General features: G+C 62.7%; 48 protein-coding genes, 1 tRNA gene and 4 pseudogenes (1 of these 53 only partly in view). 17 read left to right on the top strand and 36 right to left on the bottom strand.

Annotated features, from left to right (window positions below):
- The 15 genes from ACSZPK_RS23125 to ACSZPK_RS23055 form a co-directional block, all read right to left on the bottom strand.
- Positions 1-434, bottom strand: partial view of a VOC family protein gene (locus tag ACSZPK_RS23125; RefSeq protein WP_437883931.1) — the 5' portion only. Its footprint begins 16 nt before the window's first position; 434 of the gene's 450 nt are visible here — the first part of the coding sequence; it begins with the start codon at positions 432-434; its stop codon lies off the left edge, out of view.
- An 11-nt stretch (positions 435-445) separates the two neighbouring features.
- Entirely contained in the window at positions 446-1,201 is a 756-nt protein-coding gene (locus tag ACSZPK_RS23120; protein WP_437883930.1) for an SDR family NAD(P)-dependent oxidoreductase, read from the bottom strand.
- Positions 1,202-1,204: 3 nt separating this feature from the next.
- On the bottom strand, positions 1,205-2,488 hold the full coding sequence (gene hisD, locus ACSZPK_RS23115) for a histidinol dehydrogenase (RefSeq protein ID WP_437883929.1): 1,284 nt from the start codon (positions 2,486-2,488) through the stop codon (positions 1,205-1,207).
- A 56-nt stretch (positions 2,489-2,544) separates the two neighbouring features.
- Entirely contained in the window at positions 2,545-3,093 is a 549-nt protein-coding gene (locus tag ACSZPK_RS23110) for a carboxymuconolactone decarboxylase family protein (protein WP_437883928.1), read from the bottom strand.
- A gap of 6 nt (positions 3,094-3,099) precedes the next feature.
- Positions 3,100-5,532, bottom strand: coding sequence for an efflux RND transporter permease subunit (locus tag ACSZPK_RS23105; RefSeq protein ID WP_437883927.1), 2,433 nt, complete (start codon positions 5,530-5,532; stop codon positions 3,100-3,102).
- A 15-nt stretch (positions 5,533-5,547) separates the two neighbouring features.
- Entirely contained in the window at positions 5,548-6,657 is a 1,110-nt protein-coding gene (locus tag ACSZPK_RS23100; RefSeq protein WP_437883926.1) for a WD40/YVTN/BNR-like repeat-containing protein, read from the bottom strand.
- Positions 6,658-6,706: 49 nt separating this feature from the next.
- On the bottom strand, positions 6,707-7,450 hold the full coding sequence (locus ACSZPK_RS23095; protein WP_437883925.1) for an SDR family NAD(P)-dependent oxidoreductase: 744 nt from the start codon (positions 7,448-7,450) through the stop codon (positions 6,707-6,709).
- 235 nt (positions 7,451-7,685) lie between these two features.
- Positions 7,686-8,819, bottom strand: coding sequence for an FAD-dependent oxidoreductase (locus ACSZPK_RS23090; RefSeq protein WP_437883924.1), 1,134 nt, complete (start codon positions 8,817-8,819; stop codon positions 7,686-7,688).
- A 34-nt stretch (positions 8,820-8,853) separates the two neighbouring features.
- Entirely contained in the window at positions 8,854-10,017 is a 1,164-nt protein-coding gene (locus ACSZPK_RS23085; RefSeq protein WP_437883923.1) for an alpha/beta hydrolase family protein, read from the bottom strand.
- A 22-nt stretch (positions 10,018-10,039) separates the two neighbouring features.
- The gene (locus ACSZPK_RS23080) at positions 10,040-10,426 is read right to left on the bottom strand and encodes a Rieske (2Fe-2S) protein (RefSeq protein WP_437883922.1); all 387 of its coding nucleotides are present in this window, start codon (positions 10,424-10,426) and stop codon (positions 10,040-10,042) included.
- Between the two features lie 11 nt (positions 10,427-10,437).
- On the bottom strand, positions 10,438-11,370 hold the full coding sequence (locus tag ACSZPK_RS23075; RefSeq protein WP_437883921.1) for a VOC family protein: 933 nt from the start codon (positions 11,368-11,370) through the stop codon (positions 10,438-10,440).
- A gap of 14 nt (positions 11,371-11,384) precedes the next feature.
- A complete protein-coding gene (locus tag ACSZPK_RS23070) occupies positions 11,385-13,244 on the bottom strand; it encodes a phytoene desaturase family protein (protein ID WP_437883920.1) in 1,860 nt (619 codons plus the stop codon).
- 78 nt (positions 13,245-13,322) lie between these two features.
- Complete coding sequence (locus ACSZPK_RS23065; RefSeq protein ID WP_437883919.1) at positions 13,323-14,693, bottom strand: DUF1329 domain-containing protein; 1,371 nt, start codon at positions 14,691-14,693, stop codon at positions 13,323-13,325.
- 18 nt (positions 14,694-14,711) lie between these two features.
- On the bottom strand, positions 14,712-16,388 hold the full coding sequence (locus ACSZPK_RS23060) for a DUF1302 domain-containing protein (RefSeq protein ID WP_437883918.1): 1,677 nt from the start codon (positions 16,386-16,388) through the stop codon (positions 14,712-14,714).
- Between the two features lie 54 nt (positions 16,389-16,442).
- Complete coding sequence (locus ACSZPK_RS23055) at positions 16,443-17,465, bottom strand: SMP-30/gluconolactonase/LRE family protein (RefSeq protein ID WP_437883917.1); 1,023 nt, start codon at positions 17,463-17,465, stop codon at positions 16,443-16,445.
- A gap of 561 nt (positions 17,466-18,026) precedes the next feature.
- On the opposite strand from ACSZPK_RS23055, the gene ACSZPK_RS23050 reads away from it, so the two are divergent.
- Positions 18,027-18,932 carry a LysR family transcriptional regulator gene (locus ACSZPK_RS23050; protein WP_437883916.1) on the top strand — a complete coding sequence of 302 codons (906 nt, stop codon included), beginning with the start codon at positions 18,027-18,029 and terminating at the stop codon, positions 18,930-18,932.
- A gap of 475 nt (positions 18,933-19,407) precedes the next feature.
- On the opposite strand, the gene ACSZPK_RS23045 is transcribed toward ACSZPK_RS23050, so the two are convergent.
- Complete coding sequence (locus tag ACSZPK_RS23045; RefSeq protein WP_437883915.1) at positions 19,408-20,139, bottom strand: SDR family oxidoreductase; 732 nt, start codon at positions 20,137-20,139, stop codon at positions 19,408-19,410.
- Between the two features lie 21 nt (positions 20,140-20,160).
- A complete protein-coding gene (locus ACSZPK_RS23040; RefSeq protein WP_437883914.1) occupies positions 20,161-20,595 on the bottom strand; it encodes a GlcG/HbpS family heme-binding protein in 435 nt (144 codons plus the stop codon).
- A 154-nt stretch (positions 20,596-20,749) separates the two neighbouring features.
- Here ACSZPK_RS23040 and ACSZPK_RS23035 point away from each other — a divergent pair, with 154 nt between their 5' ends.
- The gene (locus ACSZPK_RS23035) at positions 20,750-21,364 is read left to right on the top strand and encodes a TetR/AcrR family transcriptional regulator (RefSeq protein WP_437883913.1); all 615 of its coding nucleotides are present in this window, start codon (positions 20,750-20,752) and stop codon (positions 21,362-21,364) included.
- A gap of 197 nt (positions 21,365-21,561) precedes the next feature.
- Here ACSZPK_RS23035 and ACSZPK_RS23030 read toward each other — a convergent pair whose 3' ends face one another.
- A complete protein-coding gene (locus ACSZPK_RS23030; protein ID WP_437883912.1) occupies positions 21,562-22,287 on the bottom strand; it encodes a response regulator transcription factor in 726 nt (241 codons plus the stop codon).
- Positions 22,288-22,441: 154 nt separating this feature from the next.
- On the opposite strand from ACSZPK_RS23030, the gene ACSZPK_RS23025 reads away from it, so the two are divergent.
- The gene (locus ACSZPK_RS23025) at positions 22,442-24,364 is read left to right on the top strand and encodes a hybrid sensor histidine kinase/response regulator (protein ID WP_437883911.1); all 1,923 of its coding nucleotides are present in this window, start codon (positions 22,442-22,444) and stop codon (positions 24,362-24,364) included.
- Positions 24,365-24,453: 89 nt separating this feature from the next.
- Here ACSZPK_RS23025 and ACSZPK_RS23020 read toward each other — a convergent pair whose 3' ends face one another.
- From ACSZPK_RS23020 to ACSZPK_RS23010, 3 genes are read right to left on the bottom strand one after another with little or no spacing between them, the layout of a single operon-like run.
- Positions 24,454-24,834, bottom strand: coding sequence for an STAS domain-containing protein (locus tag ACSZPK_RS23020; protein ID WP_437883910.1), 381 nt, complete (start codon positions 24,832-24,834; stop codon positions 24,454-24,456).
- Positions 24,831-25,268 (bottom strand): ATP-binding protein, encoded by a 438-nt coding sequence (locus ACSZPK_RS23015; protein WP_437883909.1) that lies wholly within the window; start codon positions 25,266-25,268, stop codon positions 24,831-24,833. Before ACSZPK_RS23015 ends, ACSZPK_RS23020 begins: the two co-directional genes overlap by 4 nt.
- Positions 25,269-25,296: 28 nt before the next feature.
- A complete protein-coding gene (locus ACSZPK_RS23010) occupies positions 25,297-27,147 on the bottom strand; it encodes a SpoIIE family protein phosphatase (protein ID WP_437883908.1) in 1,851 nt (616 codons plus the stop codon).
- A gap of 678 nt (positions 27,148-27,825) precedes the next feature.
- Here ACSZPK_RS23010 and ACSZPK_RS23005 point away from each other — a divergent pair.
- The 11 genes and pseudogenes from ACSZPK_RS23005 to ACSZPK_RS22955 form a co-directional block, all read left to right on the top strand.
- A pseudogene (locus ACSZPK_RS23005) lies at positions 27,826-28,908 on the top strand (methyl-accepting chemotaxis protein); the annotation flags it as partial.
- Positions 28,900-29,763, top strand: a complete 864-nt coding sequence (locus ACSZPK_RS23000; RefSeq protein ID WP_437884057.1) for a methyl-accepting chemotaxis protein — start codon at positions 28,900-28,902, stop codon at positions 29,761-29,763. The pseudogene ACSZPK_RS23005 and the gene ACSZPK_RS23000, both read left to right, overlap by 9 nt.
- 377 nt (positions 29,764-30,140) lie before the next feature.
- A pseudogene (locus ACSZPK_RS22995) lies at positions 30,141-30,470 on the top strand (PAS domain-containing protein); the annotation flags it as partial.
- 384 nt (positions 30,471-30,854) lie between these two features.
- Positions 30,855-31,718 carry a methyl-accepting chemotaxis protein gene (locus tag ACSZPK_RS22990; protein WP_437884056.1) on the top strand — a complete coding sequence of 288 codons (864 nt, stop codon included), beginning with the start codon at positions 30,855-30,857 and terminating at the stop codon, positions 31,716-31,718.
- A gap of 40 nt (positions 31,719-31,758) precedes the next feature.
- A complete protein-coding gene (locus tag ACSZPK_RS22985) occupies positions 31,759-34,680 on the top strand; it encodes an MHYT domain-containing protein (RefSeq protein WP_437883907.1) in 2,922 nt (973 codons plus the stop codon).
- Between the two features lie 5 nt (positions 34,681-34,685).
- Complete coding sequence (locus tag ACSZPK_RS22980; protein WP_437884055.1) at positions 34,686-35,720, top strand: HD-GYP domain-containing protein; 1,035 nt, start codon at positions 34,686-34,688, stop codon at positions 35,718-35,720.
- A pseudogene (locus tag ACSZPK_RS22975) lies at positions 35,717-36,400 on the top strand (HAMP domain-containing protein); the annotation flags it as partial. The gene ACSZPK_RS22980 and the pseudogene ACSZPK_RS22975, both read left to right, overlap by 4 nt.
- Positions 36,401-36,673: 273 nt before the next feature.
- Positions 36,674-37,273: pseudogene (locus ACSZPK_RS22970) on the top strand (methyl-accepting chemotaxis protein); the annotation flags it as partial.
- Positions 37,274-37,367: 94 nt separating this feature from the next.
- Positions 37,368-39,560, top strand: coding sequence for an oxygen-sensing cyclic-di-GMP phosphodiesterase DosP (gene dosP / locus ACSZPK_RS22965; protein ID WP_437883906.1), 2,193 nt, complete (start codon positions 37,368-37,370; stop codon positions 39,558-39,560).
- A 32-nt stretch (positions 39,561-39,592) separates the two neighbouring features.
- Positions 39,593-40,516: a diguanylate cyclase domain-containing protein gene (locus ACSZPK_RS22960; RefSeq protein WP_437883905.1), complete on the top strand. Its 924-nt coding sequence runs from the start codon at positions 39,593-39,595 to the stop codon at positions 40,514-40,516.
- Between the two features lie 49 nt (positions 40,517-40,565).
- Positions 40,566-40,805, top strand: a complete 240-nt coding sequence (locus ACSZPK_RS22955; protein WP_437883904.1) for a hypothetical protein — start codon at positions 40,566-40,568, stop codon at positions 40,803-40,805.
- Between the two features lie 570 nt (positions 40,806-41,375).
- Here ACSZPK_RS22955 and ACSZPK_RS22950 read toward each other — a convergent pair.
- From ACSZPK_RS22950 to ACSZPK_RS22935, 4 genes are all read right to left on the bottom strand, one after another.
- Complete coding sequence (locus ACSZPK_RS22950; protein WP_437884054.1) at positions 41,376-42,107, bottom strand: amino acid ABC transporter ATP-binding protein; 732 nt, start codon at positions 42,105-42,107, stop codon at positions 41,376-41,378.
- Positions 42,108-42,124: 17 nt separating this feature from the next.
- Entirely contained in the window at positions 42,125-42,913 is a 789-nt protein-coding gene (locus ACSZPK_RS22945) for an amino acid ABC transporter permease (RefSeq protein WP_437883903.1), read from the bottom strand.
- Positions 42,914-42,952: 39 nt separating this feature from the next.
- On the bottom strand, positions 42,953-43,693 hold the full coding sequence (locus ACSZPK_RS22940; protein WP_437883902.1) for an ABC transporter substrate-binding protein: 741 nt from the start codon (positions 43,691-43,693) through the stop codon (positions 42,953-42,955).
- 312 nt (positions 43,694-44,005) lie between these two features.
- The gene (locus ACSZPK_RS22935; protein ID WP_437883901.1) at positions 44,006-44,428 is read right to left on the bottom strand and encodes an Lrp/AsnC family transcriptional regulator; all 423 of its coding nucleotides are present in this window, start codon (positions 44,426-44,428) and stop codon (positions 44,006-44,008) included.
- A 196-nt stretch (positions 44,429-44,624) separates the two neighbouring features.
- Between ACSZPK_RS22935 and ACSZPK_RS22930 the strand changes: the two genes are divergently transcribed.
- Together ACSZPK_RS22930 and ctlX are read left to right on the top strand one after the other, a co-directional pair.
- Positions 44,625-45,677: an ornithine cyclodeaminase gene (locus tag ACSZPK_RS22930; RefSeq protein ID WP_437884053.1), complete on the top strand. Its 1,053-nt coding sequence runs from the start codon at positions 44,625-44,627 to the stop codon at positions 45,675-45,677.
- 42 nt (positions 45,678-45,719) lie between these two features.
- Complete coding sequence (gene ctlX, locus ACSZPK_RS22925; protein WP_437883900.1) at positions 45,720-46,658, top strand: citrulline utilization hydrolase CtlX; 939 nt, start codon at positions 45,720-45,722, stop codon at positions 46,656-46,658.
- Positions 46,659-46,737: 79 nt separating this feature from the next.
- Here the strand turns inward: ctlX and ACSZPK_RS22920 are convergent, their stop codons facing one another.
- The 8 genes from ACSZPK_RS22920 to ACSZPK_RS22885 form a co-directional block, all read right to left on the bottom strand.
- The gene (locus ACSZPK_RS22920; RefSeq protein WP_437883899.1) at positions 46,738-47,367 is read right to left on the bottom strand and encodes an RraA family protein; all 630 of its coding nucleotides are present in this window, start codon (positions 47,365-47,367) and stop codon (positions 46,738-46,740) included.
- Positions 47,364-47,756: a RidA family protein gene (locus ACSZPK_RS22915; protein ID WP_437883898.1), complete on the bottom strand. Its 393-nt coding sequence runs from the start codon at positions 47,754-47,756 to the stop codon at positions 47,364-47,366. The genes ACSZPK_RS22920 and ACSZPK_RS22915 overlap by 4 nt, the downstream gene beginning before the upstream one ends.
- Before the next feature lie 51 nt (positions 47,757-47,807).
- Positions 47,808-49,133, bottom strand: a complete 1,326-nt coding sequence (locus tag ACSZPK_RS22910; protein WP_437884052.1) for an OprD family porin — start codon at positions 49,131-49,133, stop codon at positions 47,808-47,810.
- A 52-nt stretch (positions 49,134-49,185) separates the two neighbouring features.
- The gene (locus ACSZPK_RS22905) at positions 49,186-50,520 is read right to left on the bottom strand and encodes an MFS transporter (RefSeq protein ID WP_437883897.1); all 1,335 of its coding nucleotides are present in this window, start codon (positions 50,518-50,520) and stop codon (positions 49,186-49,188) included.
- A 130-nt stretch (positions 50,521-50,650) separates the two neighbouring features.
- The gene (locus tag ACSZPK_RS22900; protein WP_437883896.1) at positions 50,651-51,880 is read right to left on the bottom strand and encodes a Zn-dependent hydrolase; all 1,230 of its coding nucleotides are present in this window, start codon (positions 51,878-51,880) and stop codon (positions 50,651-50,653) included.
- Between the two features lie 21 nt (positions 51,881-51,901).
- The gene (locus ACSZPK_RS22895) at positions 51,902-52,831 is read right to left on the bottom strand and encodes a 2-hydroxyacid dehydrogenase (protein ID WP_437883895.1); all 930 of its coding nucleotides are present in this window, start codon (positions 52,829-52,831) and stop codon (positions 51,902-51,904) included.
- The gene (locus tag ACSZPK_RS22890; protein ID WP_437883894.1) at positions 52,828-53,583 is read right to left on the bottom strand and encodes a class II aldolase/adducin family protein; all 756 of its coding nucleotides are present in this window, start codon (positions 53,581-53,583) and stop codon (positions 52,828-52,830) included. Before ACSZPK_RS22890 ends, ACSZPK_RS22895 begins: the two co-directional genes overlap by 4 nt.
- 9 nt (positions 53,584-53,592) lie before the next feature.
- Complete coding sequence (locus tag ACSZPK_RS22885) at positions 53,593-54,891, bottom strand: MFS transporter (RefSeq protein ID WP_437883893.1); 1,299 nt, start codon at positions 54,889-54,891, stop codon at positions 53,593-53,595.
- A gap of 151 nt (positions 54,892-55,042) precedes the next feature.
- Between ACSZPK_RS22885 and ACSZPK_RS22880 the strand changes: the two genes are divergently transcribed.
- Positions 55,043-56,011 carry a LysR family transcriptional regulator gene (locus tag ACSZPK_RS22880; RefSeq protein ID WP_437883892.1) on the top strand — a complete coding sequence of 323 codons (969 nt, stop codon included), beginning with the start codon at positions 55,043-55,045 and terminating at the stop codon, positions 56,009-56,011.
- Positions 56,012-56,275: 264 nt separating this feature from the next.
- Here ACSZPK_RS22880 and ACSZPK_RS22875 read toward each other — a convergent pair whose 3' ends face one another.
- The 3 genes from ACSZPK_RS22875 to ACSZPK_RS22865 form a co-directional block, all read right to left on the bottom strand.
- Positions 56,276-56,500, bottom strand: coding sequence for a phage integrase central domain-containing protein (locus ACSZPK_RS22875; RefSeq protein WP_437884051.1), 225 nt, complete (start codon positions 56,498-56,500; stop codon positions 56,276-56,278).
- Positions 56,501-56,551: 51 nt separating this feature from the next.
- On the bottom strand, positions 56,552-56,716 hold the full coding sequence (locus ACSZPK_RS22870; protein WP_437883891.1) for an integrase arm-type DNA-binding domain-containing protein: 165 nt from the start codon (positions 56,714-56,716) through the stop codon (positions 56,552-56,554).
- A 304-nt stretch (positions 56,717-57,020) separates the two neighbouring features.
- Positions 57,021-57,096: transfer RNA gene (locus ACSZPK_RS22865), tRNA-Gly, on the bottom strand.

Here is a 57,096-nt window from a genome sequence, read left to right as displayed (position 1 = left end):
TTGTCACTCGTGGCTCGATGCCACAGTTCGGGGCACTGGATCAGTTCGATCAGGTTGCCTGCCGGGTCGCGGATGAAGGCCATCGGCGTGCCCTGCACCACCTTCTCGAAGACGATGTCGGCGCCCTTCTCACGCAAGCCCTGGACGCTGGCTGGCACATCCAGCACGGCCAGGCACATGTGCTTGTTGCCGTGGGTGCGCACATCCTGGTTCGGTTCGCGCCGTTCGGCCGGCAAAGCGCTGGCACCGGCCACCTGGAACAGCTCGATGCGGAAATCGCCGTGGCGCATGAACGCCACGTCGGCCGGGATGATGTCGATGAAGGCGCGCATCTCCACCTCGAAGCCGAACATGCGCCCATACCAGTCGATGGCGGCCTCCATGTCCGGCACGCTGACGCCGAAGTGGTGGGGTTTGATCTCGGGGTAATTCATGAACGATCCCCTCAACTCAAGGGGCGACCGCCATCCACAGGGATGACGGCGCCAGTGGTGAAGGTCAGGTAACAGGCCACCGCCAGCACGGCGTTGGCCACCTCGTCGGGCTCGGCCAGGCGCCGCAGCGGCGTACGCGCGGCCTGCTCGTCGCGCCAGCCCTGGTCCATGCTCTTGACGAACTCGGTGTCGGCCAGGCCGGGCGACACCGATACCACCCGGATCGACGGCGCCAAGGCACGGGCCAGGGAACGGGTCATGTTGTCCACGGCCGCCTTCGAGGCGCAGTAGGCGACATTGCTGCCCATGGCGCTCACGGCGGCAATCGAGGAAATGTTCACCACCAGGCCATCGCCACTCTTTTCCAGCAAGGGCCGCAGTGCCCGCACCATGGCGAATGGCCCACGCACGTTGGTCGCGAGAATCTGGTCGAACAACCCATCGTCGAGCGCGTCGAGATCGGCATGGGCCACGAAGCGCGTGGTGCCCGCGCAATTGACCAGGATGTCGCAGCGGCCATAACGCGACGCCACCGCCTCGGCCAGCCGGTGCAGCGCCGCACTGTCGGTCACCGGCGCAGACAGCGCGGCATGGCTCATCGCCGTCGCCGGCAAGCTCGCCGCCAACCGCTCGGCCGGCTCCCGGGAGCTGTTGTAGCCGACCACCACCGTGGCTCCGGCGCCCGCCAGTCGCCGGCAGATGGCAGCGCCGATGTTACCAGCACCGCCGCTGACCACGGCCACTCGCCCGTGCAGAGAAAGGCCCATGGTTCAGGCCGTCTTCTTCAGGCGACGAACGCGGATATCGGCCTGTTCCTTGTGCCCGGAGAAATGCTCCAGGGCGCACAGCCGCGAGCAGTATTCGCCGATCATTACCGAGGCCTCGTCGGTCAGCACCCGCTGGTAGGTGTGGGTCTTGATGAACTTGCCCACCCACAGGCCACCGGTGTAGCGCCCGGCGCCCATGGTCGGCAGGGTGTGGTTGGTGCCGATCACCTTGTCGCCGTAGGACACGTTGGTACGGTGGCCGAGGAACAGGCCGCCGTAGGCAGTCATGCGCTCGAGGAACCAGTCCGGATCGCGGGTCATCACCTGCACGTGCTCGGAGCAGATGCGTTCGGACTCGCGCAGCATCTCCTCGTCGCTGTCGCAGAGGATGATCTCGCCGTAGTCACGCCAAGCCACGCTGGCCACCGGCGCGGTATCCAGACGAGCCAACACCTGCTCGATGGCAGCCGGCAGTTCCTCGGCGATGCGCTCGCTGGTGGTGATGCAGAAGGCCGGCGAGGTCGGCCCGTGCTCGGCCTGGCCCAGCAGGTCGACGGCGACCAGTTCGGCGTCCACGCTGTCGTCGCAGATCACCATGGTCTCGGTCGGCCCGGCGAACAGGTCGATGCCCACGCGCCCGTAGAGCTGGCGCTTGGCCTCGGCGACGTAGGCGTTGCCCGGTCCGACGATCATGTCCACCGCAGCGATGCTCTCGGTGCCCAGGGCCATCGCGGCCACGCCCTGCACGCCGCCCATGACGTAGATTTCATCGGCGCCGGCCAGGGCCATGGCGGCGATGATCTCGGCCGACGGCTTGCCGTCGAACGGTGGCGCGCAGGCGATCACCCGCTTGACCCCGGCGACCTTGGCGGTCAGCACGCTCATGTGCGCCGAGGCCAGCAACGGGTACTTGCCACCCGGGATGTAGCAGCCCACCGAATTGACCGGGATGTTCTTGTGCCCCAGCACCACGCCCGGCAGGGTTTCCACCTCGACGTCGCGCAGCGACATCAGTTGCACCTGGGCGAAGCGGCGAATCTGTGCCTGGGCGAACTTGATGTCCTCGATGGCCTGCGGGCTCAGCGAGTCGATGCAGGCCTGGATTTCCTCCGCGCTCAGGCGCAGGGACGGCGGGTTCCATTTGTCGAACTTCTCGGAATACTCGCGCACCGCCGCCTCGCCACGCTCCTCGACGGCACGAATGATCTGCTCGACCGTGCTGCGAACCTGGTTGTTGAGTTCCGCCTTGACCTCGGCCGGCTTGCCTTTCTTCAGGTACTTGATCATTGCTTGCTCCTCTGTCGTTTGTTGCCCGCGCCCCCGGCGCGAGCGTGTTCGTTCGCTCACATGCGCTCAGCCGGGCACTCCACCTCGACGCCCAGGGCGACGATGAAGCGCGCAACCATGTTGTAGCTAGCGATGACCCCGACCAGCTCCACCAGCCCGGTGTCGTCCAGCTCGCCGCGCAGCGTTTCGAGCAGGCCAGGCGATACCCGCCCCTGGCGCGTCATCTCCAGGGCCAGGCGCAGCACATCGCGCTCCAGGCGGCTGAACAGGTGTTCGTGTTCGATGGCCCGCTTCAGGTCGCGCAGCGCGTTGAATTGCGCGGGCGTGCCGCCAGCCTTGAGAAACAGCGGCCCGTGGTGGTGCATTTCGTACTCCGCGCCGCACAGGCCGCAGACCGCGCACAGCGCCAGCTCGCGCAGCTTGGCGGGCAGGCTCAGCTCGTTGCGCAGCTTGCCCAGCAACGCCCCCCAGCCCTGGGTGAACGGCACGCTGTGCAACAACATGCGGTCGAGGTTGAGCAGCGTGCCGCCACGCCGCTCGAGAATCGCTTGCACCAGCTCATCCGGCCCAGCGGCATCGAGCGGCTTGTAGGGAATTCCCGGCATGATCGATCAGTCTCCATCAGGGCCATGAACGGCTTTCAAATCCAGGGTTTGGCTCGCACCGTTCGCCTCGCGCAGCGTGTGCCCGGGCAACAGGTAGTACGCCAGGGCGGGCAGCAACAGCAGCGCGCCGACCATGTTCCAGAGGAACATGAAGGCCAGCAGGATGCCCATGTCGGCCTGGAACTTGATCGCCGAGAACGCCCAGGTGCAGACGCCGATGGCCAGGGTCAGGCCGGTCAGCAGCACGACCTTGCCGGTGAAGGTCAGCGCCGCGTAATAGGCTTGCGACAGGCTGTCGCCAGCGCGCATCCGCGCCAGGGTCACCGAGAGGATGTACAGCGCATAGTCGACACCGATGCCCACGCCGAGGGCGATCACCGGCAAGGTGGCGACCTTCACGCCCATGCCCAGGGCGACCATCAGCGCCTCGGCGAGCAGCGAGGTCAGCATCAGCGGCAACACCGCGACCACCACCGCCCGCCAGGAGCGGAAGGTGATGAAGCACAGCAGAATCACCGCGCCGTAGACCAGCACCAGCATCTGCCGCCAGGCCTGCTTGACCACGATATTGGTCGCCGCGTCGATGCCGGCGCTGCCACCGGCCAGCTTGAAATGGATGTCGGCAGTGTCGTTGGCGGCGGCGAAGGCTTCGACGTGCTCGACCAGCCGCGTCAGGGTGTCGGCCTTGTGGTCCTTGAGATAGACGTACAGCGTCAGCAGGTCGCAGGCATCGTTGTACAGGCCACGGGGGGCGCCGGCGGTGATGAAGTTGAGCATCGACTGGTTCTTGATCAGCTCGAACCATTTCGGCTGGCCTTCGTTGAGACCGATCAGCACCTGGCGGTTGAGCAGCGCCAGCGAATTGGTCGACTCCACCCCCGGCAACTGGCGCAGTTGCCACTCCAGGGCATCGACGCGCCTGAGCACTTCGTAGCCCGCGCAGCTACCCGCCCCCCTGGTTTCCACCATCACCGCGAAGACATCGCTGCTGGCACCGAAGCGCTCGTTCATGAAGGCCACGTCGCGGTTGTAGCGCGAGTCGTCACGCAGCTCCGGCGCACCGGGATCGAGATCGCCGATCTTCAGTTGCTGGCTGCCGACGATACCGACAGCGGTGAGCGCCACGGCGCCGAATATCGCCAGCAACGCCCCACGACGGCGGGTGAACAGATCGAGGAAGGCCCACAGCGGATGGCGCGCATCCTTGCCCTCGGCCTGCAGGCTACGCTGCGCCGCCGTCTGGCTGACGCCGGTGAAGGACAGCAGGATCGGCAGCAGGATCAGGTTGGTGAAGATCAACACGGCCACGCCCAGGCTGGCGGCGATCGCCAATTCCTGGATGACCTTGATGTCGATCACCAGCAACACGGCAAAGCCCACCGCGTCGGCGAGCAGCGCGGTCAGGCCGGCGAGGAACAGGCGGCGAAAGGTGAAACGCGCCGCCACGTACTTGTGCGTGCCGCGGCCGATGTCCTGCATGATGCCGTTCATCTTCTGCGCGCCGTGGCTCATGCCGATGGCGAACACCAGGAACGGCACCAGCATCGAATAAGGGTCGAGGTCGTAGCCCAGCGTGGCGATCAGCCCCAGCTGCCAGACCACTGCGACCAGCGAACTGGCCACCACCAGCGTGGTGCTGCGCACGCAACGGGTATAACCGAACACCATGGCGGTAACGATGGCGACCGCCAGGGCGAAGAACAGCAGCACCTCGCGCAGGCCGTCGATGAGGTCGCCGACGATCTTGGCGAAACCGGTGATATGCAACTGGATATCGCCCTGCTGGTAGCGGCTGCGCAGGTCTTCCAGGCTGGCGGACAGGGTCGCGTAGTCAATGGCGCTGCCATCGGCCATGCGGCTGAGCAACGGCACGTAGATGACACTGGCGCTGCCATCGAGGGCGACCAGTTGGCCGACCTCGCCGGAGCGGTCGAGGTTGGCGCGCAACTGTTGCAGGCTGGCCGGCGAGCCATCGTAGTCCTCGGGAATCACCGGACCGCCTTCCATGCCCTCCTCGGTGACGCCGGTCCAGCGCGTGCTCGGCGTCCACAGCGACTTCATGCCGGCACGGTCGACGCCTGGAATCAGGAACACCTCGTCGTTGAGCTGGCGTAGCGTCTCCATGTAGGCGGCGCTGTAGATACTGCCGGACCGACTGACCACGCCGATGCGCACGGCATTGCCGAGGCCGCGCAAGTCGTCCTGGTGCGCCAGGTAGTTGGCGATGTACGGGTGGCTGGTGGGAATGGTCTTCTCGAAGCTGGCATTGAGTTGCAGCGAGGTGGCCTTCCAGCCGAGCAGCAGACTGACCAGCAGGCAGAGAGCGATCACCGCCAGGCGATGGTTGAACAGCAGGCGCTCCAGCAGGTTGCCGGATGCCTGATCGAAATCGGCGAGGTTGGACACCGTGGAAAAGTCGTGGGAATCGGGCTTGTGCATGGCTGTGCTCACTACTCAGTTATGACCCGGCACGCCGGTGACGACGAGACCTTGCAGGCTGCTGACCAACAGGCCGCCGTCAGCCTTGCGCAGCAGAGCGGTGGGCGGCGGCAACGACGCGGCGTTGAGCACAGCGAAGCGCTGCCCGCGAGCTTGGCTTTCGAGAAGTTGGCCGGCCTGGTTGAGCAGGAACAAGCGGCCATCAGCACCGAGCAGGCTGGCAACCACCGAGACCTGGGCCGGCAATTCGAGGCGACGCCACGTCTGGCCTCGATCGCTGGAGCGGAAGGCATTGCCGCGCAGGCCGGCGATCACAACCTGGCCGGCGTCGGCGACCACCGTGAAATAGCTGCCCTGGTAAGGCGTTTGCAGGCGCGCGAAGCTGGCGCCGTTATCATCGGAGCGGAATACCCGCCCTTCCTCGCCGACCACATAGAGGCTGCCGCCCGCCGCGGCGATCGAGTAGAGATGGCGCGCGCCCGGGTTGTCCAGGCTGGCCGACAGCGACCGCCAGCTCTTGCCACCGTCGCGGGTAGCGAGGATCAGGTTGTAGGCGCCGACCACCAGGCCGTTCGATTCGTCGCTGAAATAGACATCGAGAAACGGCTTGTCCGGGCCGTCGGCGACCATTCTCTGGGCGTTGACCAAGGCTGCCGATGGCTGGTCGCCCTCGGCCGGCTGCGCCTCGGCTTCTGCCAGTACCAGCTCGGCGGCCTGTTCGCCGTTCAGTTGCACCTGCCAGCTTTCGCCGCCATCGCTGCTGTGCAGCACGGTGCCGAAATGGCCGACTGCCCAGCCCTGCTTCGGCGTCGGGAAACGCACGGCGGTGAGCCCGGCGCTGACCGGCACCCGGGCCTGGCGCCAGCTCGCGGCGTCATCGTCGGAGAGCAGGATCAGGCCCCGCTCGCCCACTGCAACCAGGCGGCTGCCGGTGTTCTGCATGGCCTGGATCACGGCGTGGGCGGGCGCTTCGACTGCCAGTGCCGGGCGCGTGTCGGCATCGCCCAGTGGCGCCGCCTCGAGGCGGGCCGAAGGCGCAAGCGCAACGGCCAGGGCAAGCACGCAGCAAATGCGCGCATGAGCGCGGACGAAACGGCCACGGCCGCTTGGCAAGGCAATCTTCATGGAGGCTATCTCTTGTAATTGTTATCGCAGCAAGGTGAAGCGCAGACAGCTAGAAGACCGTGCCACCGTCGGCATTCAGGACCTGCCCGGTGATGAAACCGGCATCCGCGCTGGTGATGAATGCCAGCAGGCCGCAGAGGTCTTCCGGTACGCCGTTGCGCTTGATCAGTTGCTGCTGGCACACCGCCTCGAACAACGCCGGCGGCAGGTTCTTCTCGGAAGCGGCGGTACGGGTCAGCCCTGGAGCGATGGCATTGACCGTGATGCCCTGCGGCCCAAGCTCCGCAGCCAGGGCGCGGACCAGGCCGATGCCAGCCATCTTGGTGGTGATGTAGGCGGTGAAGTTCGGCATCGGATTGCCGACCGTGCTGGAAGCGATCTGCACGATACGGCCATAACCGCGACGGGCCATCTGCGGGGCGAATCCCTGGGCCAGCAGCAGCGAGGCCTCGACGTTGACCGCCTGGAAACGGCGGAAGGTTTCGAGAGTCAGTTCGGCGAACGGCACCAGGGGCATGTAGGCCGCGTTGTTGACCAGGATGTCGCAATGGCCGAAGCGCTCCAGCACGTTGGCGACGAAACGCTGCACAGCCTGGGCATCGGCGAGGTCGAAGGCCTCGGCGTACGCTTCACGCCCCAACTCGCGGACCATCGCAGCGGTCTGCTCGGGCGGCTCCAGGTCGGCCAGCGCCAGGTGGCAACCCTGCTCTGCCAGGCGGCGTGCAAAGTGCTGGCCAAGGGCACCGGCCGCGCCGGTGATGACCGCAACGCGATCCTGATGACTATTGCGCACGTCGAATCTCCTGTTTGTTCTTGTTATGCGGCGAAGGTCGTTGCCATTGCCGTGTTCGATGGCATGACCTTATCGCCGGGAAAATCATTCGGGAAATCGTTTGTTGGAATCCGAGGTATCCATGGAACGGATTGGTTGAGCAGCGGCGACACACCTTCAGCTTCGGCCGCAGAAAAAAGCCAAAGCCCAGCGAGGTGCTGGGCTTTGCCTTGAAGCCTGAAGTTGTCCATCGACCTTAAATGGGTGCGCGCAACGCCGCCTGGGCATCGACCATGATCCGGGTATGTTCTTCCAGCGATCCACCGGACTGCTCGATCTCGCCCAGCCGGCCCGAAGCACGTACCACCAGGCTGGCGCGGTCGTAGTGACGCCCCGCATAGGCCAGCAGCGCGCCTTCGAGGGAATGGCGGCGCTGCAGTTCCTCGGCCAGGACGATGGCACCCTCGACGGCGATACCGGCACCGGATGCCAGGTGTGGCGTGGTGGCATGCACCGTGTCGCCAAGCAACACGATGCGGCCCTTGTGCCAGGGCCCCTTGATCATGTGCCCGGCCAATGGCCGGTAGAGCAGCCGGGGATTGGGCAACGAGCCATCGAGCAGGCCCTGGCGGATTTCCCCGACCTGGCCGCCGAATTCCTCCAGCAGCTCGGCCAGCTTGCCCGGCCATTGCTCGGGCGGGATGAAATCCATGCCCTCGCGGCGGTCGAGGACGAACAGGTAGCATTCGTCGGCGCTGATCGGGTTCATCCCCGCCTTGGTGGTCTTGCCCATGTACACCGTGGAGTTCTCGCGCCGGCGCGGCACCACCGCGCGCCACGAGCCCTGGCCGGTGAACACGGGTCCGGGGTGTTCCGGCAGGACCAGCTTGCGCACCGTCGAGTTGACGCCATCGGCACCGATCACCAGGTCGTAGCGTCCATGGCTGCCATCGCTGAAGGTCACGTCCACGCCCTGCTCGTCCTGGCTCATGCCCTGGAAACTGAGGCCCAGGCGTATGCGTGCCCCAGCCCGCTCGGTGGCGTTGGCGAGGATCTTCGCCAGCACCGGGCGCAATACCCCAGCGGCTGCCGGCAGGTCCTCGGCACCGATGGTCGGCGGCACCGCGACGGTGCGCGTAAGGTTGCCATTGGCGTCGCAGATATCGATCGCACGCCAGGTGCCGCCCTCCTCCAGCACCTGCTCGACGATGCCGATCTGACGCAAGCCGCGCAGGGTCGGCCCGCTGATGGTGATGCCCGCGCCATCGGGCGCCCACTGTGGATTGATCTCCACCAGGTCGACGGCGATGCCTTGCTTGCTCAATTGGATGGCGGCGCACATGCCGCCAATGCCACCGCCGATGATCAGCGCGTTGTTGATCAATGCCATGATCGTTCTCCTGCGATAAACCGGGTTGCGCTGTTCATTCGGTGGTGCCGCCGAGCTTTTCTGCCAACCAGTCGGCGATCAGCGCACCGGCATTGACGGGGTTGTCCAGGGAACTGTGTTCGACGCCGCCTTCGCGGGCGGTGAAGATCAGCAGTTGCTTGTCCGGGCTGTTGCTCAACTGCTCGAAGGTCTGCTGGGCGTAGCGCAGCGGGATCTGCCGGTCGCCCTCGCCATGGGTGACCAGGAACGGCACGCGGATATTCTCCAGCACGCCGTTGAGGTGCATCTTTTCCGCCTTGCTGAAGAAGTCGTCCATGTCGCGAGCGCCGAACACCCATTGCACGTGCTTCCAGTAATGCGGCACCGGGTTCTCGCCCTCGCGCTTGAGACGCGCCTGCTGCACTTCGCGCCAGTCATGGTTGGCGCCCCACACCGCGCCACAGGCGAAACGCGGCTCGAAGGCCACCGCACGCGGGCAGTAGTAGCCACCCAGCGATACGCCCAGGGCAGCGATGCGCTTGGCGTCCACGTGCGGCTGCTGTTCCAGCCAGTCGACCACCCTGGCCGCCCACACCTCGGTGTTGTAGACCGCCGGCATGCCGTGCAGGCGCAGCGCCTCGCCGGTGCCCGGCTGGTCGATGAACAGGGCGGACAGGCCGCGCTGGGCGAACTGCGTACCCATCACGCTTTTCTGCAACATCTCCTTGGTGCTATCCAAGCCATTGATGATCACCACCATGGGCGCGCGCTGACCGTCAGCCAGGCCTTGAGCCGGCACATAGAGCGCGCTGATGTGCGCGTCGCCATAGGGAATTTCCACGCGCCGGCAATTCTCCCGGCTCAACAAGCGGCCCTGCTCGAACAGTTCCAGCGAGCGCTTGTACAGCGCCAGCCGATGCTCGTAGCCATGGGCCTGCATGCGCTCGGCAATGCAGTAGTACAGGCCGGCGCGGCCCAGCTTGTCGCCGGCGGAGCGCTTGCGGCCACGGGCAAGATCGTCGTCGGCCAAGTCGATCAGCTTGTCGCCACCGCCCTTCCAGGCCTCGTAGAACGCCTGGGTGCCGGGATCGTCGCCAGCGCGGGCGGCCTCCAGCAGCGGCGCGCACATGGCGTCCACCTCGCCGATATTGCCGCCATGGGTCAGGGCAATCATCGTCGAGAGGCTCCAGACGTAGTTGGTTGGAAAATACTGGAACATGATTCGGTCCTTTTGCTTGAAGTCAGGAAGGTCTCGACGCAACCGGTGATCTACAGGCCCCGCTGCCTGGCAGTTGCCGGGCGATCCACACCCCGCCGTCGTCATCGACCCTGGCCGCCACGCGGGTCAGGCGCTGGCCGAGGCACGGCCCGGCGAAGCACTGGCCATCGCGGATGTCGAAGTGGGCCGAGTGGGCGAAACAGACGATGTGCTGGCCGTCCCCCGAGAGAAACTGGTCCTGGCGGTAATCCAGGGGGCGGTGGTTGTGCGGGCAATCGTTGAGCCAGATGAACACCTCGCGCCCCTGGCGCACCACGAACACCCGGTCATCGCGCCCCTGGCGCAACAGGCCACGGGCGCCGCCGTCGGGAATGTCGTCCAGCCGGCACAGCAACTGCTCGTCCGCCATCGCCGCGTGCCTCACTCACCCGGCGCCCATTTGTCGATGGCGTCGAACAGGAAGATCTGCGAGTTATCGGAACCGGGGTCCATCTCGCGGGCGACCCACTGGTCATCGTGCAGGTCCATGTCGGCATCCATTTCCATCACCGCGCCGAACGGGCTGTTGAAGTACCAGAAGAAGTTGCTGCCCATGATGTGCCGGCCCGGCCCCCAGAAGCTGCGGTAGCCCTTCTGCACGAAGCGCCAACCCTGTTGCAGCACTTCGCTCGCCGAGCCGAGGTGGAAGGTGAAGTGGTTGCAGCCAACCATGTGCTCGTTCTGGCTCTCGATCATGAACAGCGTGTGGTGATCGAGCGTTCCGGCCGGTCGCATGAACGGCCCTAGGTGATTGAAGCGGTCGGTAACGACGAAGCCGAGGCGCCGATAGAAGGCTTCGGCCTTGGCCACGTCCGGGACGAAATACACCACGTGGGACAGCGAGCGCGGCTTGATCACTTCGTTCGGGTTGGCCGCCGCATCGTTCGGCGCCCGGCCTGGCGGCTGGCCAGGGACGTTGAAGCCGAGGTAGCGCGCCTGGTACGGGCGTCGGCGGGTGATCATGAAGGCCACGCCGAAACCGCCGTCGTCGATACAATGCAAGGTGCCGTCGGCATCCACGCTCACCGCGCGCTCCTGGGCCAGGTGGTCATGGATCGCCGCCAGTGTGCCGGCATCGGCGACGCCATACACCGTTTCCCGCAGACAGGGCGAAACGGCGCCTGGCGGCAAGGGTGGCAGACCTGGCGCATCGCTGCGCCGGACGATCAGCCCAGTGCCGTCGAGCGCCGCGTAGACGCCGCCCTGGGCAGGCTCGTAACGCTCGACATCGAGCCCGTAGTCGACCAGGTATTGGTGGGCGCCCGCGAGGTCTTCGACGCCGAAGACCAGGTATTCGAGACCTACGATGTTCATGGCAACTCCTTGTGTCAGTGCTTCGATTTGCGGAACGGCAAGGTGGCGAGGAAGGCCATGTCCTTGACGCTGAGCATCTTCAGGCCGGCGCGGGTCGCGGCTGCGTCGAGGCGGGCCTCCATGGGCATGGTTCCGAAGCTCTTGCCCTTGATCACCAGCTCTTCGCCGACACGCTTGATCGAGTCGACCTGCATCAGCTCTTCATCCGCCGGCCCGCGCAGGACCATGCCGGCGCTGGCCACGGCCGCACTTTTCACTGGCGGCGGCAGGTCCTGGCGAACGCCGCCGGCAACCGCGCCGAAGTCCATGCCCAGGTACTCGAACATCTTGATCGCGGTGGCGCGGCCGGCGCCGTATACGCCACCGCCCGGATGCTGGAACGGCCCGGCGAGGAACAGTCGCTCCACGCCTGGCACGGTGAACTGGCCGAGGTCCGGCGTCGGCCGGTGCCCGGCGCTCTGGTAGAAGTACGGCGCGACGCCATGCAGGTCGCCGCGCACCATGCTGTTGGGGCTGGAGCGCTCCAGGTCGAGCGGGCTGACGATGCTGCGGGCGATGATGTTGTCGCTGGTCAGGTTGCTGACGAACTGGCGGTAGTGGGCCAGCGACAGGTCACCGATCTCTTCCTTGAAGTCGTCCCAGTGCCGGTCCTTCCAGCGCGGGTCGGTGACCTTGTAGGGGGCAAAGGTGATGCCGTGGAACATGCCGGCGCCGGCCGGCACGCGGGTCTTGTCGCCGATGCTTTCGTCGCCGCCGGCGCACAGGCGGCGCTCGCTGATGCGGCCGCGCTTGAGCTCATCGAAGTCGGCCAGCATCTCGTCGAGCGAGTCGGTGGCCATGAATTCGAGCATGGTGGCGTACCCCACCTCCTCGCCTGCGTGGTATTTGCAGTTTTCCTTCAGGTCGTAGTGGCTGACCATGATCGAGAACGGCGCCAGCACGGCGCGCTCGGCCCGCGCCAGCACCGGCTCGGGCACATCCTCGATGAACTTGCGCACCACGTGGGGATGGATCGCCCCGATCACCGCGTCGCGGGCGTGGATGACCTCGCCATCGCTCATGCGCACGCCGGTGGCGTGGCCGCCGCTGGTGACGATCCTGGCCACCTCGGCATTGCAGCGCACCTCGCCGCCATGGGACTCGATGCAGCGCACCAGCGACTCGGTCAGCTTGCCGCTGCCGCCGACCGGCTGCGATACGCCGTAGGTGTGGATGATGCCCGGCATCAGCAGCACGCCCATGCCAGTGCCCAGTTCGTTCGGGCACTGCAGGTTTTCGCTGACCAGGCGCAGCAGGTGGATCTTGATCTTGTCGTTTTCGTAGAGCTGGTTGACCAGGTCCAGGCAGTCGCGGCTCATGTAGTCGAGCATCAGCCGGCCTTCTTCGCTGCGGTCGAGCATCGCCACCAGTTCGCCCAGCGGCGGCGGCGGCGCATACAGGCCCGGCATGAACATCTGCAGGACCTTCTGGCTCATCAGGGCGAAGTTGCGATAGGTCTCGGCATCGCGCGGCGAAACCTTGGCGAAGCATTCGCAGGTCTTGTCCAGGTCCTTGTAGGTGTAGAGCACCGACTGGTCCGGGAAGATCGTCGCGTGGGGCACAGGCGAGTAGTGGTAGTTGAGACCGTGCTGGCTGAGCAGCCCCAGCTCGTCCTGGCGCAGCATCGGGTTGCCCTGGATCATGATGTGCACGCTGGAATGTTCGTCGTGCCAGTAACCGGGGGTGTTCAGTTGCCGAGTCGTCACGCCGCCGCCGGGATAGCTCTTGCGCTCCAGCACCAGCACCTTCTTGCCGGCCTTGGCCAAATAGGCCGCCGCGACCAGGCCGTTGTGGCCGGCACCCATGGCGACGATGTCGTAGGGGGTATTGCTCATCTTCAACTCCTTAAACTCGAGAAAGAGCGGCCAGGGGGACAAGCCGCTCCCGTCACGCAGGTGCCAGCGCTCAGCGCCTCAACGAATCCCCTCGCCCGCCATCGCCTCCGGGGTGAAGGTGGTATCGGAATAGGCCGGCATGATCTTGTACTGCTCCTTGGAGTCGTTGAGCATGCCGTCGAAGTACCAGGCGCCGGACAGCAGGTCGTAGAAACCGAAGTTCTGCGGCGAAGCGGTGGCCGGGATATCGGGCATCACGATGGGGTTGGAGAAACCGACCTGCCACAGCTGGCCGTTGGCATCCCAGTGGTCGGCGAGCACGGCGATCCAGGTGTCTTCGTCGACGTAGTAGCGACGCTTGGAGGCCAGGTGGCGCTTGCCGGGGGCGACGGTGGCCTCGACCACCCACACCCGATGCAGCTCGAAACGCATGTCATCCGGGTTGATGTGATGGTCCAGCAGCACCTCCTTGGACGGCCGCTGCAACAGGCGGTTGTTGTTGTACGGGATGTACATCTCCTGCTTGCCGATGATCTTCCACTGGAAGCGGTCCATGCGTCCGTTGAACACATCGGTCTGGTCGAACATCGAGATGCCCGCGCTGGCCGGCGTCGGCGTGTCGCAGCAGGCATTGGGCAGCTTGCGCACACGGCGCTGGCCGGTGAAGTAGACCCAGGTCTGGGAGTTGTCCGGGTCGAGGTTCTCATGGCCGGTGATCGCCTCGCCGGCACGAATCGCAGGCCCGTAGTTGAGCATGCGGATCATCCAGAAGTTGTTCTTGTAGGTGCTTTTCAGCTTATCCAGCGAGCCGTCCTTGAAGTAGTAAGGCATCTGGAAATCCACCGAGGACAGCACGCTCGGCACATGGCTGCCGTTGGCGGTCGATTGCACGCCGCGCACGTCCACGTGCCAGGCGGTGCTGCGCCAGCGCAACAGGTGGTTCCACATGATTTCCTCGCCGCTCTGCGGCAGCGGGAACGGGATACCGCCATAGGCGCCCTCGAGCTTGCCGGCATCGATCCGGGCGCTGGTCGCGTTAGTGAAGGTATTGTCGTACACCCACTGCGGGGCGGCGGCGGTACGGTGAGTCGGGTAGACATCCACGCGGAAGCTCTCCGGGTACTTCTTTAGCATCGCCTTGAGGCCTTCGGAGAGCTTGTCGGCATATTGCCCGACGTTGTTCGCGGTAATGCTCAACTGCGGTTTTTCCGCGGCGAACGGATCAGGCCGGCGACCGCCGTTGACGAAGCCGGGGATCGGTTGGGTGTAGCCGCCGTCCCAGGCCGGGATGCTGCCGTCGGCATTGCCGGCTTTCTCGGCACCGAACGGGGTCAGCTCGCTTTTCAGGCGTGCGGCCTGGTCCGGCGCTACAGCAGCCATGGCCAGGGAACCGCAGGTCAGCAGCGCACCGATGATGGCGCCACGCAGGGGCAGAAGGGTGACAGTCATGTCTGTTCTCCAGGCGAATCAGAAAGTGCGGCGCAGGGTCACCGCGACGTAATCGCGGTCGGCCAGGTTTTGTTTGTAGGAGCCGTGGCCGTTGGCATCGATGGCGTTGTCGACGGGGCCGAAGTAGTGGGTGTAGGAAACCCCGAAGCGCCAGACATCCAGGTAGGTGGCGTTGACCCCGATGTTCAGGTCGCCAACGTGCTCGCCGGCGAACGCACCGACCACCGAGGAGTTGCCCTGCAGGCCGTAGCCAATGCCGACCGGCACCGACAGGTCGACGCCGGGATAGACCTGGCGGTACTTGGGCTCGTAGACCAGGCGGATGTTGCTGGCATCGCGGGTGGCGTTGGGGTTCAGCGCGCTGGCGTTCTTGGTGATGCTGGTACGCCGGTTCCAGGCGATCTCGCCGAGGAAGTCCGCCTCGCGGGAAATGAAGCTCGGACCCAGGCTGGCCATCCAGTTGACCTGCGCATGCAGCGAATTACCCACCGCATAGAGCGCGTTGCCGGCACCATCGGCGGTGCCGGTGGCATCCACCTGGGCATCACTGGCCAGGGGCGTATTGCGCCGCACCGACACCTCACCCGCCAGGTTGACGATGCCGAAGGTCCGCGACGCGCTGAAGCCGAAGGAGCGGATGTTCTCCGGGTAGATCCAGCGATAGCCGCCGGCCCGGTAGCCATCAGCGGCCAGGCCGGCATTGATTCCGGGCAGCAGGTTTATCTGCGGCGTCTTGTCGTGGTAGCGCACCGCGTACAGGCCGTAGTCCACCTCGCCGATGCGGAAACGCAGTTGCACACCGCCCTGCCCCGAATCCTTGGCGTCGACGTCCTTCATGCGCTGGAAATACGTGCTGCCGTCGCTGGCCAGCAGCATGCGTTCGGCCCCCTCGCTCATGAAGTCGATCCCGGAGAAATAACTGCCCGAGCCTGGCAGCAGGGTCTTCTCCCATTCCAACTGGTAATAGGCACCGATGGCGATGTCAGGCGTCAGTTGCAGTTGCCCGGAGATCTGGTTGACCGGCCGCATCAGCTCCTTGAACTGGGTATTGGGTACCGACTGGGCCTTGACCGCATCGATCGGTGCCTGGGCGTTGGCGATGCCGTTGGCGCCGTAGAACAGGCTCTCGCCCCAGAGCATGGTGTGCTTGCCCAGGCGCGCGGTCAGCGGCATCGAACCGAGGTCGAAGCGGCCGAAGACGAAGGCATCGAGTATTTCCGCGTCACCGCCGTGCAGCTTGCGGGTATCTGCGGCGAAGTGGTCGTGATCGACGGACTGGACGTTGGCCGTGGCGGCCGAATCGTTGTCGTTGCTGCCGTGATACTCGGTGTCGTACCAGCCGGCGGCACTGACCCGGAAGCCGTAGCGCTGCTTGTAGGAGAGGTCGAACTCGGTGAGCACGTCGAGGCGATTGGAGATCAGCCCCTTGTCGAAATTGCGGTTGCCGTCGTCGGTATTCGGCCAATTGGCCTGGGGCTCGCGCGTCAGCCTGGAGTCCTGGCCCTCGACCCGGAAGGCGGCCGAGTACTTGGCCGTGGTGTCCCAGAGAATGCGCAGGTCAGGGTTCTCGGTCTCGACCATGAAGGCCTGGCTGGCGGGGCTGCCGATCACGGCCGCGACCGCGACGGCCAGCGCCTGCTGGCGCACGCCCGGGAGTCTGCGCGGTGAAGCATGTGCATGGAGCGTCGTTTTCATCGTCTTTTCCTTATTGTTGTTGTGACAATGCCAGCGGTCAGTGCCGCCTGCGGGTTACGAGTGCCAGTGGATCAGCCGCTGCCCCGCCACCGGCGAGCGGAACCAGGGGATGCGATTGCCTTGCAGGCTGCCGAGGTAGACGGTCTGCAGATCAGGCCCGCCGAAGGTCAGGCTGGCCATCCACGGTGCCAGCGAGCCGCGCGCCGCCGCCATGATTTCCGGGGTCAGGGTCTTGGCGGCGTAGTGCTGGTTGAGAGTCGCAGTGGCCTGCGGGTTGCCATCGTCGAGCAGGGTCAACACCTCGCCCTCGGGGGTGATTGCGATCAATTTGTCGCTCATCACCAGGGTCACCCAGAGGTTGCCGAAGCTGTCGAAGGCGAAGCCGTCAGGAAAGCCTTCCAGCTGGCTCGGGCCGTAGACTTCCCGATCCGTCAGCGAACCATCCGCCTGCAAGCGCAAACGAGAAATGCGCCGGGCATTGCTCTCAACCACGTAGAGCCATTCTTCGTTATCGTCGAAGCGAATCTCGTTAGTCCCGCCGAAGCCCTCGGCAACGATGCGCAAGCCCTGCTCGTCGATCACGCCGATATAGCCATCGAGCACGCCGGAATTGATCGAATCGGTCCAGGGCTGCATGGTCGTGGTGACGGTGAACCAGATGCGACCTTTCGAATCGAGCAGCGGGAAGTTGGTCTTGCCCAGCGGCTTGCCATCGAGGTTGTCATGCAACACGTGAAGGCGGCCCTGGCGATCCAGGCGCTCGATGCGGTCCATGCCCCAGTTGCAGATGATGAAATCGCCTTCGGCGGTCAGCGCCAGGCCATTGGGCAACGACACGCCCTGCGACTGCACGTAGCGCTGTTCGAAGGAAATGTCCTCGCCCACCGACTGCTGCGGTGCCAACAGCCGTTGGCTGCCATCGCTGCCGATACGCATCACGCCACCACGGGCATCGGCGCTCCACAGGGTGCCGTCGGGCTGGGCAATGATGCATTCGGGGCGTTGCAGGTCTGCGCCGACGAAGCCGATGCTGGCGCGATCGACCTGCCAGCCCTTGAGGGGATTTTCTTTGCCCATGCTGCCTTTCCTCCATTGTTCGTACCTGGCGACCGGCAACAGCGGTCTGTGCCGACCTTTCGAGTCGACCTTGAATCGCCAGCCAGACGGATGGATACGTCTGTGCGTTATCGGGTATCAGTGAGGGGATTCGCGCTTGCGCCTCTACCGCCGTGCCTGCAGCGAGCGCAAAGCGGAAGCGTCAGGCGCTGCTGTCGGCAGTGAAGCCTGAGCCACACAACTGAATGAACGAGGAGTCGCCCGCGACTGCTGGCAGTCGGGCAAGCGAGGAAAGGTCAAGCCTGGATACACCTGGGGCTGGCAGTGCATGGTCATCTCCGATTCTCGTTCTTGTTGTGTTCGCGTCCATGACGCGCCCCCGGAGTTCGCACTGGATGCCGGGGTTGAGATGAATCTACGCAGCGCCGAGGCATTCGGGAAATTTTTAATTGACATACAACCCATAACTGCGATGGATTGTAAAAAGACGCTCCCATCGTCGTACGCTGTGGGCCACAACAACAATAAAGGCTTCAGGCACTCGCTCGACGAGCCTGCCGAAAAGTCGGAGAGCCAACGTTCATGCGCTTCTACGGCCTTGATCTGAATCTGCTCGTCGTGCTCGACGTGCTGCTGACCGAGCAGAACATCACCCGCGCCGGAGAGCGCCTGCACCTGAGCCAACCGGCCACCAGCGCCGCCCTCTCCCGCTTGCGCGAATATTTCCAGGATGACCTGTTGACCCAGATCGGCCGCAAGATGGTGCGCACGCCAGTGGGCGATGGCCTGGCCTTGCCGATCCGCGAGTTGCTGATCCAGATGCGCTCGACCCTGGAAAACCGCGCCCTGTTCAAACCCGCCGACTCCAGTCGCAAATTCAGCCTGATCGTCTCGGATTACGTGGGCACGGTGTTGATGCCCGAAGTCAGTCGACGCCTCAATCAGGCCGCACCGCTCTGCTCGATAGAAATGTTCCCGCCGCACAACGCTCCCGCCGAACAGATCGAGCGTGGCGAGATCGACCTGCTGTTGCTGCCCGACCTGCAGATCACCACCGACCATCCCTCCATCGCCCTGTTCCAGGACGAATTCGTCTGTGTGATGTGTCGTAACAATGCACTGGATGAACAGAGTTTCAGCTTCGAGCGCTACAAGCAGATGAAACACGTACTGGTACGCTGGGGCGAACGCCGGGTACCCACGGTGGATGAATGGTTCCTGCACAAGTTCGATGTCGAGCGGCGCTTCGATGTCATCACCAATACCTTCAACAGCGTGCCGTCCTACCTGATCGGCACCGAACGCCTGGCGACCATGCACCGGCGCCTGGCCGAGCGCTGGGTCACCTACCTGCCGCTCAAGCTCCTGCCATTACCCTGGAGCGCGCCACGCCTGACCATCGGCATGCAGTGGAACAAATACCAGGAGCACGACCCTGGGCTGACCTGGTTGCGCAGCCTGATCGTGGAAACGGCCAACTCGATCTAGGGTGGCGTTTCACAAATAACGTTCACAGTTTCCCAGCCAACGTCTCCACGGCTCGTGCGTCGCTCGCTGGCCAGCGACGCATCAGCTAACTCCGGTACTTTTCGTGCCAACCTTGCGACTCAGAACTGAGTCAAAGCTGGTTTCCGAGGTGCAGTGCTAATAACCGGGTAACGGTACGACGTGGCCCGCCTGCGCGTTTGCCTGCAACTGTTCGAGGCACCGGGCCTCGGGATTAACGGGGACGAATTTCCGAAGGGCATCTGCCAATGCCTTAACGCATGGAATGGGAAGCGCGGCATCCGCCCCGTAAATAGTCGCATGGGCGTTCCCGTCAGCCTCAAGCGCCTGGCGCACCAGATGCGCATAAGCGCTACTGGCCCGTCGCGATACCGGCAAAAGGATATGTTGAGAGCTGATGGCCTACAGGCTACGCCGCAGCCCTGAGCAAACGTCACCAGCGCCTGTAAACCCGCGTCTAACGGCTGCCCAGCATGATGCCGCCATCGACGGCGATGTGCTGACCGGTGATGAAGCCGTTGCCGATCAGGAACAGATAGGCACGAGCCAGCTCATCGATCTGCGCCGTACGCCCCAGCGGAATGGCCTCGGCGAACCGCTGGCGGGTGGCCTCGACCTGCTGCGCCGGCTGGTCGCGCCAGAACGGCGTCACCGTCCAGGTCGGCGATACCGCGTTGACCCGTACCCTGGGTGCCAGTTCGACAGCCAGCCCCTCGACCAGCGCATTGATCCCCAGGTTGCCGACATAACTGGCGCATGCATTCTGCGCCCGCCCACCGGTCCCGGAGGTGAACACCAGGCTGCCGCCCTCACGCAGCTTGCCTGCCGCCAACTGACCAATGCGCACATTGGTGAAGAACTTCGACTCCATGACACGACGGATCTCGCTCATGCTGGCGGCGACGAAGCCTCCCCCCATGACGTCGCCGACCATGGAGACGAGGTGGTCGAAGGCAGGCAGCTCGGTGAAGAGCACCTCCAGGCGTACATGATCATGGGCATCGACGGCATGGACATGCACCGTCGCACCCGCGCTGACCAGATCGGCCCGCGCCTGTTCCAGCCGCTGCGCGTTGCGGCCGAGAACGATCAGCTCGGCGCCCTCCGCCGCCGCCAGTTGCGCCACGCGCAAACCGATCCCTGAACTTCCGCCGATGATGACCAGCGTCTTGCCTTGCAGTGTGCTCATGTCAGTCCCCTTGCGAATCATTCATTGGCTGATGGTGGCAGCCGCCTGGCTGGCCATGCGCTCATCGTCGTCGCCCTTGGCCCCGCTGACCCCGATCGCGCCAATGACCTGGCCGGCAAGGGTGATCGGAACACCACCCTGCAAAGGGGTCACGCCCGGCGTCGAGAGAAAGCTCGGCAAGCCTCCATTGACGAAGTCCTCGAACAACTTCGAAGGGGCACGCAGCAACGCCGCGCTACGCGCCTTGGCGATAGCCACCTGGGGTGTCACCCCGGCACTGTCGTCATCGCGCTCGAAGGCAACCAGTTCACCGGCCGGATCGACCACCGCCACACTGACCGCCCAGCCGTCGCGGCGGGCCAGATCGAACGCGGTGGCTATGGCGCGGCGGGCAGCGGCAAGGCTGATGACGGGGCGAAGAACAGCGAGTCCGGCAGGGATGGCGGTAGCGGTCACAGTGTGACTCCTGAATGGCTCATGGCAAGTACCGATCGGTACTGTACGAGCCGGACTAAAAAACAGTCAACTCAATTATCCCGATACTTATGGCGTAGAATATCGATCCTTGAAAAACCAATCGGTACTTGCAGACACAGCCCGGAGCACGCTGATGGCCTTTGTTGAATGCGATGAAAAGTCACTCGCGGTACTCGATGCCGCGTCGTCGGTGTTCCTTGCCAATGGCTTCAGCGGCGCCACCACCGACATGATTCAGAAACGCGCCCGGGTTTCCAAGGCCACGCTATACGCCTGCTTTCCAACCAAGGAGGCCCTGTTCGCCGCGGTTATCGAGCACGAATGCTCGGCGATGGCACAGACGATCGAGGCGATGACCCCGGCCAGTGGCGATATCACGCGTACCCTTGGCGACCTGGGACGTTCTTATCTGCGCATCATCCTCTCGCCCACGGGGCTGGCGCTGTTCCGGGTGAGCATCGCCGAGGCGCCACGCTTTCCCGAACTGGCTCGCCGTTTCTATCTGGCAGGCCCCAGGGTCGTCGCCAACCTGATCGCCGAGCACCTGGAAGCAGCCGCGCAAGCCGGGGAAATCGACATACAGAATGTAGGGCTGGAAAACGCGGCCGGCCTGTTCATCAGCCTGCTGCGCGGTGAGGGCCAGATGGAATGCTTGATCCACCCCCAGGCCCTGCCATCTGAAGAGCAGGTGGAGCGCTGGGTGAAGCTGGCGGTACAGACCTTTCTAAGTGCCTTTCGAAAACCGTGATCATCCGTGTTCGCCACGTCTATCGGGCGCCCCACCCCGCCTGATCACTACAGGCATGCACAAGCGACGCGGCTCTGGATGGAGATTTTTACCGAAACAGGCGCCAGGCAGAAAACGCCTTTACCTGACTGGAACACCCGTGCCATGGCCTGTTCCATCTCCTGGCTGCCCCATGTGCAACGGCAACAGACAGCCAATCAGACGCGGCGGCGTGAGGTAACCTCGGTCGCCAGCAGATAGCCCTTGCCGCGCACGGTGAGGATCAGCCGCGGCGGCTTGCCAGTGTCGCGCAAACGCTGGCGCAAGCGATATACGGCCGTATCGATGACGCGCTCCAGGGGCAGCATGTCGCGGCCACGGATAGCGTTGCCGATGGTGTCGCGATCGAGTGCCTGCCTGGGATGGGCAAGGAAAAGCTCGAGCAGGGCGAAGTCACTGCCAGATAGAATCACCTCTTCGCCACTCAGGTGAACCAGGCGGCGGCTGACCATATCCAGGCTCCACTCATCGAAGACCAGCACGTGACCGCCACGCGCCTGGCCAATGCTCGCCCGGCGGCGCAACAGCGCCTTGATCTGTGCCTCCAGCTCGCGGAGGCTGAAGGGTTTGCACAGATAGGCGTCAGCCCCCAGTTCCAGGCCCAGGACCCGGTTGGTTTCACCGGTACGCCCGGTGAGCATGATGATGGGAACCCCGGAAAAATGCGGGTGCTCATGTATCCACTGGCAGAGGCTGAAACCACTTTCGTCGGGGAGCATGACATCGAGAATGACCAGATCCGCCCCTGTATCGTTCAGGGCTTGGCGAAACTCGCTACCGTTGGCGACTGCCAGCACCCGAAAACCGGATCTCCCCAAGTGAGTCTGCAACAGTTTTCGGGTCTGCTGATCATCGTCAACGATCAATAGATTTCCAGCTTGCATCACATCTCCAATCCTCTACGATCCTGCCTGGAAAGCTGTCATCGATATACGAATGCGGAAATCCGCATCCCCGAACAAACCGAATTACATGGGAGAAGACGATGCCCAAACCGTCGACACAGGCAGCCTTCGTCTCACCAGCGAGGCACCGATCATGAGCCATCCGCCTGTCCCACCGCAATGCCGGATCCTGCTGTGCCTGGCAAAGGCTGAACGTCGCCCGGAGCCAGGTCTGTGGCGAGATCGAGAGTCGACGAGCCTGATACAGATCGACTCGCCGGAGCAGCTCCCGCCCCCCGATCACACCCTGGATGTATTGCTCACCTCTCTCTCCTGGGCAAAGGCACTCTCACCTGCGCAATGCGAGCAGTTGGCCGCCCATGGTCGCGCCGTCGGCGCCTGGAAGATGCTGGCCGATACAGCACCGAACATCACCGAACACCTGCACTGGCATGGTCTGGGCGTCGACCGTTTTCTTCCCATGCCAGGGCTGGCTCCCGAATGGAGCATGCTGCTCGACTGGCTATGCTCTCGATTGCGCGCGCCATCCCGCGAGCGCCAGGGCGAGGAGGAAGCGCGCTTTCGCTTTTTCCTCGATAACGTGGAAGAAGGCGTCGTGGTATGCGACAAGGGCATCATCGTCGATGTCAGCGATCGCTGGCTGGAACTGTTTCGCTGCAGCCGCGACGAGGCGATCGGCCAGCCTGTACTCGACTATACCGGGCCACGCGCCGTGCCCATGGCCCAGCAATTGATCGAGGAGCGTTGGGCCGAGGCCTACGAGTCGGAAATGCTGCGCAAGGACGGCACCACCTTTCCAGCCATCGTTCGCGGGCGCGACCAGATATTCAACGGCCGTGAGCTGCGGCTGACCACCATTCTCGACATCACCCGGCAGAAGGAAGCGGAACGGGCACTGAAACTGGCGAAATCCGAAGCCGAGCGTGCCAACCACGCCAAGTCGGAGTTCCTCTCCAGCATGAGCCACGAACTGCGCACACCACTCAACGCCGTGCTGGGTTTCGCCCAGGTCCTGGAGATGGACGACCGTTTGAGCGCGGATCAGCTCGACAGCATCGGCGAAATTCTCAAGGCGGGCTCCCACCTGCTGGGGCTCATCAACGAGGTGCTGGACCTGGCGAGCATCGAATCCGGCAGGATGTCCCTGTCGCTGGAGACGGTGGATGCCGCGGCCCTCGCATACAGTTGCACCCAGCTCGTGCAGCCACTGGCGACGAGCCGGCAAGTCACGCTGCACCTCGACATCGCCGAAGGCACAGTCGTGCACGCCGACCACCAGCGTCTGAAACAGGTGCTGCTCAACCTGCTGTCCAACGCCATCAAGTACAACCATCCGGGCGGCGAAGTACGCCTCAGCGCAGAATGCGGCGACAGGCGTGTACGCATCGTCATCGCCGACACCGGAGCGGGCATCGCCCCCGAGCGCCTGGGCGAGCTATTCCAGCCTTTCAGCCGGCTTGGTGCCGAGCGGGCGGCAGTCGAAGGCACCGGTATCGGGCTGGTCATCACCCGCAAGCTGGCCGAAGCCATGAGTGGACAGGTCGGCGTCGACAGCGAGTTGGGCGAAGGAAGTCGTTTCTGGATCGAACTGCCCGTGGCGCAATCGGTCCCCCAGCAGGCCTCCCGGATGATCGGCGACGCCAGCTTCGCCCTGCTGACGGCCAAGCAGGAGCAGCGCTACATCCTCTATATCGACGACAATCCGGTCAATCTCAAGCTGGTTTCGCAGATTCTCGACAGGTTGCGCCACATCCATCTGGTCACCATGCATGCGCCTGACATAGGCATCGAATTCGCCCTGGCGCATCAACCCGACCTGATCATGCTGGACATCAACCTGCCGGGCATGGATGGCTATCAGGTACTGCGGGTGCTGCAGTCGCACCTGCAATTGCGGCATGTTCCGGTGATCGCGGTATCGGCCAACGCCATGCCTCGCGATATCGAGCGCGGCATCGCCGCCGGCTTCGCCGACTACCTGACCAAGCCCCTGGATATCGGCCGTTTCCTGTCCTGCATCGACACCCAGATGGCCGGCCCGACGAGCAACGCCTGAGCCGGAGAGGAACCTCTCATTGGCGCGGTGAAAACCTGCAGCCTGCTCCGTGCGCACCTGGGTAGCCAGTGCGCGCACCGGCCGCCCCTTCAATCATCGTCGCCCTTGAGCACCTTGCGCTGCATCACATCCAGATAGGCATCGGCCTCGGCCACCGAAGCGAATATTTCGTTCATCGGGACAGCCTTGACCACGTCGAAGACCTTCTGGATCTGCGCCTGCGGGTTGACCACCAGCACCTTGCCGCCACGCGCGGCCATCGTCTTGCGCGCCTTGAAGATCGAGCGGATACCGGCACTGCTGATGTAGTTCAGGTTGGCCAGGTCCAGCACCATCGAGCGCACGGTGCCAGCCAGCAGGGGGTTCAGGGCCTCGTCCAGTTGCCCGTAGGTATGGGTATCGAGGCTGCCGTCCAATGCCACTTGCAGGGCTCTGTCGTCAGCTAAATAAATGGAAATGTCCAGGCTCATGGGATCGAGGTTCCGTGTTGGGGAATGCGCAGGGTCACTTGCAGCAGGTTATGGCTACCTTCGCGCCGATAGTCGACGCATTCGGCGATCTGCCGGATGAGGAACAAGCCCAGCCCGCCGATCGGACGCTCCTGAATGTCCGCATCCAGGTCGGGCTCGGCAGCCGACAAGGGATCGAAGGGAGGGCCGCTGTCGCTGAACTGCAGATGGAGCAGATCGCCTTCGAGCGTGATGTGCACCGACAACTCCTGGGAGCCGGCGCCATTGCCATGGTGACCGTGCTCAATGACATTGCAGGCCAGTTCCTCGACGATCAAGCGCACGTCGCCCTGTACGCTCTCGTCGATCCGGTGCCGTCGCAGGACAGCCGCCAGTGAGGTATTGAGATCCTCGATATGGCCAAGCTCGCTGGGTATGACCAGGCGAATCAGCATGGCACGCCTCCTCTCGTGAAAGGGTCGTTCATGACACATCCTGCATGGACAGGATCATTACCGTGATGTCGTCGGACTGAGGCGCACCTTCGGCAAACCGGCGGACCTCGTCGAACAAACGCGTACAGTTTTCTGGAGCGCTGTCGCCTGGACGTAGCGCGTCCAGCAGACGCTCATCGCCAAAGGCTTCGCCTTCGGCATTGAACGCCTCGGTGATGCCATCGGTCCAGGCCACCAGGCTGTCGCCGGGGGCCAGGCGCCCGCGCCACAAAATCAAGCCGTCGACGATATCGATGCCCAGCGGCGGGCCGCCGTCGAAAGCCAGTCTCTCGATACTGCCATTGGCGCGTAACAGCAACGGCTGATCGTGGCCGGCGCTGGCCAACACGCAATCGCCACTGTCCGGTTTCACATAGCCACACAGCACGGTGGCGAACATACAGGCATCGTTGCCCTCGACCAGTTGTCGCGATGCAGTTGTAAGCGCCTGGTTCGGCGTCGCGGCGGCAGACACGGCTATATCCAGAGCGGTTACGGTACGCGCCATGAACAACGCGGCTGGAATGCCCTTGTCGGAAACATCGCCGATCGAGAACCACAGCATGCCGTCACGCTCGATGAAACTGTAGAAATCTCCGCCCACCGCCTTGGCCGGCTCCAGCCTGGCATAGGCCTCCAGGCATCGCCCGGCGTTCGTCAGAGTCCTCGGCGGGGGCAGCATCGCAAGCTGGATATCACGGGCGATCGCCAATTCGCTCTCGAGCTTCTGTCGCGCGCCAGCCATTTCGCGGATTTCCACGAGCTGCTGCTGGATCGACATGCGCGTTTGGTCCAATGTGCGTGCCAGGTGACCGACTTCATCGCTGCGTTCGCCGTGCGGTACCGGCCGGTCGTAATCGCCACCGCCCAGGTGAATAGCCGAGCCGACCAGATCCTCGACCGGCCGGCTGACCCTATGCGCCAGCCAGAGAATGGCCAGCGTGCAGCACAGCGCGGCAAGCAGCACGCCCCCTGCCAACAGGAGCAAGATCAGGTTCACCCGTTGCAGAATGTCCGCATAAGCCTGCGATGCGACAATGCTGCTGCCAGTGTCGCCGACAGGCTCCACTGCGGTGAAATAGCGCGTCCCCGTGGCAATATCCTCGTGCAGGTAGGCCAGTGGCTGGCGCAGACGCGTCGCCGCGGCGGCCGGTTCGAGGTCGCCACGCCCCGTCTCGGCAATGTAGCTGGCAATGTCGTGGCGCAAGGCCACCCCATTCTCCGGATGCACGGCGATCAGTCCATCCGGCGCGATCAGCGCGAAACTCAAATGAGCCTGGCCAGATGCCTTGCCAAGCTGAGCCTCCAGGCTCTCCAGCTTCAGGTCGATGCTCACCATGCCAAGCGTACTCCCGCCCCTTCCGGCAAAACGGATCGGCTTGTTGTAGGTGATGATCCATTCGCCGCCCGCAACCTCGCTGAAATACGGTTCCGACCACCATCCGCTCGGCGCCGACAGGGTCCTTCGGTACCAGGATTGGGCGCGATAGTCGTAGCCGGTGGCGATGAAATCTCTGTCCTTGCCTTCAACCGACAGACGCAGGGCGAAGGGTTTTCCAGTGCCCGCCACGTCGTCCACGACGAGCAGTGCTCCGGTCGCGCCAGGCGTTCCCCCAACCATCGCGCGCAATATCGGCAGAAGTTGCTCCGGTGCAAGGCCACTCTTGGTCACCGCGTCGGAAATTCCGTCACAGGTGATGGCGATGACCCGCAGGATGTCATCGATACGCTTGGCGGAGGCCTGTGCTTCATTGCGGATTTCACTCGTGGCTTCCTGCAGCATCAGATGGCGAGCCACTCCCGCAGCGACCACGAAAACCAGGAGCAACAGTGCGAACACGATCGACCCTGTCTGCCAGGCGATACGCGTATGCAAGCTGTTGCGCCATGGCACCACGTCGGCCAGGCGAAACATCTGCTGCTGGCTGACTGGCGTCACGATTTCAGACATTTTCCACAAGCCCCTCACCTGACAGAAATACAGGCCATGGCTCATGGCTCCTGAGTCGCAGGTGGAAAACCGCGTCGCGACGGAGAAGCGCTGCATATCCATCGACGCCTTTTCTCTGACAGCCGATCGACGCAGCCTGTACCTCTCAATCAACGCAACTTGCCTGCAGTGCCAAGGGTATAGGTTCGCAGCGCATCGGCGAAGGCAATGTGACACTATGTGACATCCGTGCCCGCGCATTGGCTATACCCTGATCGGCATACTTGCCTATCAATCAGCACGCCAGACCTGCCCTCCAGAGGTCTGGCAGGCAGATACACACCATGAAATGCCGGACGTCACAAAGTGTCACGCCGGAACGCCCCCTCGGACGCCATGAGCCAGCTACGATCCAAGTAAACACGTGACATCCGACGCCACCACGGTCTTTCCCCGGTTCAAGATTTCTCCCATTCGGTCGACAAACTCTGGCGAGGCACAGGGTAACGCCTCGAGACGAACCAAAAGCGCTAACACCGGTAAACCGCCCCAGTGCCACCAGATACTTTCGAAACAGGAACAATCTCCATGCGACATTGGTTCGACAACCTCAGCGTCACCTACAAACTGTGCCTCGGGTTTGGCCTGGTACTGGCCCTTACCGCCATGCTCGCCCTGGTCGGCTGGGATACCCGCGAGGAACTGCTGGAACATAGCGATGCCCAGCAAACCTACTCCGAACTCAACGAATCCCTGGCCGAGCTGCGCATGAATCTGCTGCGCTACCTGCTCAACAGCAACGAAACCACGGAAAAAGCCGCGCTCGCGTCGCTGGACACGTTCCAGCGCGAGCAAACCGCAACCCGTACGGCGAAGCTGTTCGTCCCGCCGGAATTCGTCGCCCGCAAGGAACGCCAGACCGCCCTGGTCGGCGAATATCGCCAGGCGGTGGACAACCTGCGTGGCGCCACCGCCGAGATGGACGCCGCCCGCCGGGGCGGAATGCAGAAGAACGGTGCCCTCGCCCTCACCGCGCTCAACGAACTGGTCGAATCGACCAAGCGCCTGGACACTTACGACGAACGCCGCTTCGACCACTATGCGGCAGCCAACACGCTGCTGCAGGAGCTGCTGTGGCTGCGCTACCACGTACGTGGCTACGTGACCGCGCAAACGCCCGAAAACGAACGGCTGATGAACGAGGAGTTGCAGAAAGCCGAGCAAACCTTCAAGCGCCTGAGCGCGCCGGATGGTCCCTTCGGCAACCAGCCGCCCGCCGAGCTGCGCACGGCGGGTGAACACATGACCGCCTACATCAGCAACATCGAAGAGTACAAGGCCGCCGCCGCCAAGCTGAAACAGGCCCACCAGGCACTGGTTCGGATCGGCGACGAAACCCTCGAAATCACCAATGCGCTGACCGCACGGCAGCTCGTCCGCCGCGACGAGGCCGCTGCCAGCAGCCAGGTCATACAGCTCGGAACGACATTGTTGGCCCTGCTGGTCGGCCTGCTCGCCGCCTGGTTCATCACCCGGCAAATCACCCATCCGCTGGCCGCTACCCTGAAGGTGGTCAACCGCATCGCCGATGGCGACCTCAGCGACATACCCGACTTCCAGCGCAACGACGAGATCGGCGCACTGCAACGGGGCGTGCAGCGCATGGGCCACGCCCTGCGCGACCTGATCGGTGGCGTCGGCGACAGCGTCACCCAGATCGCCAGCGCCGCGGAGCAGCTCTCCGCCGTCACCGAACAGACCAGCGCCGGGGTCAACGGCCAGAAACAGGAAACCGACCAGGTGGCCACCGCCATGCACGAAATGGCCGTCACCGTGCAGGAAGTCGCGCGTAACGCCGAACAAGCCGCCGCCGCGGCCAAGGCGGCAGACAGCCAGGCCAGACAGGGCAATCAGGTGCTGCAGCGGGCGCTCAGCGAAGTCGACCGGCTGACCGTCGAAGTCAACCAGACCGCCGAGGCCATGCACCACCTGAACACCGAAAGCGCCAGCATCGGCACCGTGCTGACCGTGATCAACGGCATCGCCGAACAGACCAACCTGCTGGCTCTCAATGCCGCCATCGAGGCCGCCCGTGCCGGCGAGGCCGGGCGCGGTTTCGCCGTGGTCGCCGACGAGGTGCGCAACCTGGCCAAGCGCACCCAGGAATCCACCGCACAGATCGAGGGACTGATCGCCAACCTGCAGCAAGGCTCGCAGAACGCGGTGAACATGATGGACAGCAGTCGCTCTCTGGCCGTCAGCACCCTGGAGCTGAGTCGCGAAGCGAGCGACGAACTGCAAGCCATCACCCAGACCGTCTCGGCCATCCAGGGCATGAACCTGCAGATCGCCACCGCCTCGGAAGAACAGAGCGCGGTCGCCGAGGAAATCAACCGCAGCGTACTCAACGTCCGCGACATCGCCGACCAGTCGGCCGCAGCGACCGAAGAGACCGCGGCCTCCTCCGCCGAGCTCGCCCGTTTGGGTAATGTGCTGCTGGGGCTGATCAGCCGCTTTCGGCTCTGAGAGCCCGTTCACGATCTTGCGAGCTAGAGATCGTGAATAGGTTCTGCTCCGGCGGGAGTCCGCCGCCCGCCGCGCAGCCTCTCGTTCGGCTGGCCGTTGCCGTCGCGGCAACAGCCAGCGGGCCCACCCACGGCGGTTGCCCGTCAACGCCAACGCCTCACGAATTGTCACGTAGTGTCACATCGCCTTCAGTCAATCCAACATCAGTCGATATCCTTGACGTCAAAATGCAGACCATCGTCGTACCACGGCCCAGACAGCTGAAATCTCACGACAGGCTCTTGACACAATTTGCGTGAACCCGGCGCACGCACACACGGTTCACATTCATAGCCCGTCAGTCCCACGCCGGAGGGACTGAGCACATGGTGCAGTAAATGCGAAACAATCAGCCGATAATCGACCGTGAGGTGCTGTTCCCTGCCGACATGCGCCTGATCTCCACCACCGACCTGCAAGGCGACATCACCTTCGTAAACGACGACTTCGTCAAGGTCTCCGGCTTCGAGCGCAAGGAACTGATCGGCCAGCACCACAACATCGTCCGCCACCCGCACATGCCGCCGCAGGCGTTCGCCGACATGTGGCAGACCATCCGTGCCGGGCGCTCCTGGCGCGGCATGGTCAAGAACCGCTGCCGCAACGGCGAATACTACTGGGTCGATGCCTACGTCACGCCGATCCTCAAGGATGGCAAGGTGGTCGAGTACCAGTCCGTGCGCAGCCTGCCCAGCGCGGCCGCCAAGGCTCGCGCCGAGAACGAATACCGGCGCTGGCGCGAGGGCGCCACGCCCAAGGGCGCACGCCGTCCGCTGCTCTCCTGGGGCGCCCGGCTGACACTGGCCGCCACCCTGCCCGGCCTGGCCCTGGCCGCTCTGGCGGCCTGGCGCGGCGACGACCTACTCGCCCTGGCCAGCCTGCTGCTGGCCGGCCTCGGCGGTAGTACTGCCTGGGCGTTGCTGAAACCGCTGCGGCGCCTGGTCGAGACGAGCCGGCAAACGACCGGCCACCCGACCCTGACCTACCTGTTCAGCGGCCGCACCGACGAACTCGGCTGCATCGAGCAGGCCGGCACCACGCGCTTGACCGAGATGCGCGCGATCATCTCCCGCCTGGACAACACCTGCCACTACATCAAGCGGGCCAAGGAGCGTGCCGATGCCAGTGTCGGCGACGCCAACCAGGCGGTGCTCGGCCAAGGCCGCCACGTGGAGGAAATCTCCAACGCCATGGAACACATGCTGGGCAGCCAGCAACAGGTTGCCCAGGCCTCGGCCCGCACCTCGCAAGCCTCCGAAGCATCGCGCCAGTCCACCCTGGACGGACGTGACCAGTTGCAACGGATGGTGCAGACGATCAATAGCCTGGCCTCATCGCTGGGGCAGACCCGCGATACCGTGACCGCCCTGGCCGAGCGCAGCGAGAACATCGGCAAGGTGATCGACGTGATCACCGCCATCGCCGACCAGACCAACCTGCTCGCGCTCAACGCGGCGATCGAAGCCGCGCGGGCCGGCGAGGCCGGACGAGGTTTCGCCGTGGTCGCCGACGAAGTACGCAACCTGGCCCAGCGCACCCAGGAGTCGACCCGCGACATCCGCGAGATCATCCTGGGCCTGGAGGGCGATACCCATGCCTGCGTCGAGTCGATCAGCGAAGGCGTGGCGGTTTCGCAACAGACCGTGGAACTCGCCAGCCAGACCGATCAGGCCTTCGGCCTGATCCTCGAATCGGTGGAGCACATCCACCAGTTGGCCCGCGACGTAGACTCCGCCATGCACGAACAGTCCGGCATCAGCGAACAGACCAGCCAGCAGATGACCGTACTGCGCGACAGTGCCAACCAGGCGGTGAACGCCAGCGACACCTTCAACCATCATGCCGGCAAGCTCGCCCAGCACATGGAAAACCTGGTAGTCCTGGCCCGCCACTTCAACAACAGCCTGGGCCACTAGGCCCAGCCGACGTCCCGACTCGGGGTAAGGACTTCAGATCATGAGCGGGCTCACCAGCCTTTTCATCGACGCCTCGGCCGACCTGCACTACCTGCATGGCAGCCATAACCCCGGCCTGGTAGTGCTGTCACTGCTGGTGTCGATATTTTCCGCGACCATGGCGCTGCAGACCGCGCAGATCGCCCGCCGCACCGAGAATCAGGGATACCGCCAGGTGGCCATCGGCACTGGCGCCATCGCCCTTGGCGGCGGTATCTGGACCATGCACTTCATCGGCATGCTGGCCTTCGAACTGCCCACCCATGTCCACTACGGCACCGGTCTGACCCTGCTGTCGCTGCTGCCCGCCTGCGCAGCCTCCTGGCTGGCCCTGCGCCTGCTCGCCAACGGCCACATCACCTGGCCACAGCTGGTCATGAGTGGCACCCTGGTCGGCCTGGGAGTCGGTGCCATGCACTACAGCGGCATGGCCGCCCTGCAGACACCCGCGCTGATGCGCTATGAGCCGGTGACCTTCACCCTGTCCATCGCCGTGGCCGTCGGCCTGGCGATCCTCGCCCTGTGGGTTCGCTACGGACTGCGCCACACCCTGCTCGGCCCTACCCAACGTTTCCTCGCCAGCGGCGTGGTCATGGGCCTGGCCATCGCCGGCATGCACTACACCGGGATGGCCGCGGTGCGCTTCATCGGTGAGCCAAGAGAGGCCAGCCCGGTATTGCTGCTCAACAGCACCTGGGCCTCCCTGGCGCTGTCCACCTTCACCGTCACCGTGACTGTGCTGGTCTCCGCGCTCAATGGCCTGATCCGCTCGCGCGAGCTGTACCGCCAGGTGGAGGAAAGCAAGTCGCGCCTGCGCGCCATCCTCAACACCGCCGTCGACGGCATCATCACCATCAACAGCCGGGGCCTGATCCAGAGCGTCAACTCCTCGGTCGAACGGCTGTTCGGCTGGACGTCGAAAGAACTCATCGGGCGCAACATCAACATGTTGATGCCCGAGCCCGACCAGTCGCGCCACGACAGCTACCTGCGCAACTACCTGGGTTCTGGCCAGCCGAAGATCATCGGCACCGGCCGCGACGTCACCGGCCTGCGCAAGGACGGCAGCCTGATGCCAATGCGCCTGGCGGTCGGCCGCGTGGAACTGGCCGACGAACTGCTGTTCGTCGGTTTCGTCACCGACATCACCGCGCGCCACAACCTGGAAGCCTCGCTGCGAGAGACCGCCGAACGCGCCGAACAGGCCTCCGCGGCCAAGAGCGCCCTGCTGGCCAACATGAGCCACGAGATTCGCACACCGATGAACGCCATCATCGGCTTCACCGAGCTGCTGCTGCGCGACGAACTGAGCGCAGCCCAACGCAGCCACCTGACGACCGTGCGTCAGTCGGCACGCTCGCTGCTCGGGCTGCTCAACGACATCCTCGACACCGCCCGCCTGGAAAAGGGCGGCATCAACCTGGAAAGCATCGACTTCTCGCTGCGCGAACTGGCCCAGCAGGTAGCATCCTCGCTGCGCCTCGGCGCCCAGTCGAAGAACCTGGCGCTGACGGTGGACTATCCACAGGACATGGCCGAATACTTCCGCGGCGACCCGCTGCGCATCCAGCAGGTCCTGACCAACCTGCTCGGCAACGCCATCAAGTTCACCGAGCGCGGCAGCGTGCGCCTGGTCTTCTCCCATGAAGGCGAGCAGGTGCACATCCAGATCCGCGACACGGGCATCGGCATGACGCCAGCCCAGGCCCGCGCCATCTTCGCCCCCTTCACCCAGGCCGACGCCTCGATCAGCCGGCGCTTCGGCGGCACCGGCCTCGGCACCACCATCGCCAGCCAACTGGTCGAGTTGATGGGCGGCGACATCCAGGTCGAGAGCCAGCCCGGCGAAGGCAGCACCTTCCACGTTCGCCTGCCGCTGCCGGCCGGCGTGAAACCGGCGACACAAAACGAGTCTCGCAGGCAGGAACTGCCGCCGCTCAACGTGCTGGTCGCCGATGACCTGCCGCAAAACCTGGAACTGGTGCGCCTGCTCCTCGAACAGCACGGCCACCGTGTCACCACAGCCAGCGACGGCTCCAACGCCGTGGAAAAATACATGGCCGAGCACTTCGACCTGGTGCTGATGGACGTGCACATGCCAGGCACCGACGGCCTGCAGGCCACCCGGAGCATCCGCCAGTACGAACACAGCATGGCGCGCGGTGCCACACCGATCATCGCCCTGACGGCCAGTGTCATGGCCGAGGACCGTAGCGCCGCGCGGGGCGCCGGGATGACCGGTTTCGCCGTCAAGCCGCTGGACGAAGCCAAGCTGCTGGCCGAGATCGCCCGCGCCCTGAACATCGTGCCGCTGTCCGCCGAACCCGCCGTAACCCGCGAGACGAACGCCGCCGAGTTGATCGACTGGCTCTCCGGCGCCTCGCTGTGGGGCGGCGCAGCGCGCCTGGCCAAGGCCATGCGCAGTTTCCTCGACGAACTCCCGGCCCGCTATCCATTGCCCACAGACGACCAGCCCGGGGCGAAGCTCATGCAATTCAGCCTGCACGGCATCCGTGGCGGAGCCGCCAACCTGGCGCTACCGAGCATTGCCGAGTTGGCCAGTGAGCTGGAACAAGCGGCCAGGGCCGGCGACACCGAACGGGCCAGCGCAGGGCTGCCACGGCTACGCGCATTGCTCGCCGCCGCCAGCCAGCAACTGGATGAATCCGGCCTGCTCGACGCAGAACCCGCGCCAACCACACCCTCCAACCCGGCCCTGCTGGGTGAAGCCATAAGCGAGCTGCTCAGCAGCCTGGAACACAACGAAATCAACCCGCAGGCCCTGGAAAACGTCTGCGCCGGCCTAGACATACGTCACGCCAACGCCCTGTCCGCCGCAGTGGACGCCTTCGAATTCGAACAGGCCTACGCCCTGCTCAAGCGGGTGCGCAACGACAGCCTGACGAACGGAAACAGACCATGAGACGCATGCAAGACTCACGACAGACCCTGCTGCTGGTCGACGACGAACCGACCAATTTGCAAGTGCTACGCCACACCCTGCAGGACGACTATCGCCTGCTCGCCACCAAGGACGGGGCCAAGGCCCTGGATCTGGCGCGCATCGAGCAACCCGAGCTGATCCTGCTCGACGTGATGATGCCTGACCTGGACGGCTACGACGTTTGCCGCCGGCTCAAGCACGACCCACTGACCGCCCGCATCCCGGTGATATTCGTCACCGCCCTGAACGACGCCGCCAACGAGGAGCACGGCCTGGCGCTCGGCGCCGTGGACTACATCACCAAGCCGTTCAATCCGAGCATCGTCAAGGCGCGGGTTCGCACCCACCTGTCGCTGGTACAGGCCGAAACGCTACGCGAAACGCGCCTGCAGATCGTCCAGCGCCTGGGTACGGCGGCCGAGTTCAAGGACAACGAGACCGGCCAGCACGTCATCCGCATGAGCCACTACGCCAAGGTTCTGGCCCTGGCCGTTGGCTACAGCGAGACCGCCGCCGATGAACTGCTGCATGCCGCCGCGATGCACGACGTCGGCAAGATCGGCATTCCCGACGCCATCCTGCAGAAACCCGGCAGGCTCACCGAAGCGGAATGGGCGGTCATGCGCAGGCATACCGAGATCGGCGCGCAGATCATCGGCGAGCACCCGTCCGGCCTGTTGCGCCTGGCTGCCAGCATCGCCTTGAACCACCACGAAAAATGGGACGGTAGCGGCTACCCGAATGGCCTGGCCGGCGAAGACATCCCCCACGCCGCACGCATCGTCTCCCTGGTCGACGTGTTCGACGCCCTGACCAGCGTGCGTCCCTACAAGCCCGCCTGGCTGGTCGAGGAGGCCCTGGCGCTGATCCGCCGCGAAAGCGGCCGACACTTCGACCCCGAGTTGGTGCATATCTTCATCGACTGCCTGCCGGAAATCCTGCGCATTCGCGAACGCTGGATCGACCCGGAAGAAATACCCGCAAGCCTGGCAAACCGAACGACGGCGGTACATTCATGAGTGGATTTTCCCTGCAGGACCTGAGCGTCTCGCGCAAACTCGGCCTGGGCTTCGGGCTGCTACTGGCCTTTGCCCTGCTGCTGGCCCTGACCGGCCTCTATGGCTTGCACGGCAGCAGCGAGTCGCTGCAACGCATCAACCGCCTTGGCGCCCTGTTCGACGAGGTGGTGTTCACCCGCGAGGCCAACTTCAGCTATGCCCTGAACGCCGATGCCAGCCTGCTCGACACCCACCGCGAACACCTGCAGGCCATCGGCGAGACGCTCGCCACCATGATCGCCGCGGCCCGCGACGGCACCTGGCCGGCCTCCGACCTCGCCCCGCTGCTGGACCTGCAGGCCCAGCTCGAAAGCTACCGCCAAACCCGCGACAAGGCCGCCGACGCCAGCGCGGTGGTCGCCGCCAACCAATTGCTCGCCGAGTTGCTGGACGACGCCAACAAACTGTACCTGGCCGAGGAGACCCGCGCCGCCGAGCTGGTGGCGCGCAGCGACTTCTGGCTCGCCGCCCTCGCCCTCGCCGCCATGCTGTTCGGCACCCTGGCGGCGCTGGTCATCAGCCGGCAGATCGCCCTGCCCCTGCGCCACGCCGTCGCCGCGGCCAGACGCATCGCCGATGGCGACCTCACCGAGGCCCTGCACAGTCAACGCCGCGACGAACTGGGTACCCTGCTGTGCAGCCTGCACACGATGAACGGCAGTCTGCGCACGGTCATCTCGCAGATCGGCTCGGGCGCTCACCAGATCGCCGCCTCGGCCTCGCAACTGGCCGTCGCCACCACCCAGACCCAGGCCGGCATCGACTGCCAGCGTGGCGACACCGACAGCGTGGCCAGTGCGATGAACCAGATGACCGCCACCGTGCAGGAGGTTGCCCGCCATTCCGAGCAGACCGCCAGGGCCGCCCGTGGTGCCGACCAGGAAGCCTGCGGCGCCCATGAGCTGTCGCAGACCGCTATCGCCCGGATCGAGGCGCTGGCCACCGAGATCGGCGTCTCCGCCGAATCCATGGGCCGCCTGAAACAGGAAAGCGACCGCATCGGCGGCATCCTCAACGTGATCAAGGAAGTCGCCGATCAGACCAACCTGCTGGCGCTCAACGCCGCCATCGAGGCGGCGCGTGCCGGCGAAGCCGGACGCGGTTTCGCCGTGGTCGCCGACGAAGTGCGCAACCTGGCCCAGCGCACCCAGCAGTCGTCCGGCGAAATCGAGCAACTGATCGTCGAACTGCAACACATCGCCGACGAGGGCTCGCGCACCATGCAAAACAGCGTCGAGCAGACCCAGGCCTCGGTGGCCGGCGTGCGCGATACGGGCGCGGCGCTGGAAGTCATCACCCGCCAGGTCGCCGACATCCAGCAGATGAGCGAATTGATCGCCAGCGCCGCCGACCAGCAGACGACGGTGGCCGAAGAAATCAACCGCAGCGTCGTCCGGGTACGCGGCACCGCCGAGGAGTCGGCCAGCGCCAGCGCCGAGATATCCGCCGCCAGTTCCGAGCTGGAACGCCTGGGCCGGGACCTGGACGCGCTGGTCGGGCATTTCCGTACCTGACGCCAGCATGAATCGACGCATTGAATCAACCATGACATCCGGAAACGTCATCCATCATGGCATTGGCCTGGACAGCGGCCGGAGGAGAGAATCGATGAACACGGCAAGCCAGGGTAGGAATCCCGCTTCCCTGCTGGAGCGGGCACTCGATCATGCCGGCAGCCCCGTGCTGGTGCTCGACGCGCAACGCCGCATCGTGCACGTCAACCAGGCCTTCAGCGAACTGCTCGGCTACCCGGCCGGGCAGGTACTGGGCCACGACCCCGGCGCCCTGTTCCCCTCGCCGTCCCTGTCCGACGAAGAGCTGGCACGGCATCGCGCACTGCCATGGGGAAAAGAGCGTTTCCACACAGAGATACGGGCGCGGCACAAGGCCGGCCACGACATCCACGTGCGCATCTCTACCTCGCCATTCGACGACGGGCCATGCGGCTACTCGGTGGATGTGCTCCACGACAGCAGTGCGGAACAGTGCATCCGCGACCTCGAGCGCGACGCCCTGGAAGCGTTGACCAGCGACCTGCCGTTTGCGGCCCTGGGCAACTACCTGTGCCGCCGTATCGAACAGATCATCTCGGGCGTGCTGGTCACGCTATGCCGTATCGAGGATGGACGCCTGCGCCCCTGGGCGGCGCCGAGCTTCCCGCCCGAATACGGCCCGTCCTTCGAGGGCATGTGCATCGGCGAGGGGGTGGCCAGCTTCGGCACCTCGGCCCATCGCCGCCAGCCGGTGATGGTTCGCGACATCGCCAGCGAACCACTGTGGACGCCGTACAAGCACATCGTCCTGCCCCATGGCCTACGGGCCTGCTGGACCTACCCAATGCTGCGCCGCGACGGCAGCGTGGCCGGCACCTTCGCCTTTTACTTCCGTGACAGCAACGAGCCGGTCGAATACCTGGAGAGCATCGCCAAGGCCAGCGTGCACCTGTGCCTGCTGGCAATCGAGCGCGAAGAGAACCGCCAGCGCATCAACCAACTGGTGCAGTTCGACACCCTCACCGGCCTGCCCAACCGCGGCTACCTGACGCGCCACATCAACGAACTGCTGGCCGCACCGATCGTGCGCAGCATCGCCTTCTTCAAGATCGACCTGGATCGTTTCAAGGACATCAACGACGCGCTGGGCCATGCCGCTGGCGACCTGGCGCTGGTCACGCTGGCCAACCGCCTGCGCGGGCGCCTCGCAAGCGAACAGTTCCTCAGCCGCACCGAAGGCGACCAGTTCCTCGTCGTCGTCCCCAACTGCGACGCGTACGGCGCCTCTCGGCTGGCGGAACGCCTACAGGCGATCATCGGCGAGCAGATCATCCTCAATAACCTGCGACTGCATCTGTCCGCCAGCATCGGCATCAGCCACTACCCCGACGGCGGCCGCGAGGCGGACGCCCTGCTGGCCGGCGCCAAGCAGGCGATGTACCGGGTCAAGCAGAGCGGTGGCGGCAGCTACCAGTTCTTCAGCCCGGAAATGAACTTGATCGCCCAGGATCGCCTGCTGCTCAGTGCCGCACTCAAGCGCGCGCTGGCGGCAGGCAGGCTGCGCCTGCACTACCAGCCCCAGGTGCGCACCGACAGCGGCGAACTACACGGACTGGAAGCCCTGGCACGCTGGCACGACGACGAACTCGGGCACATCCCACCGTCGCGGTTCATCACCGTGGCCGAGGAAACAGGCCAGATCGAGGCCCTCGGCCACTGGGCGCTGGGCGAGGCCTGCCAGCAGATGGCGCAATGGCGCGCAGCCGGGGTGCAGGTGCCGACCGTCTCGGTCAACCTGTCGCCGATCAACTTCCAGAACCGTAACCTGCCCGAGTTCATCGCCGCCCTGCTGGACGAATTCACCCTGCCCGGCCACAGCCTGACCATCGAGATCACCGAAAGCACCGTGATGGCGCTGACCCCACAAATGCTCGATGTCGTGCACCGCATCCGCGCGCAGGGAGTCGGGTTGTCGGTGGACGATTTCGGCACCGGATTCTCCAGCCTGTCCAACCTCGTCAACCTGCCAGTGACCGAGGTCAAGATCGACCGCAGCTTCATCGATCGTTGCGCGGAGGAAAGCCGCCTGCAATCGCTGGTGGCGGCGGTGATCGGGATCGGCCACAACCTGGGCCTGACGGTGGTCGCCGAGGGCGTCGAAACCCAGGCGCAACGTACCCTGCTTGGCCAGTATCACTGCCCGGTGTTGCAGGGCTACCTGTTCTCCCGCCCCCTGAGCCCCGACGAGACCCTGAAATGGCTCTCCAATGCTCTGCCGAGGGTGATGGGGAAACGAAAACAAAAATAATGCCAGCTCAAGAAATCATAAGGAATGCCGGGTTGGACAACATCTTTCCCCTACCACTCAACGCCCTCGGACACATCCTCGACGCCTTGCCCTTCGGTATCTCCTGGGCCTCCCTGCCCGGTGCCCAAATCCGCTATGGCAACACCACGTTCGACCAGATATTCGGCTATCCGCCCGGCTATTTCAGGAATATCGAGCAACTCATCGAGGAAGCCTATGTCCACGAATACCAGCGCGAACTGGCACGCGAACACTGGCAGGCCTTCGAGGCTCAAGAAGGTGGCGGCGTAACCAGCGTGCCCGACATCGAGATCGACATCCTCAGCGGCGACGGCCACCTGCGCACCGTGCTGCATTGCGGCCTGATCCTGCACGAGGAAAAACTCGCGGTCGCCATCTTCAAGGACATCTCCGACATCAGGCGGCAAAACCAGTTGCTGCGCAGCTTCGCCTACCACGACTCGCTGACCGGCGTAGCCAACCGCCGTGGCCTGCAAGAGCGCTGGCGTGACGAAACCACCAGGCCGGTTCCTCGGCGCCTGGCCTTTCTGATGGTCGACCTGGACGGCTTCAAGCCTGTCAACGACACCCATGGCCACGGCGTCGGTGACGAGGTGCTTCGCATCGTCGCGGCACGGCTAAAGGCTGCCGTGCGCGACGGCGACCTGGTGTGCCGACTCGGCGGCGACGAGTTCGGCCTGTTGCTGGCCGCGCCGGACAGTTGCGAACAGATTGCCGCCATCTGCAAGCGCATCGTTGATTCACTGGCCAAACCGATAGAAGTCGGCGAGCAAACCATCCACATCAGCAGCAGCGTCGGCGGCTGCCTCTACCCCGACCAGGCCGCGAACAAACGCGAATTGCTGCAACGCGCGGACTTGGCCCTGTACCGGGTCAAGCAAAGCGGCAAGGGTAACTGGGGCTGGTACGCCGACAGCACGATCACCTACGGCTAGCACCCGCCATCCGACATCCACAGCACATCGAGCAAAGCAAGGAAACCGAATGTCCACCGATTTACAAACCACCGCACGCGTCTACCTGACCGCCCGGCTGCACAAGATGGAACGCGCCTCCATCGCCACGGTGCGAGAGAGAATGCTCACCCAGATCGAGAGCCAGGCCGAGCTGCTCGCCGCACTCAGCATATTCAGCAGGAAGGAAGCCGACATGCTCTACGTGCATGCGCGGGACGTGTACAACCTGCACCACAGCGTGAACGACGCCTGGCACACAGAACGCTGACCCAATGCCCGTGGCCGGGCAGTCACAGGCCTTGAACCACGAACTGGATCGTCCCCATTGGCAGCGACACGCCCTGCACTCGGCCGTCGGTAAGAATCGCCAGCATTCGAGAGAGCCATCCACTGTTTGGCAAACGCTGTGCGCCGTCCCGGCGCAATCCCTCCGAAGATCGCAGCCGATCGCCTGGATCACTTCAATGAGATGCCGGATGAGGCTGCTTCGGTGCTCGGCCTGAGGAAGGGACACGGCGTTCATCGGCCAGGCGCACGACCTGCCGCTTCTGCTTGCGATCGAGCCTGGACCGATGTCCTTGCCCCAAGAAAGCGGGCTTCCCGCAGAGTGGCTTTGGCCGAGCGAGTCGGAGTCAGTGAAGCTGCCGAACAACTCGGTCTTCATGCCTACCAGCTCTACGGCTGGCGCAGCAAGCAGCAGAGCCATACCAGCAGCGAGCGGCCTACAAGCGATCTGGCAGTAACAAGCCGGAGGGCCAGCCCTTGTCGGACAGATTACAGCTGCCCGAACGCGCATTATTGCTGCATGAACTAATTGCGCATGTACCCGCGCACGCTATCAGTGATTGAGCATCCGGCTGAGGAAAGAGTTGATCTTCGGATTGTCGTGATCACGTGTGAAAAACTGCTCCGGGGTCGCATCAAAAGCGATCTTGCCTTGGTCGAAGAACATGATGCGGTCAGCGACCTCGCGGGCAAAGCCCATCTCATGGGTGACGACGATCATCGTCATGCCGGAAGAGGCCAGTTCACGCATAACATCCAGCACTTCCTTGACCATTTCCGGATCCAGAGCAGAGGTGGGCTCGTCGAACAGCATCACACGCGGTTGCATGGCCAAAGCCCGGGCTATCGCCACCCGCTGTTGCTGACCGCCGGAAAGCGCATGGGGATGTTTGTGCGCATGATCCTGCAGGCCTACCCGCCCCAGCAACTCCATAGCCCGCCCATTGGCTTCGCGCTTGCTGAGACCACGCATGCGGCGTGGCGCCAGCGTGATGTTGTCAAGCACCGAGAGATGGGCGAATAGGTTGAACTGCTGGAACACCATGCCAACGTCCTGGCGCAGGCGATCCAGGCGCTTGTTGTTGTCATCGACCTCGATTCCGTCGATGGTGATGTGGCCCTTATCGTGTTTTTCCAGGCGGTTGAGGGTACGCAGCAGCGTGCTCTTGCCGGAGCCCGAGGCTCCGACGATCACTGTCACCTCGCCCGACTGGAACTGCGTGCACACGTCCTGCAGCACATGCTGAGTACCAAAATACTTGTGTACGTTGCACACCTTGATCAGCGCATTATCTATTGTCGTCACGAGCGTCGCCCTTCTACGTCCATACGATGTTCAACGGCATTGGAAATCTGCGTCAGCAGCGTTGTCAGCAACAGGTAGATCAGCGCTGTGGTGATCAGCGCTGGCAATGGTTCGAAGGTTGCCGCCTGCAAGCGGTTGCCGACGTTGGTCAGCTCGACGACGCCGATGGCATAGGCCAGCGAGGAGTCCTTGAGCAAGGCGATGAAGTTGTTGACCAGAGGCGGTAGCGAGATCTTGAAAGCCTGGGGAAACACCACATCGAAAAAGGTGTAGCCACGCGATAGGCCCAGGGAGCGTGAGGCTTCGGTCTGCCCACGTGGTACCGCCAGCAGACCGGCGCGAATCGACTCGGCGTTGTAGGCCCCCGCGTTGAAAGCCAGCGCCACGCATGCCGAGGTGAAATCGTCCATCTGCAACCAGGGCAGCAGCACCGGCAGGGCAAGAAACACGAATAGGATCTGCACCAGCAATGGTGTGCCACGAATGATCCAGATGTAGAACGAAGCCAGCCAGCGGGCGGGGGCGAAACCAGACAGTTTACCCAGCGCCGCAACCAGCCCTAGCACGATGCCGAAGACGGCGGCGATCAGGGTCATTTTCACCGTGGTGCGTGTGCCGTCGGCGAACATGGTGGCATTCGAGGCGATGGGCTCGGGAACGTAGGACAGCGGAATTGCGATCAGCCACATCACCAGCATCAGAAGTACGACACCCAATGCGATGGCCAGGGTACTGCGTTGCTGGCGCGACCAGGAGGCCGGCCATGCCGATAGAAGGAAAGTCATTATTGTTGTCGCTCTTGTCTAGCCGTCATGGAACTGCCCTCAGGAGGGGCAGCGAACGTCTTCACCGAAGTAGCGCGTTGAAATCGCCTGGTAGGTGCCGTCTGCCATGACCTCGGCCAACGCCTTGTTGTAGGCATCGGCCAGATCGGCGTTGCCCTTGCCAACGGCCCCGGCAATCTTCTCCACGAACAACAGGTCACCGAGTTGCAGCTTGGCGGCTGGTGCTGCCTGAATCGCTTCCAGGGCAACGAACTTGTCGGTCACCCAGGCATCGGCCCTGCCGGTTGCCAGCGCGGTGCGTGCGTCGCGATCCTGCGGGTAGTTCTTGATATCTTTGGGGGTGGTGAGCTGGCGTACGTTATCGGCGTAGGTCGAACCGGTCTGGATGGCGACCTGCTTGCCGTTCAGGTCTGCGGCCGAACGGATCGCCGGGTCACGGGAGACGATGGAGCCACCGGAACAGTAGTGCGGGGCCAGAAAAGTCACCGCTTTGGCGCGTACCTCGGTGATGCCATGGGAGGAGATGACCATATCCCAGCGATCCTGCTGCAGACCGGCGAGCAGGGAGTCGAAACCCAGAGTTTTCCATTCGAGCTCCAGCCCCATGCGCTTGACCACCGCCTCGGCGAGCTCGATTTCAAAGCCAGAGAGCTTGCGCCCCTCGAAATAGTTGAAGGGAGGAAACTCGCCGCCAGTCGCTACGCGAATTGTTCCGCTTTCACGAATGTTTTCGTAGGGGCGAGCCTGCGTAGTTCCTGCGAGCAGGACAATGCTTGCCATCAGCGAGCACGCAACAGTTTTTAATTTCAATGCCTTTTCCTCTTATTAATCATTATTGATGGTGGCTACTTTCCACTATGCCGCATCAGAAACGGCAATAGAGAACGTGGCCTGGCAGGATTGATGCAATTAGAAATTGAGTTTTAGATTGTTGTTTGCGTCGTGGTGCGCCACAAGTTTGCCACCGGCAGGTGCCAAGCAGAACAAGGCAAGTTGTATGACTTATTGATTTTTTTGAGCACTTTGTAATGCTCAATTTGCAAAGTGCTCATGTGAGTGTCGACGATGACACTCATTCAAATCTGACAGTGATCACATTTTGTAGGTGGAGAGCAAAATGCTGGTCTCAGTATTTGCAATATGTTGAATGGCGCGGATTGAGTTGAGCGCTTTGTCGAAGGCTTCCAGGGTCTCGGCACGCAGTTCCGCCATGAGATCCCAGCGACCATTGGTGGTGTGAATGGCAACCACGTTGGGGTGCCCGCGCAGCGCTCGCTTCACCTCGGCAGCATGATGACCGTTGATGCCGATACTGGTGATGGCCCGTATGCCATGCTCCTGGGTGTCGGGCCTGAGGCGGATGGTGTAGCCAACGATCACGCCCTCGTCCTCGAGGCGCGCCATACGGTTCTGCACCGTTGCCCGAGCGACACGTAACTTTTTCGCCAGGGTCACCACAGGTGTTCTTGCATTGTCTCTTAATAGGGAAACGAGCTCCCTGTCGATGTCGTCCATGTTGCGCTCGAGTAGTCACATTGTTATTTAGGGTGTGCAAAGTGCTAACTATCGGGTTGAAATTGACAAGATGTTCACTTCATTTTGGCAGCGACCGCTAGCAAACTATCGCCATGGAACCGCCGCTGAAGTTGCGCATGCTGTTCCGTCCTTTTTTGTCCGTCAACTTAAAGTTAATAATAAGGTGGAAGTAACCATGACGTGTTTTATTGATGTGCCGACCATGTCCAATCTGGTTAACACAATTGGCGCCGGGCCATTCATCGGTGAGTTGGCCGAAGCCATCCGCAACGACTTCAAACGCTGGTCGGATTTCGAGAAATGTGCACGAGTGGCGAATCATTCCGACGTCGGCGTGATCGAGTTGATGCCGGTATCCAACAGCAGTCGCTACGCCTTCAAATACGTCAACGGCCACCCGGGCAATACTGCGCGTAACCTGCATACGGTGATGGCTTTTGGCGTACTGGCCGACGTGGAAACGGGTTACCCCGTCCTGCTTTCCGAGCTGACCGTGGCCACCGCGCTGCGTACTGCGGCAACCTCGCTGATGGCGGCCCAGGCCCTGGCGCGGCCGGACTCTCGGCGCATGGCCTTGATTGGCAACGGCGCACAGAGCGAGTTCCAGGCGCTGGCCTTCCACAAGCATCTGGGGATCGAGGAGATCGTCGCATATGACATCGATTCCGCGGCAACTGCCAAGCTCATTCGCAACCTTGAGGAGTACAGCGACCTGCGGATCATTGGTGCCAGTTCCGTTGCCGAAGCGGTGCGCGGTGCGGATATCGTTACCACGGTAACCGCCGACAAGGCTTATGCCACGATTCTCACTCCAGAGATGATCGAGCCTGGCATGCACATCAACGGTGTGGGCGGCGATTGCCCGGGGAAAACCGAACTGCATGTCGATGTCCTGCGTAACGCCCGTGTTTTTGTCGAGTACGAGCCACAGACGCGTATCGAAGGTGACATTCAGCAATTGCCGGCGGATTTTCCGGTGGTGGATTTGTGGCGGGTGCTGTCCGGCACGGCTGAAGGCCGCCAGAGCGCGGAGCAAGTGACGGTATTCGACTCGGTTGGCTTTGCCCTCGAGGATTACTCGGTCCTGCGCTATGTCAATGAGCAGGCCGAACTGCGGGGCGTGGGCGTCAAGGTGGATCTGGTGCCCTGGGTCGATGATGATCCGAAGGATCTGTTCCGCCATACCCGTGGCGGTTCCAGCAAGCAGCGTATTCGCCGCGTGGCGTGACCGATCGCGAGCCGTACCGACTTTCCCAAGGTGTCCGCAAAAATGCCCCGTCCTACCCGTTCTATTCAGGCGCCGGCCGCGGTGGTGATGATCCGCCCGCATGCCTTTACTCCCAACCCGCAGACCGCTGCCGACAACGCCTTCCAGAGCAGTGCCGCCAAACAGGCGGCTCAGGCGATTGCCCAGGCTGCTTATGACGAAGTGACCGTAGCAGTTGCCCGTCTCGAGGCCGAGGGCGTTCGCGTTCACCTGTTCGAAGACCGTGGTGAACACGACACGCCGGATTCCGTATTCCCCAACAACTGGTTCTCCACCCATCCGGGGGGACATATCGCGCTCTACTCGATGTACTCCCCGAACCGTCGTCGCGAGCGGCGCACTGACGTCATCGAGATGTTGAAGCGTGAGTATCGGGTGCAGGATGTGATCGACTACTCCGGGCTGGAGGCCGACGGCCTGTTTCTCGAGGGCACCGGGGCGATGGTGTTCGATCACCTGGCGCGGGTGGCTTATACCGCGCGTTCCAACCGGGCCGATCCCCTGGCACTCGAGCGCTTCAGCACCCACTTCAATTTCGAACCGATGGTCTTCGATACTGCAGATGGTACGGGCAAGCCGATCTATCACACCAATGTGCTGATGTGCGTGGCCACGGATTTTGCACTGGTGGGCTTCGGTACCTTCACCCATCAGCCACGAGCGCAAGAAGTGCGCAAGCGTCTGCAGGAGTCGGGTCGCGAGGTGATCGAGTTGGAGAATCGACAGATCAAGGAATTCGCTGGCAACGCCATCGAATTGTCCGGGTGTGACGGACGTATCCTTGCCCTGTCGCAACGGGCGTTCGAGAGTCTGAGCGATGAGCAGCGCGCGCGTATCGAGCGCTCTGCGCGGCTGGTGCCGCTGAATGTGCCAACCGTCGAGATGGCTGGTGGCTCGGTACGCTGCATGATTGCCGGCATTCATCTCTCTGCTCGCTACTGAACAACGGTCACGCGTCATCCCCGTTGCTGGCCCCATCTTCAAGTGGGAGCCAGCAAACAGGCCTTCGGATGATGGCCGATCAGAGCGTGTCGTTGCGGGTTTTAAGTACACTGGACAGCGCTTCGCCCTGGGCAAGGCGGGCAAGCAGTCCGGGCTCCGCCTGGTCGGATGCACAGACCTTGTCGATGACGTCGGCCAAAGCGGCCGAGCTAATGAACATCACACCGTTGTCATCACCTAGCACGATGTCGCCAGGCTGAACGAGCACGCCGCCACAGGTCACCGGCAGACCAAAGCGACTGGTCTCGCTGCCGCGCAGCTTGGTGGTAAGCAGGCTGGTGCCCCTGGCGAATACCGGCAGGCCGAGCTGGCGCAGCTCGACGACATCGGTGACCAGCCCGTCGACCACGATACCGCTGGCGCCGACGCTCAGGGCGGCGCTGACGGTGACAGTGCCCACGCAAGCGTGCCGCAGATCGCCACCGGTAGCGACTACCAGTACCTCGCCGGCTTGCAGGCGAGCCAATGCCTGGTTCATGGCGATGGCATCGCGATCGGCCAGTTGCAGGGTCGCTGCCCGGCCGATCAGTCGGATGCCAGGTGTCTGCGCACGCAGTCCGGGATCGGCGAAGCCATCATCGAGAAAATGCCCGAGGGTCGCAAAACTCACCTCGGCGAGGCGCTGCACAAGGCTATCGAGATCGCTCATCGGCTGGCCTCTTGAGATTCCAGGAGTTCTGCCACGCAGTCCATCTCCAGGGATACCCCCCATAGTTGCACGCATACCGTAGTGCGTGCCGGCGGCGCGTGGCCAAGCACTTCCCGATAGACCGCATTGAACGGCTCGAGCTGAGCCAGATCGGTCAGGTAGGCATTGACCTTGATGACATGGTTGAAGTCGGAACCTGCAGCAATCAATATCGCTTCAAGGTTGCGCAAGGTCTGGCGAACCTGTTCCTCAAAATCCGCGGGCTGTGAATCGAAGCCTTCACCGGCAGGGATCTGCCCGGCTGTGAACACCAGATTTCCGCTGATGACTGCCTGGGAATAGGGACCGACCGGACCGATGGTGCCGTCGGCGGCGGTGATACGTTTCATGTCATACCTCGCTCGAAAGCTCGCCCGTTATCAGGCGGGCGAGCAGCTTGATCAGAACAGTGCCAGGTTATAGCTGACGATGATTCGGGTCTGATCCTGATTGGCATCCGCCTGGGAGTGGAACTCTCCTGATCGCAAGCCAACTCCCAGTCCCTTGAGTGTTCCGCTCTGAATGACGTAGTCCAGCGACAGGTCACGCTCCCACTCGCTCTGAGACGAGCCGGCAGTGGTCTGGATGTTGTCGCCTTTGAGGTAAACCATGGAGGCGGTCAAACCTGGAACACCCAGCGCTGAAAAGTCATAGGCGTATTGGCCAAACCAGGTGCGTTCACCGGCACGGTTGAAGCTGGCGAGAATGCGGTCGGTGAACAGGTAGATGCTGGAGCCACCCGAGCCCTTGTCAGCCAGGGAACCCTGGTTGAGCTGAACGAAGTTGCTGCCTGACGAGACGCTCTGATAACCGGCTGTAACCGCGTGGCCACCCAGGCTGTAGGTGAACAAGGCGCTCCAGGTACGGTTGTCGATTTCACCGGTGCTGTCATGGCTATAGCCACCCACTCTATAACCTTCACTGCGACCGGCCGCATTTCCGTTTGCCCCGCTGGAGCGACTGTCGAAGTAACGCAAGTCGGTCTTGAACGATTGACTCTCACCCAGCGTCCACAGGTGCTGAACACCGACGAAGTTCTGCGTGTAGTAATCCTCAAGATTGGCGACGTAGTACTGCAGCGTCACTCCCTTACCGATTTTGTAGTCCGCCCCGGCAAAGAGGAATTCGTTGCTGGCCTGACTACCGCCGCCGACCGCTAGTGCAGTTCGGTCGCTGGAGCCGCGCCCAGTCGCATGCTCCAGGCGGCCGGCATTGATCGTCAGGTTATCGATGTCATTGCTGGTCAACATCGCCCCCTCGAACGTTTGTGGCAACAGGCGGCCGTCATTGGTCTGCAGAATCGGAAGTTTTGGCGATACGCTGCCGTAGCGGGCTTCGGTTTTGGCAAAGCGCATTTTCGCGGTGAGCCCCAGGCGGGCCCACTGATCCACTGCGCCCTCGCCATCGTTGGGAATCATTGAGCTGCCAAGATGACGGCCGCCGCCGCTGTCCAGCGTTATACCCAGCAAACCCAGGGCATCGACCCCAAAACCAACGGTGCCTTCGGTAAAGCCCGAGCTGTACTTGAGCATGAACCCCTGCCCCCACTCTTCGGTTTTGCTCTGTCCACCGCCACCGGGCTGATCGCGGTAGTCATTGTTGAAGTAGAAGTTGCGCAGGCCCAGGGTGGCGCTGCTATCAGCCAGGAAATCAGCTGATGCCGAAGTGCTCAAAGTCATCAGAAGCGCGCTGACGCTCCAGCCCAACAGGGAGAGAGTTTTATCCATGCCGCGTGCTCCAACAGAAATAAGGGTGGTCGTCTTCGAAAGCTGGGTGCGCTCAATCATGGGAGGCCGCTTCCCGAGTCAGGTCGCGCTTGAAGGTTTCTGTCAGTAGCAAGAGTGCGATCAAAGAAATGAGCGCAGAGCCGATCATGTACCAGGCGACCGAAGAGCCTTTTCCCGTCCAGGAGAGCAGCGCGGTCGTAACCATCGGTGTTGCAGCACTGCCCAGGAGCCCGGAAAGCATGTAGGCGACCGAGAGCCCGGAATAGCGAACACGGGTGCCGAACAGCTCGGCCAGAAACGTGGCGATGGGACCGTAGTTGGCGGCGAAGGCGGTCATCAGCAGCATGTAGCCGAGGAACACGAACGGCAGTTCGCGGGTGTCCATCAGCCAGAACATCGGGAAGGCGACAACGGCCTCCGCGATGATCCCGCCGATGATTACCGGCTTACGCCCAAGGCGATCGGAAAGCGCTCCGAAAGCCGGCAACAAGAAGATGCACAGCGCGCAGGAAGCCAGCACGACGCTGAGCATGACCGAGCGACTGAAACCCAGGGTCTGGGTGCCATAGGTCAGGCCGAAGGCAACGATGATGTTGAATGAGGCACCAGTGGACATGGTTGCGATGCCACCCAGCAGCACCTGCTTCCAATATTTTCGGCAGATCTCCGCGAGCGGCACCTTTATCTGCTTTTCACTTTTTTTGGCTTCGTCGAACGCCGGGGTTTCACTCAGGTTGAGGCGAATGTAGAGTCCCACCGCAATCAGCAGAACACTCCCCAGGAACGGGATACGCCAGCCCCAGCTCAACAAGTCCTCTGGAGACATCAGGGCCGCAATCGCGAGGAATGCCAAGTTCGCGATCATGGTGCCCGCCGGTACGCCGATTTGTACCCACGATCCGTAAAGACCTCGTTGATGGGCTGGCGCATGTTCCACGGCCATGAGTACGGCACCACCCCACTCTCCGCCCAGCGCAAGGCCCTGGATGATTCTCAAGATCAGCAGCAGGATGGGGGCCCAGATCCCAATGCTTGCGTAGTCGGGAAGCAAGCCAATGGCAAAGGTGGCAGCTCCCATCGCCAGCAGCGAAATCAGAAGCATCGATTTGCGGCCAAGCTTGTCGCCGAAGTGACCGAACAGTGCCGCGCCCACGATGCGTGCGCCATACGCAGAAGCGAAGGTTCCGAAGGCCAGCAAGGTACCGACCAACGCGTCGAATGCGGGGAAAAAAATCTTGTTGAATACCAGGGCTGAAGCCGTCGCGAAAAGGAACAGGTCGTACCATTCCACGGTCGTCCCAATAACGCTGGCGACTGCCACTTTCTTCATGTCGACCGCTGCTTCCTTGCTTGGAAGCTGGCCTTGTACGCACGCAGAGGTGTTCATGCCTTATATCTCCTGGATGAGCGTGTGCTCAGCGGATAATGTTGTTGATTGGCAGTAGGAGTCCGAGCGCCCGCGTACGGGCACTTGATTGTTGTAGTTATGGGGGCCGCGTTTAGCGGCTATGAATGGGTCAGCGCTCGAGTCGCTCGATGACGGCGTTGAGCAATACGTCGCAGCCCATGCGCGCGTCTTCGGGGATGACGTCTTCGGCCTCGTTGTGACTCAGGCCTCCAACGCACGGAATGAACACCATGGTCGTAGGGCAATGACGGGCCATGAGAATCGCGTCATGCCCTGCCCCACTCACGATGTCCTGATGCGGATAACCGAGTGTTTCCACGGCACGGCGCACAGCACCGACACAGTCGACATCGAAGGGAGTCGCCGGACTCAGCCAGTGGCGGTTGATACGCAAGCTGAGGTCCCGATCGTCAGCGATTCGCTGGAAACGCTCCCGCACCTGCTGCTCCATGAGCGCAATCTGCTCGTCGTCGTGATGCCGCAGGTCCACGGTGAAATCCACCAGGCTCGCAATCGTATTGCGGGAAGACTTGGCAATGTTCAGTTGGCCGATGGTAACCAGGCCTTTGGAAGCGAACTCGCTGGCCAGGGCCTCCAGTCCGTGGGCCATCTCGGCCACACCGAACAAGGCATCCTTACGCAGCGCCATCGGGGTCGTACCGGCATGTGCGCTCATGCCCTGCACTTGAACATCCAGCCAGCAAATAGCCTGCCCTCCCGTGACCACGCCTATCGGCAGGCCCTTGTTTTCAAGGATCGGGCCTTGTTCGATATGAGCCTCGAAGTAAGCATCGAACGGCCGCTGAAACGACAAGTCACCCACGTGTCCAGTACGGTCGAGCTCCTGAGCGACACTGATTCCGCTGGCATCACATGCGTCCAATGCCGTCTGTAGAGACAGGCTGCCGGTAAAGACCGCGGAGCCGAACATCGCAGGCGTGAAGCGCGCGCCCTCCTCGTTGGTCCATACCGCGATCTCGACTGGACGCCGTGTTTCCAGGCCCAGCTCGTTAAGGCAACGAACCACCTCAAGCCCACTCAGCACGCCATAGATCCCGTCGAAACGCCCGCCCTTGGGCTGTGTGTCGAGGTGACTGCCCATGACCACGGGAGCCAGGCTATCGTCCAGTCCAGGGCGTCGTGCGAAGAGGTTGCCGATGCCGTCGAAAGCCAGACTCATGCCTGCATCCCGGCACCAGTCCATGAATAGCTCACGGCCTGCCTTGTCCTCTGCCGAAAGCGCCAGCCGGCAGTTGCCGCCTTTCGCGGTGGCGCCAACCTTGGCCATCTGCATCAGGCTGTCCCACAACCGCTTGCCATTGCAATTAACTACGTTCATGCGTTACCTCGTGTCTCTGCTTCAGTAACCCAGAGAAGGGTCGACCAAATTGTTCAATGTCTCGCCGCAAGCCAGGCGCTGGGCGTTTTCCGCGACTTGGCGGGCAATGCATTCGTGCGAGGCGGCGGAGGCCATGTGAGGCGTGACTATCACGCCGGGCATCTGCCAAAGCGGATGACCCGCAGGTAATGGCTCGTGCTCGAAAACATCCAGCACAGCACCGCGCAGTTGACCGCTGGCCAGGGCTCGTTCGAGGTCTTCGATGACCAGGTGCGGACCACGGCCACCGTTGACAATGGCGGCGCCTGGCGCGAGTGCTGCGAAGGTGCGCTGGCAGAGAATGCCGCGCGTCGCATCGGTCAACGGCAGCAGGTTGACCAGCATGTCCAGGCCTTCGAGAAAGCTTTCGAACTGCGTGTCCCCGTGATGGCAGACAACACCGGCAAGTGACTTCGGGCTTCGGGACCAGCCGCGAACGTCATAACCGGCCCCAGCCAGGTCATTGGCAATTGCCGAACCTAGCGAGCCCAGCCCCATGACGCCGACCTTGAACTGTCCGGCGGGACGTTGCGGGTGACGAATCCAAACGCTCTTCTGCTGCTGCGCCGTCACCCGATCGAAGTCGCGATGAAAATGCAGCACAGCCCAGCGCACATACTCGGTCATTCCCCTGCGGTGATCAGGATCGACCACACGACAGACGGGGACTGCGGAACCACTGCTGTCAGTGCCCAGATGGTCGACGCCCGCAGCAACGGAATGAACCAGGCGCAAATTAGGCAGCCTGCCAAGGCTGCCAGCGGGCGGATACCAACACGCGGCAATCTCCGCCTCTTGAGCGGCAAGATCGGCAGCCAGCACGACCTTCAACACCGGTGCATGGGCAGCGAATGCCTTCTGCAACTGTGTGAGCAGCAGAGAGTCATTGCTAAGCAAAACGACAGTAGTCATGAGCAGTAGGACTCACGCTGATTCTCGATCAGAGAGAGCGCGGCCCGCCAACTCATGTCGATGATCTCGTCGGCTTCATCGCGGTCGAATTGCTGCGCGGTCAGACGGCAGACCTCCTCACTTGGCAGAACAAGTTTGCTATTTCCCGACAGCGCCTGTATCTGCGCCTGGCAGGCGCGCTCCAGGAAATGAATCTCGTGAAAAGCATGGGCGACGCTGCTGCCAGCGGCCAGAAGCCCATGATTGCGGAGAATCATTGCCCTGTGGGTGCCGAGGTCGGCGACCAGTCGCTCACGTTCGTCCAACGACAGGGCGATACCTTCGTATGTGTGATAAGCCAGCTTGCCGTAGAACTTCAGCGCGTGCTGGCTTATGGGCAGAAGGCCTTGCTCTTGCGCAGCAACCGCCATCCCAGCAGCGGTGTGAGTATGGATCACGCAATTGAGGTCAGGCCGTGCCATGTGGATCGCCGAGTGGATGACGAAGCCGGCAGCGTTCACCCGGCTGCGCGCGGAGTCCCCGCCGACAACACGGCCGTGCTGGTCGATGCGCACCAGATCACTGGCCTTCATGTGATCGAAGATCACGCCATACCGGTTGATCAGAAAGTGATGGTCCGGACCAGGTACCCGCAGGGTTATGTGGGTATCGATCAGGTCGGTCATGCGAAAGTGCGCAACCAACCGATACAGGGAGGCCAGTTCGCAGCGTGCCTGCCACTCCACCTGGTCGATGTTCTCAGGCTTAAACATATGAGCTCCTTATTGATTCACAGGCAGCGGTACTGCATCTGTTTCTTTGCGCAAGCGGGCCAGGCCGCATACGCCGAACAGTGAGAGCCCTGCAAGAAGACTGAAAAAGATGGCCAGCGGCTGCCACTGACCGGCGTAATGAGTGGCCAGCAGCGTGCCGATGACGGGAGTCGATCCGCCGGCGATAGCGCAGATGAGTTGATAGGCCAGCGAGATGCCGCTGTAGCGCAGGTGCGTTGGAAATGCCTGGGCCATATAGCCTGCAATGACCGCATACAGCCCGGAGAGGGTGATCACAGCCATGGCAATGCCCAGGGTCATCAGAATCAGGTTCTGCGTACCGACCAAAATGAACATGGGATACGGCATGAGTATTGACAGGGACGCTGCCATTACCAGAAACAGCCCCTCACCCATTCGCTCTGCCAGTAAGGCACTCAAAGGCTGGGAGAGGAACTGCAATATCGTCACCACGAACAGGCAATCAAGGATGGTAGCGCGGGAGATTCCCTGATATTGGGTGACGTAGGTGATCATGAACGTATTGGTGAAGAAGAAGCCGGCAGACCCGATGGTCACAGCACAAGCCGCGAAGAAGATCTGCCGCCAGCAGTTGCGTACGACTTCCAGTACCGGATAACGGACGGTTTTGCCTGCTTCGGTAACGCTCTTGAATTCGGGAGATTCGTCCACGCCAAAGCGAATGACTAGGCCGACAAGCATCAGCACACCGCTGGCCAGGAAAGGCAATCGCCAGCCCCACTCGGCAAACTGCTCTGGCTCCAGCGAGGTCACCAGTCGAAAAGCGATCAGCGCCAACAGCAAGCCCGCCGGGCTACCGAGCTGAGCGAACGAGGCGTAGAACGTTTTACGACGAGCAGGCGCATGCTCGCTGGCCATGAGGACTGCGCCACCCCATTCGCCCCCCACTGAAATGCCTTGAACGATACGTAGCGTTACCAGGCCTATCGGCGCCCAGATTCCTGCACTGGCGTAGCTGGGCAACAGACCGATGCCAGTAGTGGCCAAGCCCATGAGTACGATGGTCAGCAGGAGCATCTTCTTGCGGCCCAGACGGTCGCCCAGATGACCAAATACGACGCCGGCCAGCGGGCGGGCGATGAAGCCCACCGCGAAACTTCCAAATGCTGCCAGCGTGCTCAGCGCAGGGTTCTCACTTGGGAAGAAAACCTGGCCGAGGATCAGCGCTGCCGCAGTGGCATAGATATAAAAATCATAGAATTCAATGGTAGTGCCAACGAATGCAGCGGCTGCGGCACGACGCGGCTGTGTCGAAGAATTACGCATACAAGGCCCTTGGCTATTGTCTTTCTGGCAGGGTTCTAAGGCTAGGCACGGTGCGCTCTCGGGCGCTTGGAAGCTTTATCCCGCACGCCCTATAATTAATCAATTTGCTAATACTTATTCAAAGTATTAGCCAGGCTACTAATGGTGCGAGATGAGCGATCTAGAGAGTCTAGAGGCCGAGCAAAAATGGCAGGGTCGGCGCTTCCTGAACGACAGGCTGGATTGGAATCTGTTACGGACCTACCTGGTCATCGGCCAGGAAAAAAGCATCAGCCGGGCAGCGGCCAGATTGTTCATCACGCAGTCGGCCGTGAGCCAGTCGCTCAAACGCCTGGAAGAGCAATTGGAATGCACATTGATCCTGCGTCGAGGCCCACGCTTCGATCTTTCTCCTGCCGGAGAGGAAGTACTGCGGATTGCCGAGGAAATCTACGGGAATGTCTCGCGCCTGGCGGCAACGCTGAAGAATCCGTTGGATGACGTGGTTGGGAAAGTCAGGCTTCTTTCAATCAGCCAAGTGCAGTCGGCGCTATACGATGACTTTTTGACTGAATTCCATCGCGCCCATCCTCGAGTCGAGCTTGAGGTAGAGGTGATGCGCAGCTCTGATATTCAAAGCTCGCTAAATCAGAAAACCGCGACTGCAGGGCTAGGGCTATGCCGCTTTCCGCAAGCCAAGCTGGAGCAGCGGCGCTTGATGCGGCAGCGTTACGCTTTCTTTTGTGGAAAACGCCACCGCCTTTTCGGGCAGCGCCGGCTCCCTTTGGAGGCATTGCAGGGGGAAAACTTCGTCAGTTTTACTAGCGACCAGATCGGAGGAAATCTTTCCCCCCTGACAGTGTTCAGAGATCAACAGGGCTTCACCGGAAAGATCGTCGCATCCTCATCGAGCTTCGAGGAAATCCGACGCTTGATCATCGCGGGTTATGGGATCGGATGCCTGCCTGAACACCTGGTGGATATCGATCTTCACAACGGCCTGATCTGGCGGCTTCCTCCGGCGGAGGGTGTAGTCGATGTAGACGTTTTCTTGATGTGGAATCGTGAGCAGCGAATGAACCGTGCGGAGAGTGTATTCATCGAGTCCTTCCAGAGTCTTCTTGGCTGTATGGAGGTTTAGCAATCATTTCAGCCTTGAATCCTGTTCACGATCTTTTTTCAGATGATGCATGCTTGATACATGCGAAATAATACATACCCGGTGACATCAGTCGAGATTGATTCGAACAGATTCGCCCGCCCGTAAGCGCACCAAGCCTTGAAGCGTCGACTTATCCGAGGCTTGGTGTACAGTCGACGTCTCCCCCCAACTTGCGCAGCAGCTCAGGCAATTTTGCAATCGTCAGATATGGGTTGTGCAAGACCGTAGGCTTAGGCATGGCCACTACAAATCGGAAGCCGGATTACCCTCTAGGCCATCGACCTTGACCAAAGCGAAACGAAATAGCGGGTTCAGCCAAGTTCTGATTTTCTCTGCCGTTGTAAATGCACCACGACGTTCAACCTTGGAAAGCACGTCAATCAGGTCATTCCTTCGAATCACGAATACCGACGAACGACCCAAGACTGGCAATACGTCTTTCTCAAAAATACGCAGGATCTGTGACAACGTGCTTTGACGGCCCTCTTTCAACTCGAGGCGCCGGTGCGCAATCCATTGCTAAAAAATGAGCTGGAATGAGTGCTTTTCAGCAAGATCTGCAGTCTGGCGCCTACGCTTGCGTTCACGCTGAGGGTTTATTTGAGCGGCAAGGAGAGCTCGGCTTTCATTTCGAGCTAATCGAGCTTCACGAAGACTGACTTCGGGGTAAGCCCCCAAAGACATCTACTTCTGCTTACCACAGCAGACATACCTGAAAAACCATGACTTAGTAGCGCTGGCCGCTACGGACAGGCTCAGACCATCGTAGTCGCCTACAGTGTGTGGTTTGCCACGGTGCGAACGGTTGCAGCTGAAAGTGCCATAGTTGAGCGCCTAACATTGCGTTAGAGCCTGATATGGCCTCGTCACCCTTACCGCCCACCACAAGAAAGTGGATTTCAGCAGAACTCTGCGGAACAAAAAAAGGGCCGAAAGGCCCTTTTTTCAGCAGATTATGGAACTCTATGGACCTCCATAAACCAATAATTGGAGCGGGAAACGAGACTCGAACTCGCGACCCCGACCTTGGCAAGGTCGTGCTCTACCAACTGAGCTATTCCCGC

Origin of the sequence: Pseudomonas sp. LRF_L74, assembly GCF_965644255.1 — a bacterium.
In the GTDB taxonomy this organism is placed as follows: Bacteria; Pseudomonadota; Gammaproteobacteria; order Pseudomonadales; family Pseudomonadaceae; genus Aquipseudomonas.
The sequence above is the reverse complement of the archived record's forward strand: the minus strand, read 5'-3'. Positions and strand labels throughout refer to the sequence as shown.

What these genes read in the sequence shown, in the direction of transcription:
- ACSZPK_RS22910 (WP_437884052.1), bottom strand. Translation starts at nt 49,133, where the DNA reads ATGGATAAAACTCTCTCCCTGTTGGGCTGGAGCGTCAGCGCGCTTCTG.
- ACSZPK_RS23055 (WP_437883917.1), bottom strand. Translation starts at nt 17,465, where the DNA reads ATGGGCAAAGAAAATCCCCTCAAGGGCTGGCAGGTCGATCGCGCCAGC.
- ACSZPK_RS23100 (WP_437883926.1), bottom strand. Translation starts at nt 6,657, where the DNA reads ATGAAGATTGCCTTGCCAAGCGGCCGTGGCCGTTTCGTCCGCGCTCAT.
- ACSZPK_RS23015 (WP_437883909.1), bottom strand. Translation starts at nt 25,268, where the DNA reads ATGCTGATTCGCCTGGTCATACCCAGCGAGCTTGGCCATATCGAGGAT.
- ACSZPK_RS23105 (WP_437883927.1), bottom strand. Translation starts at nt 5,532, where the DNA reads ATGCACAAGCCCGATTCCCACGACTTTTCCACGGTGTCCAACCTCGCC.
- ACSZPK_RS23065 (WP_437883919.1), bottom strand. Translation starts at nt 14,693, where the DNA reads ATGACTGTCACCCTTCTGCCCCTGCGTGGCGCCATCATCGGTGCGCTG.
- hisD (WP_437883929.1), bottom strand. Translation starts at nt 2,488, where the DNA reads ATGATCAAGTACCTGAAGAAAGGCAAGCCGGCCGAGGTCAAGGCGGAA.
- ACSZPK_RS22945 (WP_437883903.1), bottom strand. Translation starts at nt 42,913, where the DNA reads ATGACTTTCCTTCTATCGGCATGGCCGGCCTCCTGGTCGCGCCAGCAA.
- ACSZPK_RS22905 (WP_437883897.1), bottom strand. Translation starts at nt 50,520, where the DNA reads ATGAACACCTCTGCGTGCGTACAAGGCCAGCTTCCAAGCAAGGAAGCA.
- ACSZPK_RS22895 (WP_437883895.1), bottom strand. Translation starts at nt 52,831, where the DNA reads ATGACTACTGTCGTTTTGCTTAGCAATGACTCTCTGCTGCTCACACAG.
- ACSZPK_RS22930 (WP_437884053.1), top strand. Translation starts at nt 44,625, where the DNA reads ATGACGTGTTTTATTGATGTGCCGACCATGTCCAATCTGGTTAACACA.
- ACSZPK_RS23070 (WP_437883920.1), bottom strand. Translation starts at nt 13,244, where the DNA reads ATGAGCAATACCCCCTACGACATCGTCGCCATGGGTGCCGGCCACAAC.
- ACSZPK_RS22920 (WP_437883899.1), bottom strand. Translation starts at nt 47,367, where the DNA reads ATGAGCGATCTCGATAGCCTTGTGCAGCGCCTCGCCGAGGTGAGTTTT.
- ACSZPK_RS22870 (WP_437883891.1), bottom strand. Translation starts at nt 56,716, where the DNA reads ATGTCTTTGGGGGCTTACCCCGAAGTCAGTCTTCGTGAAGCTCGATTA.
- ACSZPK_RS23000 (WP_437884057.1), top strand. Translation starts at nt 28,900, where the DNA reads ATGGGCCACGCCCTGCGCGACCTGATCGGTGGCGTCGGCGACAGCGTC.
- ACSZPK_RS22900 (WP_437883896.1), bottom strand. Translation starts at nt 51,880, where the DNA reads ATGAACGTAGTTAATTGCAATGGCAAGCGGTTGTGGGACAGCCTGATG.
- ACSZPK_RS23090 (WP_437883924.1), bottom strand. Translation starts at nt 8,819, where the DNA reads ATGGCATTGATCAACAACGCGCTGATCATCGGCGGTGGCATTGGCGGC.
- ACSZPK_RS23075 (WP_437883921.1), bottom strand. Translation starts at nt 11,370, where the DNA reads ATGAACATCGTAGGTCTCGAATACCTGGTCTTCGGCGTCGAAGACCTC.
- ACSZPK_RS23050 (WP_437883916.1), top strand. Translation starts at nt 18,027, where the DNA reads ATGCGCTTCTACGGCCTTGATCTGAATCTGCTCGTCGTGCTCGACGTG.
- ACSZPK_RS23080 (WP_437883922.1), bottom strand. Translation starts at nt 10,426, where the DNA reads ATGGCGGACGAGCAGTTGCTGTGCCGGCTGGACGACATTCCCGACGGC.
- ACSZPK_RS22890 (WP_437883894.1), bottom strand. Translation starts at nt 53,583, where the DNA reads ATGTTTAAGCCTGAGAACATCGACCAGGTGGAGTGGCAGGCACGCTGC.
- ACSZPK_RS22985 (WP_437883907.1), top strand. Translation starts at nt 31,759, where the DNA reads ATGAGCGGGCTCACCAGCCTTTTCATCGACGCCTCGGCCGACCTGCAC.
- ACSZPK_RS23025 (WP_437883911.1), top strand. Translation starts at nt 22,442, where the DNA reads ATGAGCCATCCGCCTGTCCCACCGCAATGCCGGATCCTGCTGTGCCTG.
- ctlX (WP_437883900.1), top strand. Translation starts at nt 45,720, where the DNA reads ATGCCCCGTCCTACCCGTTCTATTCAGGCGCCGGCCGCGGTGGTGATG.
- dosP (WP_437883906.1), top strand. Translation starts at nt 37,368, where the DNA reads ATGAACACGGCAAGCCAGGGTAGGAATCCCGCTTCCCTGCTGGAGCGG.
- ACSZPK_RS23020 (WP_437883910.1), bottom strand. Translation starts at nt 24,834, where the DNA reads ATGAGCCTGGACATTTCCATTTATTTAGCTGACGACAGAGCCCTGCAA.
- ACSZPK_RS22940 (WP_437883902.1), bottom strand. Translation starts at nt 43,693, where the DNA reads ATGGCAAGCATTGTCCTGCTCGCAGGAACTACGCAGGCTCGCCCCTAC.
- ACSZPK_RS22885 (WP_437883893.1), bottom strand. Translation starts at nt 54,891, where the DNA reads ATGCGTAATTCTTCGACACAGCCGCGTCGTGCCGCAGCCGCTGCATTC.
- ACSZPK_RS23060 (WP_437883918.1), bottom strand. Translation starts at nt 16,388, where the DNA reads ATGAAAACGACGCTCCATGCACATGCTTCACCGCGCAGACTCCCGGGC.
- ACSZPK_RS23030 (WP_437883912.1), bottom strand. Translation starts at nt 22,287, where the DNA reads ATGCAAGCTGGAAATCTATTGATCGTTGACGATGATCAGCAGACCCGA.
- ACSZPK_RS23110 (WP_437883928.1), bottom strand. Translation starts at nt 3,093, where the DNA reads ATGCCGGGAATTCCCTACAAGCCGCTCGATGCCGCTGGGCCGGATGAG.
- ACSZPK_RS22915 (WP_437883898.1), bottom strand. Translation starts at nt 47,756, where the DNA reads ATGAAACGTATCACCGCCGCCGACGGCACCATCGGTCCGGTCGGTCCC.
- ACSZPK_RS22880 (WP_437883892.1), top strand. Translation starts at nt 55,043, where the DNA reads ATGAGCGATCTAGAGAGTCTAGAGGCCGAGCAAAAATGGCAGGGTCGG.
- ACSZPK_RS22955 (WP_437883904.1), top strand. Translation starts at nt 40,566, where the DNA reads ATGTCCACCGATTTACAAACCACCGCACGCGTCTACCTGACCGCCCGG.
- ACSZPK_RS22980 (WP_437884055.1), top strand. Translation starts at nt 34,686, where the DNA reads ATGCAAGACTCACGACAGACCCTGCTGCTGGTCGACGACGAACCGACC.
- ACSZPK_RS23035 (WP_437883913.1), top strand. Translation starts at nt 20,750, where the DNA reads ATGGCCTTTGTTGAATGCGATGAAAAGTCACTCGCGGTACTCGATGCC.
- ACSZPK_RS22935 (WP_437883901.1), bottom strand. Translation starts at nt 44,428, where the DNA reads ATGGACGACATCGACAGGGAGCTCGTTTCCCTATTAAGAGACAATGCA.
- ACSZPK_RS23085 (WP_437883923.1), bottom strand. Translation starts at nt 10,017, where the DNA reads ATGTTCCAGTATTTTCCAACCAACTACGTCTGGAGCCTCTCGACGATG.
- ACSZPK_RS23120 (WP_437883930.1), bottom strand. Translation starts at nt 1,201, where the DNA reads ATGGGCCTTTCTCTGCACGGGCGAGTGGCCGTGGTCAGCGGCGGTGCT.
- ACSZPK_RS22990 (WP_437884056.1), top strand. Translation starts at nt 30,855, where the DNA reads ATGCGCGCGATCATCTCCCGCCTGGACAACACCTGCCACTACATCAAG.
- ACSZPK_RS23045 (WP_437883915.1), bottom strand. Translation starts at nt 20,139, where the DNA reads ATGAGCACACTGCAAGGCAAGACGCTGGTCATCATCGGCGGAAGTTCA.